54 protein-coding genes and 1 tRNA gene (2 of these 55 only partly in view) are annotated in these 57,316 nt (G+C 48.8%); 20 read left to right on the plus strand and 35 right to left on the minus strand.

Annotated elements, in window-relative coordinates; translation table 11 throughout:
* Window positions 1–608, plus strand: partial view of a glucose-6-phosphate dehydrogenase assembly protein OpcA gene (gene opcA, locus PN498_RS24175; RefSeq protein ID WP_272066079.1) — the 3' portion only. 724 nt of this gene lie to the left of the window's left edge; the window shows 608 of its 1,332 coding nt (coding positions 725–1,332); its start codon lies off the left edge, out of view; the stop codon is at window positions 606–608.
* A 308-nt stretch (window positions 609–916) separates the two neighbouring features.
* Here opcA and PN498_RS24180 read toward each other — a convergent pair whose 3' ends face one another.
* The 8 genes from PN498_RS24180 to PN498_RS24215 all read right to left on the minus strand — a co-directional run bounded on the left by PN498_RS24180 (window position 917) and on the right by PN498_RS24215 (window position 12,074).
* Window positions 917–2,911 carry a hybrid sensor histidine kinase/response regulator gene (locus PN498_RS24180; protein WP_272066001.1) on the minus strand — a complete coding sequence of 665 codons (1,995 nt, stop codon included), beginning with the start codon at window positions 2,909–2,911 and terminating at the stop codon, window positions 917–919.
* Between the two features lie 365 nt (window positions 2,912–3,276).
* Complete coding sequence (locus tag PN498_RS24185; protein WP_272066002.1) at window positions 3,277–4,785, minus strand: sensor histidine kinase; 1,509 nt, start codon at window positions 4,783–4,785, stop codon at window positions 3,277–3,279.
* A 119-nt stretch (window positions 4,786–4,904) separates the two neighbouring features.
* Entirely contained in the window at window positions 4,905–5,363 is a 459-nt protein-coding gene (locus PN498_RS24190; RefSeq protein ID WP_272066003.1) for a response regulator, read from the minus strand.
* Window positions 5,364–5,846: 483 nt separating this feature from the next.
* Window positions 5,847–6,590, minus strand: a complete 744-nt coding sequence (locus tag PN498_RS24195; protein ID WP_272066004.1) for a Crp/Fnr family transcriptional regulator — start codon at window positions 6,588–6,590, stop codon at window positions 5,847–5,849.
* Between the two features lie 438 nt (window positions 6,591–7,028).
* Entirely contained in the window at window positions 7,029–7,763 is a 735-nt protein-coding gene (locus PN498_RS24200) for a Crp/Fnr family transcriptional regulator (RefSeq protein WP_272066006.1), read from the minus strand.
* A gap of 812 nt (window positions 7,764–8,575) precedes the next feature.
* Window positions 8,576–11,173, minus strand: coding sequence for a PAS domain S-box protein (locus tag PN498_RS24205; protein WP_272066007.1), 2,598 nt, complete (start codon window positions 11,171–11,173; stop codon window positions 8,576–8,578).
* A 296-nt stretch (window positions 11,174–11,469) separates the two neighbouring features.
* Window positions 11,470–11,832 (minus strand): DUF1818 family protein, encoded by a 363-nt coding sequence (locus PN498_RS24210; protein WP_272066008.1) that lies wholly within the window; start codon window positions 11,830–11,832, stop codon window positions 11,470–11,472.
* 11 nt (window positions 11,833–11,843) lie between these two features.
* Window positions 11,844–12,074: a DNA-directed RNA polymerase subunit omega gene (locus PN498_RS24215; RefSeq protein ID WP_272066080.1), complete on the minus strand. Its 231-nt coding sequence runs from the start codon at window positions 12,072–12,074 to the stop codon at window positions 11,844–11,846.
* 182 nt (window positions 12,075–12,256) lie between these two features.
* Here PN498_RS24215 and pyrC point away from each other — a divergent pair, with 182 nt between their 5' ends.
* On the plus strand, window positions 12,257–13,285 hold the full coding sequence (pyrC, locus tag PN498_RS24220) for a dihydroorotase (RefSeq protein ID WP_272066009.1): 1,029 nt from the start codon (window positions 12,257–12,259) through the stop codon (window positions 13,283–13,285).
* A gap of 36 nt (window positions 13,286–13,321) precedes the next feature.
* Complete coding sequence (locus PN498_RS24225; RefSeq protein WP_272066010.1) at window positions 13,322–14,821, plus strand: hydroxysqualene dehydroxylase; 1,500 nt, start codon at window positions 13,322–13,324, stop codon at window positions 14,819–14,821.
* 250 nt (window positions 14,822–15,071) lie between these two features.
* Here the strand turns inward: PN498_RS24225 and PN498_RS24230 are convergent, their stop codons facing one another.
* The 6 genes from PN498_RS24230 to rplS form a co-directional block, all read right to left on the minus strand.
* Window positions 15,072–15,605: a glycosyltransferase gene (locus PN498_RS24230; protein WP_272066011.1), complete on the minus strand. Its 534-nt coding sequence runs from the start codon at window positions 15,603–15,605 to the stop codon at window positions 15,072–15,074.
* Window positions 15,606–15,664: 59 nt separating this feature from the next.
* Window positions 15,665–16,690: an alpha/beta fold hydrolase gene (locus PN498_RS24235; protein WP_272066012.1), complete on the minus strand. Its 1,026-nt coding sequence runs from the start codon at window positions 16,688–16,690 to the stop codon at window positions 15,665–15,667.
* A 303-nt stretch (window positions 16,691–16,993) separates the two neighbouring features.
* Window positions 16,994–17,224 carry a hypothetical protein gene (locus tag PN498_RS24240; protein ID WP_272066013.1) on the minus strand — a complete coding sequence of 77 codons (231 nt, stop codon included), beginning with the start codon at window positions 17,222–17,224 and terminating at the stop codon, window positions 16,994–16,996.
* 264 nt (window positions 17,225–17,488) lie between these two features.
* Window positions 17,489–17,704 carry a hypothetical protein gene (locus PN498_RS24245; protein ID WP_272066014.1) on the minus strand — a complete coding sequence of 72 codons (216 nt, stop codon included), beginning with the start codon at window positions 17,702–17,704 and terminating at the stop codon, window positions 17,489–17,491.
* A gap of 411 nt (window positions 17,705–18,115) precedes the next feature.
* A tRNA-Trp gene (locus PN498_RS24250) sits at window positions 18,116–18,188 on the minus strand.
* Between the two features lie 55 nt (window positions 18,189–18,243).
* Complete coding sequence (gene rplS / locus PN498_RS24255) at window positions 18,244–18,606, minus strand: 50S ribosomal protein L19 (RefSeq protein WP_272066015.1); 363 nt, start codon at window positions 18,604–18,606, stop codon at window positions 18,244–18,246.
* Between the two features lie 187 nt (window positions 18,607–18,793).
* On the opposite strand from rplS, the gene PN498_RS24260 reads away from it, so the two are divergent.
* Entirely contained in the window at window positions 18,794–19,087 is a 294-nt protein-coding gene (locus PN498_RS24260; RefSeq protein ID WP_272066016.1) for a small RNA NsiR4-regulated ssr1528 family protein, read from the plus strand.
* A gap of 8 nt (window positions 19,088–19,095) precedes the next feature.
* Here the strand turns inward: PN498_RS24260 and PN498_RS24265 are convergent, their stop codons facing one another.
* From PN498_RS24265 to PN498_RS24280, 4 genes are all read right to left on the minus strand, one after another.
* A complete protein-coding gene (locus tag PN498_RS24265) occupies window positions 19,096–20,169 on the minus strand; it encodes a S41 family peptidase (RefSeq protein ID WP_272066017.1) in 1,074 nt (357 codons plus the stop codon).
* Between the two features lie 111 nt (window positions 20,170–20,280).
* Window positions 20,281–20,892: a DUF3318 domain-containing protein gene (locus tag PN498_RS24270; RefSeq protein WP_272066018.1), complete on the minus strand. Its 612-nt coding sequence runs from the start codon at window positions 20,890–20,892 to the stop codon at window positions 20,281–20,283.
* A 67-nt stretch (window positions 20,893–20,959) separates the two neighbouring features.
* Window positions 20,960–21,562 (minus strand): hypothetical protein, encoded by a 603-nt coding sequence (locus PN498_RS24275; RefSeq protein WP_272066019.1) that lies wholly within the window; start codon window positions 21,560–21,562, stop codon window positions 20,960–20,962.
* Between the two features lie 79 nt (window positions 21,563–21,641).
* The gene (locus tag PN498_RS24280) at window positions 21,642–22,856 is read right to left on the minus strand and encodes a M20 family metallopeptidase (RefSeq protein WP_272066020.1); all 1,215 of its coding nucleotides are present in this window, start codon (window positions 22,854–22,856) and stop codon (window positions 21,642–21,644) included.
* 1,247 nt (window positions 22,857–24,103) lie between these two features.
* Between PN498_RS24280 and hemL the strand changes: the two genes are divergently transcribed.
* Complete coding sequence (gene hemL, locus PN498_RS24285) at window positions 24,104–25,405, plus strand: glutamate-1-semialdehyde 2,1-aminomutase (RefSeq protein WP_272066021.1); 1,302 nt, start codon at window positions 24,104–24,106, stop codon at window positions 25,403–25,405.
* Between the two features lie 444 nt (window positions 25,406–25,849).
* Here the strand turns inward: hemL and PN498_RS24290 are convergent, their stop codons facing one another.
* Both PN498_RS24290 and PN498_RS24295 read right to left on the minus strand, forming a co-directional pair.
* Entirely contained in the window at window positions 25,850–26,749 is a 900-nt protein-coding gene (locus tag PN498_RS24290; RefSeq protein ID WP_272066022.1) for a LysR family transcriptional regulator, read from the minus strand.
* A 17-nt stretch (window positions 26,750–26,766) separates the two neighbouring features.
* Window positions 26,767–27,594 (minus strand): GNAT family N-acetyltransferase, encoded by an 828-nt coding sequence (locus tag PN498_RS24295; protein ID WP_272066023.1) that lies wholly within the window; start codon window positions 27,592–27,594, stop codon window positions 26,767–26,769.
* 1,281 nt (window positions 27,595–28,875) lie between these two features.
* Between PN498_RS24295 and PN498_RS24300 the strand changes: the two genes are divergently transcribed.
* Together PN498_RS24300 and PN498_RS24305 are read left to right on the plus strand one after the other, a co-directional pair.
* Window positions 28,876–29,259, plus strand: a complete 384-nt coding sequence (locus PN498_RS24300) for an AbrB family transcriptional regulator (RefSeq protein ID WP_272066024.1) — start codon at window positions 28,876–28,878, stop codon at window positions 29,257–29,259.
* A 401-nt stretch (window positions 29,260–29,660) separates the two neighbouring features.
* The gene (locus tag PN498_RS24305) at window positions 29,661–30,497 is read left to right on the plus strand and encodes a type II CAAX endopeptidase family protein (protein ID WP_272066025.1); all 837 of its coding nucleotides are present in this window, start codon (window positions 29,661–29,663) and stop codon (window positions 30,495–30,497) included.
* Here the strand turns inward: PN498_RS24305 and cbiE are convergent.
* Window positions 30,494–31,732 (minus strand): precorrin-6y C5,15-methyltransferase (decarboxylating) subunit CbiE, encoded by a 1,239-nt coding sequence (gene cbiE / locus PN498_RS24310; RefSeq protein WP_272066026.1) that lies wholly within the window; start codon window positions 31,730–31,732, stop codon window positions 30,494–30,496. The two genes, PN498_RS24305 and cbiE, sit on opposite strands and share 4 nt — an antisense overlap.
* The gene (locus PN498_RS24315) at window positions 31,729–32,346 is read right to left on the minus strand and encodes a precorrin-8X methylmutase (protein ID WP_272066027.1); all 618 of its coding nucleotides are present in this window, start codon (window positions 32,344–32,346) and stop codon (window positions 31,729–31,731) included. The genes cbiE and PN498_RS24315 overlap by 4 nt, the downstream gene beginning before the upstream one ends.
* A gap of 68 nt (window positions 32,347–32,414) precedes the next feature.
* Here PN498_RS24315 and holA point away from each other — a divergent pair, with 68 nt between their 5' ends.
* A complete protein-coding gene (holA, locus tag PN498_RS24320; protein WP_272066028.1) occupies window positions 32,415–33,407 on the plus strand; it encodes a DNA polymerase III subunit delta in 993 nt (330 codons plus the stop codon).
* A 220-nt stretch (window positions 33,408–33,627) separates the two neighbouring features.
* Complete coding sequence (locus PN498_RS24325; protein ID WP_272066029.1) at window positions 33,628–34,116, plus strand: DUF4168 domain-containing protein; 489 nt, start codon at window positions 33,628–33,630, stop codon at window positions 34,114–34,116.
* A gap of 64 nt (window positions 34,117–34,180) precedes the next feature.
* On the opposite strand, the gene PN498_RS24330 is transcribed toward PN498_RS24325, so the two are convergent.
* Window positions 34,181–34,711, minus strand: coding sequence for a gamma-glutamylcyclotransferase (locus PN498_RS24330; RefSeq protein ID WP_272066030.1), 531 nt, complete (start codon window positions 34,709–34,711; stop codon window positions 34,181–34,183).
* 464 nt (window positions 34,712–35,175) lie between these two features.
* A complete protein-coding gene (gene cobM, locus PN498_RS24335) occupies window positions 35,176–35,991 on the minus strand; it encodes a precorrin-4 C(11)-methyltransferase (RefSeq protein ID WP_272066031.1) in 816 nt (271 codons plus the stop codon).
* Between the two features lie 305 nt (window positions 35,992–36,296).
* On the opposite strand from cobM, the gene PN498_RS24340 reads away from it, so the two are divergent.
* The gene (locus tag PN498_RS24340) at window positions 36,297–37,313 is read left to right on the plus strand and encodes a sugar transferase (protein ID WP_442951445.1); all 1,017 of its coding nucleotides are present in this window, start codon (window positions 36,297–36,299) and stop codon (window positions 37,311–37,313) included.
* Window positions 37,314–37,519: 206 nt separating this feature from the next.
* On the opposite strand, the gene PN498_RS24345 is transcribed toward PN498_RS24340, so the two are convergent.
* Complete coding sequence (locus PN498_RS24345; RefSeq protein WP_272066032.1) at window positions 37,520–37,726, minus strand: hypothetical protein; 207 nt, start codon at window positions 37,724–37,726, stop codon at window positions 37,520–37,522.
* 200 nt (window positions 37,727–37,926) lie between these two features.
* Here PN498_RS24345 and PN498_RS24350 point away from each other — a divergent pair, with 200 nt between their 5' ends.
* Entirely contained in the window at window positions 37,927–38,586 is a 660-nt protein-coding gene (locus tag PN498_RS24350; protein ID WP_272066033.1) for a TIGR04282 family arsenosugar biosynthesis glycosyltransferase, read from the plus strand.
* Here PN498_RS24350 and PN498_RS24355 read toward each other — a convergent pair.
* Complete coding sequence (locus PN498_RS24355; protein WP_272066034.1) at window positions 38,544–39,002, minus strand: rhodanese-like domain-containing protein; 459 nt, start codon at window positions 39,000–39,002, stop codon at window positions 38,544–38,546. The two genes, PN498_RS24350 and PN498_RS24355, sit on opposite strands and share 43 nt — an antisense overlap.
* A gap of 58 nt (window positions 39,003–39,060) precedes the next feature.
* On the opposite strand from PN498_RS24355, the gene PN498_RS24360 reads away from it, so the two are divergent.
* A complete protein-coding gene (locus PN498_RS24360) occupies window positions 39,061–39,759 on the plus strand; it encodes a DUF547 domain-containing protein (protein ID WP_272066035.1) in 699 nt (232 codons plus the stop codon).
* Here the strand turns inward: PN498_RS24360 and PN498_RS24365 are convergent.
* Window positions 39,741–40,475 carry a TIGR04283 family arsenosugar biosynthesis glycosyltransferase gene (locus PN498_RS24365; protein WP_272066036.1) on the minus strand — a complete coding sequence of 245 codons (735 nt, stop codon included), beginning with the start codon at window positions 40,473–40,475 and terminating at the stop codon, window positions 39,741–39,743. The two genes, PN498_RS24360 and PN498_RS24365, sit on opposite strands and share 19 nt — an antisense overlap.
* Window positions 40,476–40,481: 6 nt before the next feature.
* Between PN498_RS24365 and ubiG the strand changes: the two genes are divergently transcribed.
* Together ubiG and PN498_RS24375 are read left to right on the plus strand one after the other, a co-directional pair.
* On the plus strand, window positions 40,482–41,225 hold the full coding sequence (gene ubiG / locus PN498_RS24370) for a bifunctional 2-polyprenyl-6-hydroxyphenol methylase/3-demethylubiquinol 3-O-methyltransferase UbiG (RefSeq protein ID WP_272066037.1): 744 nt from the start codon (window positions 40,482–40,484) through the stop codon (window positions 41,223–41,225).
* A 190-nt stretch (window positions 41,226–41,415) separates the two neighbouring features.
* A complete protein-coding gene (locus PN498_RS24375) occupies window positions 41,416–44,385 on the plus strand; it encodes a S8 family serine peptidase (RefSeq protein WP_272066038.1) in 2,970 nt (989 codons plus the stop codon).
* 280 nt (window positions 44,386–44,665) lie between these two features.
* On the opposite strand, the gene psaI is transcribed toward PN498_RS24375, so the two are convergent.
* The 5 genes from psaI to PN498_RS24400 form a co-directional block, all read right to left on the minus strand.
* Window positions 44,666–44,779 carry a photosystem I reaction center subunit VIII gene (gene psaI, locus PN498_RS24380; RefSeq protein WP_272066039.1) on the minus strand — a complete coding sequence of 38 codons (114 nt, stop codon included), beginning with the start codon at window positions 44,777–44,779 and terminating at the stop codon, window positions 44,666–44,668.
* 204 nt (window positions 44,780–44,983) lie between these two features.
* The gene (locus tag PN498_RS24385; RefSeq protein WP_272066040.1) at window positions 44,984–47,119 is read right to left on the minus strand and encodes a hypothetical protein; all 2,136 of its coding nucleotides are present in this window, start codon (window positions 47,117–47,119) and stop codon (window positions 44,984–44,986) included.
* A gap of 155 nt (window positions 47,120–47,274) precedes the next feature.
* Window positions 47,275–48,552, minus strand: a complete 1,278-nt coding sequence (hisS, locus tag PN498_RS24390; protein WP_272066041.1) for a histidine--tRNA ligase — start codon at window positions 48,550–48,552, stop codon at window positions 47,275–47,277.
* Window positions 48,553–48,778: 226 nt separating this feature from the next.
* On the minus strand, window positions 48,779–49,162 hold the full coding sequence (locus tag PN498_RS24395) for a hypothetical protein (RefSeq protein ID WP_334312285.1): 384 nt from the start codon (window positions 49,160–49,162) through the stop codon (window positions 48,779–48,781).
* Window positions 49,140–49,424, minus strand: coding sequence for a helix-turn-helix domain-containing protein (locus tag PN498_RS24400; protein WP_272066043.1), 285 nt, complete (start codon window positions 49,422–49,424; stop codon window positions 49,140–49,142). The genes PN498_RS24395 and PN498_RS24400 overlap by 23 nt, the downstream gene beginning before the upstream one ends.
* Before the next feature lie 225 nt (window positions 49,425–49,649).
* Here PN498_RS24400 and PN498_RS24405 point away from each other — a divergent pair, with 225 nt between their 5' ends.
* Window positions 49,650–49,937 carry a Calvin cycle protein CP12 gene (locus tag PN498_RS24405; protein WP_272066044.1) on the plus strand — a complete coding sequence of 96 codons (288 nt, stop codon included), beginning with the start codon at window positions 49,650–49,652 and terminating at the stop codon, window positions 49,935–49,937.
* Between the two features lie 303 nt (window positions 49,938–50,240).
* Here the strand turns inward: PN498_RS24405 and PN498_RS24410 are convergent, their stop codons facing one another.
* Window positions 50,241–50,651 carry a thiol-disulfide oxidoreductase DCC family protein gene (locus PN498_RS24410; protein WP_272066046.1) on the minus strand — a complete coding sequence of 137 codons (411 nt, stop codon included), beginning with the start codon at window positions 50,649–50,651 and terminating at the stop codon, window positions 50,241–50,243.
* Window positions 50,652–50,959: 308 nt separating this feature from the next.
* Between PN498_RS24410 and pstC the strand changes: the two genes are divergently transcribed.
* The 3 genes from pstC to pstB all read left to right on the plus strand — a co-directional run bounded on the left by pstC (window position 50,960) and on the right by pstB (window position 53,806).
* Window positions 50,960–51,991 (plus strand): phosphate ABC transporter permease subunit PstC, encoded by a 1,032-nt coding sequence (gene pstC / locus PN498_RS24415; protein ID WP_272066048.1) that lies wholly within the window; start codon window positions 50,960–50,962, stop codon window positions 51,989–51,991.
* The gene (gene pstA / locus PN498_RS24420; RefSeq protein ID WP_272066050.1) at window positions 51,991–52,917 is read left to right on the plus strand and encodes a phosphate ABC transporter permease PstA; all 927 of its coding nucleotides are present in this window, start codon (window positions 51,991–51,993) and stop codon (window positions 52,915–52,917) included. Before pstC ends, pstA begins: the two co-directional genes overlap by 1 nt.
* 64 nt (window positions 52,918–52,981) lie before the next feature.
* Window positions 52,982–53,806 (plus strand): phosphate ABC transporter ATP-binding protein PstB, encoded by an 825-nt coding sequence (gene pstB, locus PN498_RS24425; RefSeq protein ID WP_272066052.1) that lies wholly within the window; start codon window positions 52,982–52,984, stop codon window positions 53,804–53,806.
* A 106-nt stretch (window positions 53,807–53,912) separates the two neighbouring features.
* On the opposite strand, the gene PN498_RS24430 is transcribed toward pstB, so the two are convergent.
* Window positions 53,913–54,152, minus strand: coding sequence for a NifU family protein (locus PN498_RS24430; RefSeq protein ID WP_272066083.1), 240 nt, complete (start codon window positions 54,150–54,152; stop codon window positions 53,913–53,915).
* Window positions 54,153–54,285: 133 nt separating this feature from the next.
* Window positions 54,286–54,849, minus strand: a complete 564-nt coding sequence (locus tag PN498_RS24435; RefSeq protein WP_272066053.1) for a peroxiredoxin — start codon at window positions 54,847–54,849, stop codon at window positions 54,286–54,288.
* Between the two features lie 390 nt (window positions 54,850–55,239).
* On the opposite strand from PN498_RS24435, the gene PN498_RS24440 reads away from it, so the two are divergent.
* On the plus strand, window positions 55,240–56,799 hold the full coding sequence (locus PN498_RS24440; RefSeq protein WP_272066054.1) for an NAD(P)/FAD-dependent oxidoreductase: 1,560 nt from the start codon (window positions 55,240–55,242) through the stop codon (window positions 56,797–56,799).
* A protein-coding gene (locus PN498_RS24445) for a SirB1 family protein (protein ID WP_272066055.1) crosses the window boundary here: on the plus strand, window positions 56,796–57,316 show its 5' portion. The gene runs 307 nt beyond the window's last position; only the first 521 of its 828 coding nucleotides appear in the window; it begins with the start codon at window positions 56,796–56,798; its stop codon lies off the right edge, out of view. The genes PN498_RS24440 and PN498_RS24445 overlap by 4 nt, the downstream gene beginning before the upstream one ends.

The raw sequence follows: 57,316 nt of genomic DNA on the forward strand, positions 1-57,316 counted from the left end.
TGAACAAGATTCAGGAGATCACTGAAACCGGCAAATATATTGCTGACCTCAACTGGCACCGTGTCTTTCCTTGGCAAGAACTGACAGCAGAAGCGTTTGATCCCCCTGAGCGGCGCGAGTCTCTAGCTGAGATCGACCAAGTTAGTATTGACCACGAGCCTGGCAATGCGGCTCAAGCGCTGATGTTCTTGGGCTGGTTAGCCAGCCGCCTAGACTGGACGCCCATGCGCTATGTCGACGAGGGCGGAGACTACGGCATTCGTAAGGTGTATTTCGAAAGCAACTTTGGCAACCGCGAGATTGAAGCGGAACTTGCAGCCATTCCAGTTGCCGATGTGGGTGAGGTGATTGGTGACTTAGTCGGCATTCGTCTGAATTCTAGTAACCAGGAAGCAGACTGCTGCACGATCCTCTGTTCTGAGACCACAGGCTGTATGCGGATGGAGGCTGGCGGTGGTGCTCAGTCTTGTCGCGTAGAGGAAGTTAGCGCGATCTCTGACCAACGGGCGGATCTGATTTTGGGTCAGCAATTGCAGCGCTGGGGCGAAGACATTTTGTATCAGGAAAGTCTTTCGATGGCTGACCAGATTCTGCGTTTGTGCCAGTAGTCAAAGGCAGAAGGCAGAAGGCAGAAGGCAGAAGTATGTCTCAAAAAACCGATGGAGTGTGTTACTCGTCCGCTTAAATCAGACGATGAACCATTTCTCTGGGAGATGCTGTACCAAGCTCTTTACATCCCCGAGGGACAGGCTCCAAGCCAATAATCCAGCAGTGCGACTTTACCAGCGTTTTGGGTTTGAAGTGGTCAGCAGTTGTGAAGAATCACTCACCATGAAGCGAAATCATAGCCGTTGCTAGTTCCGTGAGGACAGGACGGTGAACCTTTTGGCTCTGCCAATTAGTGGGTGCGATGGGGCTACGACGTTTTGTAAAGCAACCGATTGATCGTATTAACCACATCTAGAGAGTCATAGGGCTTAGAGAGATGAGCTGAGTAGCCTACCGCGAGAGCGTGCTGCCGATCTTCCTCTCTGGCATAGGCGGTTAATGCGATCGCAGGAATTGTGCTGAGGGTCTTATTTGGGAGCGATCGAATTCTCTCGATAAAGCAGTAGCCATCTTCATCGGGCATAGCAATATCGCTGACAACAATGTCAGGTTGAGCCCGCTCTAGCTGTTGACAAGCCGCTGCAACGCTACTGAAACTCTCAACATCAGCTCCCCACTGATCCAAAATAATCGTTAGCAACTCTCGGGCATCTGCTTCATCGTCTACCACCATTACCTTGACACCCGCCAAGCTGACCTCACCCTCAGAGGTGGACTGAGACGCTTCGGTGTCTTGCTCTTCAAAACGCATTGGCAATTGCACCATGAAAGTTGCACCCTGGCCTAGGCCCGGACTACTGGCATGGATGGTGCCGCCGTGCAGCTCGACCAAGCGGCGACTGATAGCGAGACCCAAGCCCAAGCCCCCTTGCGATCGCTTTGAAGAGCCATCAGCCTGACGAAAATGTTCAAACACATAGGGCAAAAAGTCCGCACTGATTCCAATACCCGAATCAATCACCTGAACCTGTAGTTGAGTTTCAACAACCGACATGTGCACCGTAATCTGTTTTGAAACCGGGGTGAACTTAATGGCGTTAGAGAGCAAATTCCAGAAAACCTGCTGAAGCCGATTAGGATCCGCTAGAATTTCTCCGACATTGGGAGCGAGGTCAAGATCGATTTGAATAGACTTTGCTGAAGTGGCTGGGCGCAGTGACTCAACGGTCGATTGAATCAGCTCAGCGACATTGACGGGTTGAATGTTCAGACTAACTTGGCCACGAACAATACGAGACAAATCGAGTAAATCTTCAATCAGTTGAGTCTGAGCCGTCGCGTTGCGCTCAATCGTGTCCAATGCCCGTTGAAACGTCTCGGGCTTGAGGTCACCGCGCTGGATAAGTTGTATCCATCCAACAATAGCGTTGAGCGGTGTACGTAATTCATGGGAAAGAACCGCTAAAAACTCATCCTTGATACGATTCGCGGATTCGGCAGCTTCTCGGGCTGAACTTTCTTGCTGAAGCAACGCTAATCGCTGAGCTTCAATTTGTTTCCGCACGGTGATGTCAGTTGCCGTCATCACAACGCTGTAAACATAGCCATTGTCGTCCTGCAGTGGCGCCAGGGACACGCTAACGTCAACTTGCTCACCATCATCCTTGATATGCTGAAACTCGCGATTTGAAACGGTTTGATTGGCCAAAACTTGGTCAAAGCAGCGATCAAACTCAGCGCGTTCGCTATCTGAGATGACGGGCAGTAAATGATCAACAAGAGTCTCAGCAGAGTGACCATACAGCAATTCAGCGGCAGTATTCCACGTCATCACCCGTTGTTGGCGAGTTAGCGTAAGGATCCCAATCGGAGAGGCATCGACGATTGCTCGTAACAGGTCATCCGTCTCCCGCAGTGCTTGCGCCACCTTTCCTCGCTCATACCGCTCCTCGCGCTCTCTTAAAGCTCGCTTCACAGAGGGAACTAACCGACCTATGCGTTGCTTGAGAACATAATCGGTAGCCCCCAACTTAAGCGACTCAATGGCCTGCTCTTCACCCATAACGCCAGAAACAATAATGAATGGCACCTCTGGACAGACTTCCTTTGCTAGCTCTAAAGCCAGATTGCCGGTAAATTCAGGAACAATATAATCCGCCAGAATCAGGTCAAATGATTCAGAGTTAAGCTGCTCTAGAAAAGTTTTTCGGTTGCGAACTCCAACTGTATCGCTTTGAACATTACCACTCCTAAGCGTAGCCTCAATCAACTCAAGGTCAATGGGATCATCTTCCAAAATCAAAATTCTTGGAGTACGCACGGGCTGCTGGGTCTGCGACTGAGCAATTGCGGATAAAAACATTGAAAGCTGGCCTTGTGTTACCTGCTGCGTCTAGAGACGTCCAAATGCTAAGACATCAAAACGATATTTCCAAGAGAAGCATTTTGCCACTCTCTTAAGAAATAAAAGATATAACGTAGTATCAATATGTCTTGAGACATAGATCTTGTGCTGTAGAAGAAGACTAATATTTTAAGATCAAAATGAATGCTTACGCTCAATGTTTCATTATTCTTACAGAAAGGAATAGTACGCTATGTCTAAACACAGATTTATTTTAGAAACTAGACTTTTACTTGAACCCAATATCTAAAAAAGATTGCTTGATACGCAAAAGTAAAACTTCAGACAACTCAGTACAAAAACATTGCAATTAAATTGCAATATTAATGATTTTCGACAACAGGAATTGAAAAGTAGAATGTTGCACCTTGGTCAATTTGACCCTCAGCCCAAAGACGCCCACCATGCCGATGAATGACCCTCTGGACATTGGCCAAGCCAACTCCAGTGCCCTCGAATTTTTCAGCATTAGACAACCGCTGAAATACCCCAAACAAATGTTCGATTTCGCTCATACTAAAGCCAATACCGTTGTCACAAATGAAAAAAATCGCTTCATCCTGACGCAATTCACTGCCAATCGAGATGTCAGCTTCTGCCCGAACACACGTATATTTAACTGCGTTCTCAATTAGGTTTTGCCAGACTTTGTGCAGTAGATTGCGATCGCCCCACACAGCCGGTAATGGATCAATCTGCCAATGAATCTTTCGGTTACTTGATGATTGCTGTACTTGTCGAATAACTTCCTGTACTAAGCGATTCATGCTGACCTGGGTATAGTGCATCTCAGCACGACCCGTTCGTGAGAACTGCAACAGATCATCAATCATTTGCCCGGATCGCTGCGTCAACATCTGGATTCTTTCCAGGTAATGCACTGCGGATTCGTCCAAAGGATCTAATTGAGTCAATTGTTGCTGAAGTTGCTCTATCAGCAACGTTACAAACCCTTCAATCTGGCGAATCGGAGATCGCAGGTCATGAGAGACTGAAAAGGCAAATGTTTCCAACTCTTTATTGAGCGTCTCCAAACGAGAAGTCCTTTGAGTCACCTGCTGTTCTAACGTGGCATTGAGCGATCGCAGTTCTTTGTCTTTTTCTTTCCGGTCTGTGATATCACTCACCAATCCATCAATAAAAGTCCGTCCGTAGGATTCAACAATTGCTTCACTGACCTGTAGCCATCGAGAACGACCGTTGATATCGATGATCTGAACCTCTTGGCGATACTTTTGAACATCAGACTGATCTTCAGTATCTACAATAATGTGATTTCGAAAAAAGGCTTCGACGTCAGATAGCGTTTCTACGCCTATTAGCTTTTGTAATCCCTCACTCGCTTCTAATAACTGCCCGTCCAGCGTAGCCCGGAAGACACCAATTTCAAGCTCATCCAGCAAAAAACCAAGACGAAACTCAAGCTCAGCAGTCCTGCGACGAATTTGAGTATTTTCCCAAACAGAGCGTACCGCTTGGCTGAGCCGCACCATGTGTTTAGGCGATTTAAGGACATAGTCATTGAGTCCTGCCTTCATCGCTTCGACAGCAATCTCCTGACTGCCAGAGTCCGTAAACATGATGACAGGCTTATCAGGATACTGCTGTCTAACTGCTGTCAGGATTTCCATTCCTGTGGACCAGCGCAGATCATAGTCTGTAATCACGACATCGAAATCGTCATCTAGCGTTGACTTAAACTCGTCCCAGCTAACAGCTTCCTGAATAAACACATCAGGAAACTCCCGTCTCAGTTCATGAATCGCTAGCAAACGGTCGTTGAGATCATCGTCTACTATCAAAACCCGTTCCAGTTGCCTAACTGAAGACATAGAACCAAATGCTATAAAACGATTACGAACAAACCGATTACGAACAAACGCCAAAGGTTAAGGTTGAAATTCAGCCCCATGCTTCACAGGAACCAGCGTTCTGTTAATCCTAAAATATATTAGGTTGCTAATACAACGGATGGATACTGGTTTAGCCGTATCCAATAAGCATCTAAAATCCCAACCATCCTAGAAAGAGCATCAAAACTCACAGGCTTCACCAGATAGGAATTTACGCCGAGATCGTAGGACAAATCAACGTCAGGACGCTCACTAGAAGAGGTTAGAATGACAACCGGCATCCGCTTCATGTCGCTTTTCTTCCTAATCCATTCCAAGACCTCTGTTCCTGAACGACGCGGCAATTTTAAGTCTAATAACACTAACGCTGGGATGGGGTAGCGATCTCGATCGCTGTATTCTCCGACGCCTGTTAGATAGTCAACTGCAGCATCGCCGTCTTTGACCGAATAAAGCGTAATGATTGCATTTGTCTGACGGAACGCCCGTTGAATAAACAAAATATCGTTCGGGTCGTCCTCAACTAGCAGGATATTGTAGGTATTAGTATTCATCATGCCGTTGGATTCCTTGGCCTAAAATCCAAAATTGTCGAAAAGAGTTGTAATCAGGTCAATTACGAAGGATTCAACGATTGGCAGTGATAGAAAGTGATATGTCTATTGAGCACCACCTTTTACATCTGAAATCAGAGTAACTGGACTTAAAAAGCTCTGATGTACTCTCTCATAAACTCTAAGCCAGCTTGGTACGGTACCGTACGCAGATAGGTAATGTTAACACTTTTTTACTTTACCTAACCATCGTTAATGTATTGAAACCAAGCATCATGATGATATTAAGCTGACTACACAAAAAACTGGTTGCCTGAAAGAATCTTTTAATAAGTACTCGTGATTTGTTGATCAATGGATGTCTTTTTATTAAAGTCTTGGAAAATTCTCAAGAAAGTTGTTTTTAACCAGACCGTTATTAGAGCAAACACATGTTTGCCTATCTTTGTTTCAGACGATTAATAACTTTGACTCATAGCTTCATAATCACTTTTGTATATCTAAGAGCCGGGTCGATTCAGCTCGAACAACGTTATAACATTCACACGCAGCTGATTCCAGAGCTTCGCGATTCAGGATGTGAATGTAGCCTCTGTTGTAGTGAATCAAACCGCCCTGTTGGAGCTTTCCAGCAGCCAAAGTGACGCTGGCCCTCCGAGTGCCTAACATGCTCGCCAAAAAGTCTTGAGTTAGCTCTAAGTGTGAAGCTTGTAAGGCATCTTGAGATTGTAAAAGCCAGCGAGCCAGTCGTTCTTCAACCGGATGGAATCGGTTGCAAGCAGCATTTTGACTAATTTGAGCAATGAGCGCCTGAGTGTAGCGCAGCAAAACGGACTGCAAAGCTTCGCTGCGATTGAATTCTGCCTTGAGTACGGAAGCACTGAGTGCGATCGCCCAACCGGAAATCTGAACGACTGCCCGACTGGCACTATAGTTTCCCCCTAAATAAACCGGATATCCAACCATGCCATCACTACCAACAACCGCCGCTTCGATCGTGGCTCCATTCTCCATTACCTGAACCAGAGAGACCATCGAGCGACTGGGAAAATAGACTTTGTCCATGGGTTCGGTCGGCTCATACAAAACTTGGCCTAGCTCTAGCTGCACTTTGGTGAAGTTAGGCGCTAGCCGGTGATAAATCTCGTCTGGCAGTAAGGCGAGCAAACGATTGCCCTGTGCCATCTGGTTAATATCTTTTTGCTCGAACTCTTCGGGAGAATAGGGCATAGCTCTCAGTACTTGATCGAATCAGGTAGACAAACTCGTGGCCATGTTGTTCAGGCAACACAACACTAATCCCGGCTCGATAAAGCCGTGATTACAGGGGAGAAGACTAGAATTCAGCAATTTCCGTCTACCGCAATGAGTTATAAACTCATCAACATTGCGGCAGGTGTGTTAAGGCTCGTTTGCGGGTGATGTGAAATACGGTCAGATTCACTATCTGAGCGTTCGACGGTCTGATAAATGACTGATAAACCGTTACGGTGACCCTACTAAGAATTCTAAAACGCAAAGAAATAACCTGCTTAAGCAAGGTCAATCAGGAGCCATAAATCAGCGACAGCCTTTACGACACAACTGCCTGTACTTTGTCACAAACCCTGTACGCTTTCAGTACGCCACCGTACACAAGCAAAATTTGTGCGAGCGCTAGGTGCAGGTTCAGTGGATTGATCGACTAATTGCCTGTAATCGTTCGCTCTCATCCCGCAGGAGAACATAGCAATTACAGGCAGCCTTTTCGAGGGCAGCGCGATCGCAAATAGTAATCTTGCCACGCTGGTACTGAATCATGCCGGCCCGCTGCAAATGCCCAGCAGCCTCTGTGATCGTTGCCCGTCGCGTACCGAGCAGCATAGCGGCGTATTTTTGGGTGAGGGGTAGCTCATCTGTTTGCAGCCGGTCTTGAATAGATAAGAGCCATCGAGCGAAGCGTGGCTCAACTTGGTGATAAACCTGACAGCTTACGTTTTGCGCCGTTTCCGCTAAGGCTAATTGGAGATACAGCAAAACCTGTTTTTGAAACGCTTCGCCTCGGGTAAATTCTTGCTTCAGCGCCTGAGCGTTAACTTTGACTGCCTTACCTGCTACCTGCACGATCGATTTACTCAACGCCTGCTCTCCTCCCAACAAGGCCGCGAGGCCCACTAGTCCCTCATTGCCCACTAGTCTAAATTCAACCTGAGTATTGGGGCCGATAACGCTAATTAGAGAAACAAGCGATTGAACCGGAAAATAAATATCCGAAACGGGTTCTCCAACATCATGCAGCACCGATCCCAAAGACAAATCGACCCAACTTAGATGAGGCTGAAGACGCTTGTAGCCTTCCTGAGGGAGCGACGCCAGAAGATGATTGCAAAGAGTCACATTGGAATTAAACGGCTGAGAAGGCATGAGGTCAATTAAACAATAGTTATGACATAGGTTTTAGATTCAAGGTTGTATTAATAGGAGGATGATGTGGGGAGAATACATGGAGATGTGCTTAGCTCAAGATTCGAAACAGAAGGTGGACGCCAACAACGTATTAAGTCCTATTGTTGCCTTCGTTTGGTTAATCATGAAATTTTAGTGTCTGCTTGACCTATGACTACATGTCAAAACCTTACTATCGGCTTCTAATATTTGAGTTCAAAAGAGTCAGACATCAGTTTTCTAGATCAGCGGATAAAAACGAACGTTAAGTACGTAAGACGCCTTTAGAATAAAGAATTTCTCTTAACAGGAGATCAATACAAAGTCAGATATATGGCCTACTTTGATCAAATATCATGTCTTATCAAAGCTTCTGACGAGCTATCTCTATCTGTAGCCAGTTGCCTAGAGTTCATTCCAGCTTTGCAAATTGGCCCTCGTTCCCTACCTACTTCTCGTACTTAGATCTTGCAGTTGAGTTTACGCTAACTGTTTTGGCTCCCCTGCTTTCCAATTTAGTGAGTTCTGAGGTCAAGTCCCCCAAACTTGGAGGATTTAGGGGGCGAATGCAGGAAAATATGCTTTAGTGCAAGATCTGAGTCGTACCAATTTTAGAAGAAGGAAAATGGATTTCTAGCCTCTCTTCCTTTCTTAAATGCCTCCAAGGCCATAGCTTAGGGGAAGGATTTAGGGTGAGGGCGATAAAATTGGACTGAACTCATTGCCTACAGCGAGACACCATATGCGAATAGAACGACGGCAATGACGACAGCCCTATTTCCCGAATCGCGTTACTTAGAACTTCTGTGGGGTCGGCCTTTGAGTTCAAACCAAAAGCGACTGCCTTGGCCCTCTGCCGATTCGAGACCAACCTGTCCCCCCATCCGCTGAACACCTCGCTGCACGATCGAAAGGCCAATGCCAGTTCCCGAATAAGTTTCCGCTCCGTGCAATCGCTCAAAGGGATTGAAAATGCGCTGCTGGTGCCTGGGAGCAATCCCGATGCCATTGTCCTCAATCCAAATTCTCACCCAATGGGACTCAGAACCAACCTTTTGAGAAGCAGCCTGTCTGGCTTCAGCCCTAATGTGGACTTGCGGTTGAGTGTCAGGGGGCATGAACTTTAGAGCATTATTAATCAGGTTGCTCAAAACCTGCCGCAACACACTCCGCTGGGCGTACACGTTAGGCAAATTAGGCTCTACAAAAACGCTGGCCTGTTGCAGCTGTAGCGAATGCTGCAAGTCATCCAAAATGCTTTTAATGACAGCGTTGATATCGACCCAGTTTAGATTAATAGCAGTTCGACCAAGCTGACTGTAAGTCAATAAGTCCTGAATTAGAAAGTCTAGATGCTCCGCAGAAGCAGACATCCGGTGAATATATTCTTTGCCGAGGTCATCGATCTCAGTCGTGTAGTCTTCATCTAAGACTTGGGCAAATCCCTGAATGGCTCTCAGGGGAGCCCGTAAGTCATGGGCTACGGAGTAAGAAAAAGCGGCCAATTCTTGGTTGGCTGACTCAAGCGCTTGAGTGCGATCGCGCACTCGGTTTTCCAACGTAAGATTAAGCTGTTGCAGCTCTTGCTCAGCTCCTTTGCGAACAACTGCCGCAGACAGTAAGTTGGCTGCGGCTTGCAGAAAGTTGATGTCGTCTTGGGTAAAGGTCCGTTGGCACGTGGAATAGACCCCCAAGACACCGAACTTTTCGTTTCCCTTGCCTGGAATATGAGTAGTCATGCCGCTGACTACCGCATAATCCGCCAATAGCGATATTTCAGGAAATCTAGTGTCGGTCACTAAATCGTCAATGACAACAGGCTCTCCAGTTCGCGATGCAAGTCCTGGAGGGGACTCTTCACTCGTGACAACTGTCGCCTGCTGAACCAACTCGGCAGGCCATCCTACAGCCGATCGCAATAGGAAGAACCGCCCATTAGGCTGTATCTCTAGAATTCGGCAGTATTCAACCTCTAAACTCTCTGCAATTAACCGAACAGCATGATCAAAAAGAGATTGCAGATCCAAACCCGACAGTGCGGTTTGACTGAGCTGCGCAACCACAGCCTGCTGTCGCAGTCGATCCGCTAAGGCTGCCTCTGTCTTTTTTTGTTGTGTGACATCAGCTGCCATCGAAATTACCGATCTTGTTCCATCACTAAGTCGTCCTAGAGGTGCAGAACTGAACAACCAGTTTCGCATTTCACCTGCTTTGGTTCGAATTTCAAATTCGCCTTCATCGACCCGACGATTGAGGTCATATAGGCGATTGATATTCTCTAAAACCAAATGCTGGCGATCGCCATAGACTCTTTGAGTCCAGTCCTCCAGCGTCTCTAGTTCATCTGCAACGTAACCTGTAATTTCAGAGACTGCGTGGCTAATTTGAAGGATTTCGCCACCTTCAGCATGGATAAAAATAGGAAACGGAGCATTCACCACGGCCTTGCGGAAACGTTCTTCACTCTCCTGAAACTGCGCTTTTGCCGTCTCATAGCGCTTCATCTCTTCCTCTAGTGCCTGGTTAGTGGCTCTCAGCTCAGCGGTTCGCTCGGCTACTCGAAGTTCCAAGGTTTCATTGAGTTGCTGTAGCGCTTGCTCTGCTTCAATGCGCTCTACTTCAATGCGCTTGAGATCGCTAATATCAGTAGACGTGCCGTACCAGCAGACAATGTCTCCATGTTGATTATGAGAAGGCTCAGCTTTGGCTAAATGCCAAACAAACTGTCCATCCACTCGCCGTAATCGATATTCAGCCTCGTAGTTGCTTCCGTCGGCAGTGGCTGCCTCCCAATTAGCAACAACCGTTTCAACATCATCAGGATGAATGGCTGCTAGCCAACCCCTTCCTTTTGCCGTTTCAGGAGTTTGTCCAGTGTACTCAAACCAGCGCTGATTGAAGTCAATACTAGAGACACCACTAGCCTCAGCAACCCAGACTAACTGAGGAATGGTTTCAATCAAACTGCGATATCGCTTTTCGCTTTCCCGCAGTTCGTATTCAACCGTTTTGAGCTGACTAATATCGCGTCCCACGGCTTGGTAAGCGATGATGTGTCCCTGCTCATCACAGAAGCAGCGATTGTTCCACTGAGTCCATCGCACTTCTCCCTGAACGACGACCCGATTCTCAATAGTCACCTGAGGGTTGGCAGCGCTCATAGATTTGACTAAGCGCTCAACACGGTCGCGATCGCCTTCATAGACAACAGGCTGATAGCTTTTATGAACCCAATCCGCTGGTGATATTCCAAAATATCTACAAAAAGCAGGGTTCATGTAGATAATGGTCGTATCAGGTTTGTAGAGACAAATCAGCTCTTTTTGCGTCTCAAAAATTCTTTGATAGGGCCCTTTCGACTGCATGAACTGTCGCTGCCAATTCGTCAAAGCAGTGTCCTGTGCATCAACATTTTGTTCTCTTGAAACGAATGTTGATTGGCAAAAACGAATGAGCTTAGCCCAGAAACGAGTTTTGATCTTCATGCCACTGCTGTCTGAACACAGGGAAGCTTAACATCGTACTTTGACAACCCTTTAATCAGACCTGCTTATACCCTAGCGGAATTGTATCGTTAGTGCCCCTCCGAGTTTGAGCGCCGTAGCAGAAATTATTCCAAAAGAGAGAGATGGAGAATAGAGAAATGACTGGTGTCAGCTGACGGCAGTCTGAGGCGCACTTAACCTTAAAGAACACCGACGGAGGCAACGGCTTGCATGAGTTCGGGAATGACGCAATTAGGCCAAGCCCCTTCAACGTTACGTCCCTGCAACAGAATAAATCTCAAACTATAGTCTGCGGGCAATCCCTCAACTTCGACCCAGATATGATCGGTTTCCTGCTCACAGGTGATGCGTTCTTCGTCCATGAGTTCCGCAGCGATCGCCTGGACAGTTTTAGCAAGCTGTTGAGTGAGGCGGCAGAAGTCCTGAAATTCTGGTTGGGTCATCTCTACCGCCCAGCGATCGCCTCCCACCAGCCCTTTAAAGACAGTGGCGTCTGGGTCGTATCCCAAACGCCATCCATCGCCTTCTTTAACGTGACGCACAGCCGACCCGACTATTCACCAATGATTTCCGGTTGGGTCAGCTCATCGGACATTTCGATAATAGCCCTCAAGACAGGCTTCATGCGGGGGTCATCGTAAGCCTCAAACTCTTCGAAGCGACGGCGTTGAGCCCGGTTGGCCACTTGCACGGTGATGCGGTAGCGATTGGACGCAGCGTTAATCAAATCTTCCTGCCGACGCATAATCTGCTGGCTATCAAAAGGAGAAGTATTTTTGAGCATGGAGTCCGTCTTGAACGTCTGAACCACAAGTATAACAAAACGCCCCAATCCTCCTCGCAAGAATAAGATAGTAGTGATGCCAGGACGCTCTTTTTCGCGCCAGCATAGTGTCTAGGTTTGTAAGCTCTCTGATTTAGGCGTGGATAGACGATACTAAAATCACGCTATTTTATGATTTCACGATGCAGAAGCTGACCATAACTCAACCCGACGACTGGCATCTGCATGTGCGAGATGGTGCCGTGCTAAAAGCCGTTTTGCCTCATACGGTGCGTCAGTTTGCCCGCGCCATCATCATGCCGAATCTGAAGCCTCCCGTGCGCTCGGTGGCGGAGGCGGCTGCCTATCGAGATCGCATCATGGCAGCCATTCCAGCGGGCAAACGGTTTGAGCCATTGATGACCCTCTACCTCACTGACAACACTGACCCTAAAGAGATTATCGCGGCTAAAGCCTCTGGGTTTGTCAAAGCGGTGAAGTACTATCCGGCAGGTGCCACCACGAACTCAGACTCTGGGGTAACGGATATTCGCAAGTGCGATCGCGTCTTTGAAGCCATGCAGCAAGTAGACCTGCCGCTATTGCTGCACGGGGAAGTGACTGACGCATGGGTGGACGTGTTTGATCGCGAGAAAATCTTCATCGAGAACAAGTTGATCCCTCTCAAGCAGCGGTTTCCTAACCTGCGGACGGTGTTTGAACACATTACAACCTCAGACGCAGTGAAGTTTGTTTTATCGGCTCACAACACTGCGGCAACCATTACCCCACAACATCTATTGTTTAACCGCAACATCCTCTTCAAAGGCGGGATTCGACCCCATTACTATTGCCTGCCAATTTTGAAACATGAGGAGCATCGCCAAGCTATTTTGCAAGCAGCTACCTCTGGCAATCCCAAATTTTTTCTAGGGACCGATAGCGCTCCCCATCCCCGAGGCAGCAAAGAAAGTTCCTGTGGCTGTGCAGGGTGCTATTCGGCTTTACACGCTCTGGAATTGTATGCAGAAGCTTTTGAGAGCGTTGACGCCTTGGACAAACTTGAAGCTTTTGCCAGCTTTCACGGACCCGACTTTTATCAATTGCCCCGCAACACTGAGCAAATCACCTTGACCAAAACAACCTGGCGCATTCCTGACGAAATGCCCTGGATGGAATCTGGCGTCGTCCCTTTGCGCGCCGGGGAAGAGATGACCTGGCAAATGGCATGATGCTAGAGCGTCGTAGTTTCTCACGTAAGGTAGGTCATGTCTGAGCCTAAAAAGATAGTCGTTATCGGTGCAGGTTGGGCAGGTTTAGCCGCCACCTCTCATTTGGTAAACCAGGGCTACGATGTCACCCTGTTAGAGGCGGCGGCTCATCCTGGAGGGTTGGTAGCCGGATGGCAAACCCCTGGAGGGCGATCAGTTGAGGGGGGAATACATGGCTTTTGGTATCCCTATCGCAATATCTTCAATCAGGTTAAGGCATTGGGGCTAAACCCCTTCACTCGGTTCACTCGATCTTCTCAATATTCGCCTGCTGGACTAGAAGTCGAATCGCCCCTCTTTCAAAATGAACCCCGCTTGCCTGCTCCCTTAGGGACGTTTATCTACACTCAATTCAAACGGTTACCCCTGAGCGATCGCCTATCAGCTCTGCCCTTACTGTATGCGGTGATCGATTTTGATAACTCCGATCAGGCTTGGCAAAACTACGACAAAATGACCGCCCGAGAGCTGTTCAAACAGTACGGCGTCACGGACAGACTCTATCGAGACTCGTTTGAACCCATGCTGCTGGTGGGCTTGTTTGCTCCCGGTGAACAGTGTTCTGCCGCTGCTGCCTTGGGAATGCTCTACTACTTCATCCTGGCCCATCAGTCCGATTTTGATGTGGTGTGGTGTCGGGGCACCGTCGGAGCTAGAATCTTTCAGCCTTGGATTGCTCAGATTGAAGCGGCAGGGGGCAAGGTCCTGACCAACCAGAGGGTCACTGACATCGTTGTGGACCAATCGGGAATCGCCACAGGGGTTCAATGTGGCCCTGAGTTCTTTAGCGCTGATGCCGTGATTTCAGGTGTCAGCATCACGGGGATGAAAAAAATTGTTGCCAACAGTCAAACCCTGAATAATTATCCTCAATTTCGCAATCTGTCTAATCTCAAGGGCATTGATGTCTTAGCCACCCGCCTCTGGTTTGATCGCAAGATCGACATTCCGCTGCCGTCTAATGCCTGCTTTGGCTTTGATGCCACCACGGGCTGGACATTCTTCGATTTGAATGATTTACACGATGAGTATCACGATGAAGCGCACTCTGTCGTCGAAGCCGATTTCTATCATGCTAATCAGCTCTTACCCATGAGCGATGAGCAAATCGTGGATAAAGTGCACCGCGATCTGACCACCTGCATTCCTGCCTTTGGTAGCGCCACGGTAATCGACAGCAGCGTTATCCGCGTGAAAGAGGGCGTTACTCACTTTTTTCCGGGGAGTTACCAATATCTTTTGTCAGCGACTACGGATATTCCTAATTTATATATGAGCGGCGATTGGATTGTGACTCGCCACGGTTCTTGGTCACAAGAGAAAGCCTATGTCACAGGCTTGGAAGCCGCTAACCGAGTTGTCGAACAGTTCGGAATCGGCAGCCAGGCCAACATTATTCCCATCGAAGCCGACGAACCCCATATTCAGCTCGCCAGAACGCTTAATCAAACCCTCAAAGAGTGGACGCAGTTTATTCCCAATCCTTGGCTAGTCTAGAAAATACGAGTTCCAGTGAAGACGCCCACCAGAAATTGAACACGAGAAAGCCTGCCAGGGCTAGAGTATGGCTTTAGCCCTCTAGGCTGGTGCACCCAGTAGCCTCCGAGGGCCTAGCAGATAGCCCAATGGCTTACCGTCTTGTCTTAACGGAACGAGCGACGGGTCCCTAGCTGATAAATTAATAACGGGCGCATCAATGCTTGTGCCACAAGGCTTCTAAGATTAATTGATGACGCGCTCTAGGTGATTATGCACAATCTGAACAGCCTTTTGGACGCCATTTTCGGACAATGAATTGGTATGTGAACCAGTTAAAGGCTCCGCCCAGATTAACTGCTGGAGCCAGAAAGTGGGGAAACTCAGTGGTCACAGAAATGGGTTGCAAAAGTCCAAAAAAGGACGGCAATTCTAGGCGCTGGGCAATGTCGTCTCCCCAAAATGCAGCCCCTGTGCTGATAATAGCGTCCGCATCTTGACAAGACTGCCAGGACTGCTCCAAACACTCTGCCATGATAGGTTCCAGCGCTTGGGTTAGGCCCTGAAGCACCTTGATGGGGTTACGCCCAGACTCAATCATGGCTTGTCCAGCTTCGCCCTGGGTAAGGGCCTGGGGATTGCCGCCAATCGGAAAGAAATCGAGACCATAGCGAGTAATCAGCTCCCTAAAGATTTCATGGGTGGTCAGTTGCACCCAATGACCTGCCCGCTGTAGCCCGACCCCTAAGGCCAGGTAAGGTTGCACGTCGCCCCGTGAGCCAATGGTGAGAATGTTGATTTTCATCGTGGTGACCTATCCTGATTGTCGGGTCTGTTCTTGTGCTGTCTGCAAGCCTCAACCTCTCATCGCTCAGCATACCGAACAGGAGTGTCTTCACGCTGAGCGACAATAACATCTCTCACCGCTGCTGTGATGGCTTCTGGAGCATCTAGGGGAATATTGTGCGATGCTTTTTCGATAACGCGCCAGTCTGTATTCGTCGATAACGCTGTGAGTTCGGCTTGTAATCTAGGCCAGGTATCTGACCACACGTCTTGTAACCTAGCTGTTTGTGCCGCATCCATCTGATAAGGCAGCTGTTCTGGAAAGTGACCAGCCGTGAGAACGACTATGGGCAGATCGCCAAACGGCCCGGTGTATTGTGCCTGAGTAAAAATGTTGTCTATTGTTTCGATGACGTCAGCTATGCCGGTCATGCTCTGCGGTAAGTGGCTGCGAATGGCCTTACCAACCTCTTGGGGAAGAACACTCGGGGATGCCGAAGACTCAAGGCGCAGGACACCAAAGGCAGAGATAGCCCTAAGCAGCAGTGGCGAAGGAAATGCCATGACATCCAGTACGTCTGCAGGAAAGCGTTTATTCTGCTCTGGGTGGGATGAATCGACGAAAACAAACCCAACGACTTCGTCACTGAAATGATCGGCAAAGACCCGAATTAGCAGCCCACCCAGTGAGTGACCCACCATGACGTAGGGGGGAGACTCACCCGCAGCAGCCAATAGAGCGTGCAGGTCTTCTGCAATGTGATCGGCGTCTCTGGGGCGATCGCGATGTTCGCTCCACATGATGCCAGCCTGATCATATGCGCACACACGGCTCAATGGAGCAATAGCTGGGCGCGCCATTTCCCAAACCTGCGATCCTCCTTCGTTAATGCCTGCCTCTAAAACTACCGTTGGACTTCCTTCCCCACTGCAATGGAGGTGAGACAGCTTGCCGTCAACCTCGACAAGTTCGCCAGGGGGCGGAAATGTTTGAGCGACGTTTTGGCGAGACCACTGCTCGTAAACGAAGCCTGTTAGCAGCGCTAAAAAGAGTATCGTAGCGGCAACAAGCGCAAGACGCTTCATCCATTTGAGCACAAGCATTTGAGCACAAGAACCTCCAGTTCGGAGTCGTCTACCTCAATTTATCGGTTTGTCAGAGGAGTCAAATCCTGCTGTTGGGGTTACCCAACTGGGTGAGAGCTTTCGCCTCAACAGATGCTGTGCTGTGGGTAGAGTAGAACGGTTGCTCCGGCCTAACTTAACCTCAGTCCAAGATGAGGAACTCTTACGATTCAAGGTTTTCAAAAGCATAGGCTATCAGTCAGCTTTTGAATGGTCGTGAGAAGCTAACGGTGCGACCATTTGGCGGGGAGGTCATCACGGGGTGAAGATTTCTACGACTTTTTAGTCAGAAAGGCTAACTCGCTGTGGTTGCTCAACGCTCTTGGTTTGGGGTATTCTCACTGACGCGGAAGCAGGTACTGACAGTTCTTCTGATGATGCGGTGAGAGTATTAACCGAGGCTGTGTATTCCGCAGGAGCCTCTTCGCAAATGGCTTTGGCCAATACTAAGGCAATGTAAGTGCCTCCGAGGTAGAGCGCGATATCAAAGGCTCCGAAATAAAGATGGAACATTACCGGATTCCTCCACTGGCATTACCCTCATCATAACCAGGTGATTCTATACTCCAGTTGGATTAAATAAACCTCGCTTTCACATAATTTTCCTGGCCTGTAGTATTGCCGTTTTTCCTGGAATCAATCGGTGCGTTTCATCCACAATCACGCAGTCAAAATGCCGATGCCCAAGCCGCACCTCATCGTCCTTGAGATTAGTTTTCTCAATGAAAAAGCATAATTCGCTTCAGTGCTGAGTTACCCGTCCTTGTCCGTCAGGCTTCAAGAAACTACGGGCGTTAGATGATAAACGCGAGCAGTTTTGGTTGCTGTTGCGAGATCTTCTTGTTGTAGAGCACGACGTAGTTGGTCGAGCTTTTCAGCTTCCTGTAAGGACAGGTAAGGGGCCCAGTCATGAACGGTATACGTCAGGGTGACTTCAACTTCTGCCACGTAGTTACCCTGACGTATAAGTTTGTGTTGTGTTTTTGTATTCATGGTTTCCGGGTCTTATAGTGGGTTGTCAGCGGTTGACACGTTATTCGCCAGGGTTTCTAAAATATTGCTCATCCGAATCCGCACTCCTCAAATACAGGGACGTCCACCACACTTTCCGGCATTTGAATGATTCGCTCCAGTAAATAAAGCTGATGAACATGATTCTATTGAAAGTGACATAGCGTTCCCACAAGACATCAAGGGCAGTTTCGTCTTGACTCATCGGAGTCAATTCTGGGGTAACGCTACTTAGGACACTGCTATCGGATGCCTGTATCTGAGCGTCGTATCAAAATGTTCGTAGAGAATATCCTTAGGGGTACGCCTGATCGTCAAAATGACGCATTAAGACAAAGCCCAGAGCGTGACAAAACCCTTGAAACGATTGCGTTTCAAGGGTTTTGTTCCAAGCGCGCCCTCGAGGACTCGAACCCCGGACATCAGGTTTTGGAGACCTGCGTTCTACCAACTGAACTAAGGACGCATGAAGGAACCCAAAGAGGGTCCTTTATGCTACCACGAATGACTCTGGTATGGCCTCAGACAGGGCGATCAAAGCGCTGCTTCAAGCGAGTTGCCTTACCGACGCGATCGCGCAAGTAATAGAGCTTGGCTCGACGAGCCTTACCGCGACGTAGAACCTTGATGTTGGCTACGCGAGGCGCATGCAACAGAAAAACTCGTTCTACACCAATCCCTTGAAAAATCCGTCGGACTGTAATCGATTCATTAATGCCGCCGTTTCGCATAGCGATGACGGTGCCCTCGTAGGGCTGAATCCGTTCCTTACCACCTTCCTTAATACGGACACCTACCCGAACGGTGTCGCCCACATAGATATCGGGCAGGTCATTTTTGATATAGTCCGCCTCAAGCGAACGAATTGCTTGTTCCGCGTTCATGATTTTTGAAAAAGCGCACAGTCTTCAATACTAGAATAGCCGAGCTTGTTTTGTCTATAGGTTTTGAATCGTTGTTGGCAATAGAAGCAAGGTACTGCATTTCAACCCAGCGATCGCCCGTAGACTGCTGAATTCAACTCAGCATCTCCTGATACGATACCCATAAATTCTTTAATTTCTGAACATTATGTCTGACTTGACTCAATCGACTACTGGGGCTGACGCTGTTGATGTTGCGATCGCAAAAGGGCTTGACCTTGATGGCAGCCCCATTCCTGCCAATAAGCTTGAACTGTATAAGCAAGTTATGGCTAAAGAGGAAGGTCGCCAACGGAGCGGCGTGCAGAACACAATGCGATCGCGCATTGTCCGAATTGGAGCCAAGCATTTTAGCCAAGATGACCTCAACCAAATGCTGCTAGACGCAGAGTTTACCCCCCTCAAGGACAAAGAAGTTGCCTTCTATTACGGCAGCAAATGACACCGCCTCTACATCGCCCCCTGGCTGTTAGGTTGCTTGAGTTGACTGATTAAATCGGCTCTCTTTGAATTCAGCTCCCGCTCAACCATCAACATTGAGCGCTGTAATTCTCGAAATTGTGGACTGCTCGCCTCAGTCTCAAGCAGTTTATTCAGTGCCATTAAATGAGCCGTTAGCAGGGTCAGCTCCGAAGGGACCTTGACATCAGGAACAACGCCCGTCTCTCCCCAATTGGTTCCGGTTAACGGGTTAGTAGAGTATCCAGTCGGGACAAACATCCAAAAGTGATTGTGCAGCCGATATCCCCGTCCGGGATTAGCGCCTCCTGCCGTATGCTCTCCCACAACAACGACGCGCTTGAGAGCTTGCAAGTTATAGACAAACTCTTCTGCTGCGGAAAACGTTTCTTGGCTAGTCAACACGTAAACGGGCTTTTCTACATAGCGCGGCGCGGGCACATGAGAGACCGTCCACCATTGACGAGTGGTGTCGTCCGGTCGCCAATACAAGTCATTCAAATGAACAGCAGGGTAAGCGGGAAGCAAATAGCTACACAATAGGGCAACCATCGCTGGAGAGCCGCCCCGATTGTGGCGCAGATCAATGATGAGCGCTTGAGTCTGGGCCACGAAAGTCATTGCCGCAGCGATTGTGTTCCCTGCAAATTCCGGGGGTTCGAAACCATATAGCTCCAGATACCCCACGTTGCCACGCAACCGCTCAACCCGATTAATGTCAAAGTTACGGTGACGGCTTTGCTGCTCCTCCGCTGCCAGTGCTTCTGGGCTAGGTGTTTTGTTCGGATTCAGATCGGGTAACGGTTGAGCACTAAAATGAAGGCGTAGCTGGCGATCGCCCGACTGTTCCTGGAGCTGCATCGTCAGCAGTTGAGCTAGGTGTTCCCCATCGATGACGTCATCATAGGCCCGGTTTTGCTGCCGTTCTTGAATGTCTGCTTTGAGCTGTTCTGCCACATCAGGGAATACGTATTGGTCTAAGGTTTTGACAACGGTATCCAGTAGTGAAGCGCGTTGAGCCTCGTCCAGTACAAAAGTTGCTGCGTCTGAATAGTCTGAATTCATTAATCAAAGAGAGCCTACTAAAGCATTGAGGAACTGTTCAACAAGATGGGGGCAGCAAAGCAGACTACAAAGGTTTCCCATCACCCGAGTTCGTTATTTTTCATCAGACGTCTATTGGGTCCGAATGCGGGCTGCGGGAGGGGTGTTTGCTGTTCCCAAGCGAGATTTCAGCTTTTGCGATCGCAGCAATTCCGTATAGTTCATACCACCGCGCCCTTCAATCCGAGGAACAGTCTCAATGGCCTCCAGTAAGTGACGAACTGCGTCTCGCTCAGAATAGCCGCGCCGTTGAGCAACTCGCACAGCAACGTCATCAGCATCCAACTTGGCCTGATTACCTGTATTCGTGCGCCAGACCTGACTTGCCGCGATCGCCGTCAGTCCACCAGCCGCCAAGATACCCACCGCATCGGCTTGAAAAAGCTCAAATACAGTCCCTAGCACACCCACTGCTGCGATGCCTTGATACAGTTCAGGCTTCAACAACCGTACGGAAATCAGCCAGCAAACATTGTGAAGGAAGAGTAAATCTCGCTGTGAGACTGAGAGTTCCTGCCATAGTTGCCAGTTGATACTGATAGGGTGGCTCCGTTGCCAAGGACGCGGAAAGGGTGTCTCAATCACCGTTGACTGGCGATCGTCAATCATAATCCGAATCTTCATGCGCCCAGAGGCTGGCATGAGATCTTTTAGACGGGTAATTTCGGCGTTGGTATTAACCACAGGTGATACCTCAGATCCCTCCATACAGGTTATCGGATGGAGGCGACAAAGAAGAGACGTTTGCAGGCTAAAGGAGTGTAAGGGTACTGGCTAATGTGGAAACCACTTGCGCAACTTGGAGGTCAGCTTCTTCTAAAGCGGCAACCACCAACAAGTAGGCCTCTCCCCCCTGCTGTTTTGCTAAAACGACTCCTGAAATGGGTTGAGACGGTGACGTTCCCTGACTAAACCTGCCAGACCAGCTAATTTGCAATCCCCCTCCCGAAACGGGAGTAAAGGTCTGGGTTTGAAATCCTTCACCGTTGCTCAAAGCTGTTTGTGCCAGATCCACCAGCCCAATATCTGAGAGGGGAGCATCAGTCTCTAGAGGAACTGTCACCACGCTGTAGGCTAAACCACCGTCCAAGGATTGAAACAAGGGTGAACCCGCCATGGAACTCACCCCATATCCATCTAAAATACCAATCTGAAAGTTGCCTTGTGGATCTTCATAAGTGCCGCTGATTGCTGGTTCAGCAGCCGTTAGCTCAGGAATATCAGTCGGGGCCTCCTGAGCGATTTGAAACGATGAACGGGTCAATCCAGAATTGTTCCAGTCGTACCCCAGCAACAGGGCTACGGTGAGTGCGATCGCGGCAACTCCCATCCATCCAACTGACCGTCGACTCATTGATTCCACCTCCTCTGAGCAGCAAGGTTACGAATAGCTTACCGAGCATTCCAGTAGGTGGATGTATTTTTGCCAGAAATTAATTTCGACAGAATGACTCTACACAGCGAACAAACATTTCAACCCCGGTTGACAGAGCAGCCTCATCGAAGTCGAAGCGCGGATGGTGATGTGGATAGGCCAAACTCTTAGCCTGATTGGCTGAGCCCAACAAGAAGTAGCAGCCGGGAACCGCTCTAAGGAAAAAGGACATATCTTCTCCGCCCATGGTTTGGCAATCGGGGATAACCTCAGCAGGCGTTTCTGCTACTGATAGTGCGACTGACCGAACGAGATCGGTTACATCTGGATGATTGACAACGGGTGGATAAAGCGGATTGTAATCTAACTGGTAGCTCGCACCATGAGATTGGCAAATCCCACCAATAATCTGATCGAGCCGTTGCTCAAAATACCCTTCGTAAGATTCGTCGAAGTATCGCACAGTGCCACTGAGGCGAGCCTGATCGGCAATCACATTAACTGCTGAACCTGCGTGTAGTTCGCCTAAGGTAACCACTGCGGATTTCAGCGGATCAATGTTGCGGGCCACAATAGTCTGAATGGCATTGACGACCTGAGCTGCAACCACGATGGAGTCAACGGTTTGGTGAGGAATTGCCCCGTGTCCACCCCGTCCCTTAATCGTGCAGTGAAAAAATTCAGTTGCAGCCATTAGTGGACCCGTCCGCACACCAACGGTCCCCAAAGGCAAATTATTCCAAAGATGTAGACCAATGATCGCATCGACATCAGGGTTCTCTAAAACCCCCGACTCAATCATGGGTTTGGCTCCTCCGGGTCCCTCTTCTGCGGGTTGAAAAATCAGTTTGACGGTACCGCAAAAGCTGTGACGGTTCTGAGAAAGATAGTAGGCCGTTCCCAGTGCGATCGCGACATGACCATCATGACCACACGCATGCATCACGCCTTCGTGCTGTGAGCGATACTCGACATCATTAAGCTCTTGGATGGGCAAAGCATCCATGTCGGCTCGAATTGCTAGTACAGGACCGGGACGATGCCCCTTGATTACTGCAACGATCCCTGTTTTTGCAATTCCTGATTGATGCTCAATTCCCCACTCAGTTAACTTTTGACTAATAAAAGTGGCCGTCTGCAACTCGTTAAAAGCTAACTCAGGTCGCTGATGAATAAGCCGTCGCCAGAGCGTAATCTGCGGCTGTAGTTTCCGGACTTGGAGCCGTACTCCAGTAAGGATAGGAGTGGAGGTTGGAAAAACCGTTGAAATCATTGCTTGGTAAATTGCCTGTGTAATAGGAAAGTAAATCCAGAGTTATATAAATTGCGTGTCTCAAACTCCGTATCCGCAGTCCTCTGACTCACGATGGTAGTACTGCGTAGAAAAAGCCACCTTTTTCTCTTACTAACTATTCGTCATTTTCCTTCAGAGAACTTCGCAAACGATTACAGCAACTGCGCTCTCGTGCAGAGACGTTTGTCGAAGAGACAAGACCTTGCTTTTCACATTCTTCATTCGTAGATAAGGAGAGCGATTCGCCATTTCCAGAGCCAGAAATAGCACTCGAACTCTATCAAAAACTCATGCCAAAATGGATCTAAAGCTTAGCCAAGTAGGCATGACTAAAAGCCTGCCGTATAAATTCAGCAAGTGCCTTGATCATTCATTATTAAAGACATTTGGTGTCATCGGTGTGATCTCAATCTCTTCTGCTAATGAAGTTTTGGAAAAGTAAGCTCAGACTTCCTGATGGCTGACGAATATTTGACACGCCATTGTAAAGTACTCATGAAGTTTGAGTAAAATCCGGACAATTTTCCTGAAACTTATTGGCAAGCAGATCAATTTTGAACACACTCGTGTTTACGCAGTTCTATTCGTTCGATAAGAGCCGCTCTTCTTCCTGGATAAGATTCTTGATTCTTTTGATTTCATTCATTAACGCTATTTATCTCTTCTCGCTAAATACTGGTCCGGCAGTCGCAGATATCAAACAAACAGGCTGCCCTCAAACGAGTCTCTAGAGATATTTCGGAGTATCTGCTTCTCTAACCAAAAATCGCGATTTGAAGCAGCTTTCTTCTGTCGTAGCTGCTGTTAGATAGAATTTGATGTGGCGGCTTAAACCACTGCTGATATAGCCATGATCAGTTCCGTCAGGACAGGACGGCGAGCCATCGGGCGAGGCCTTCAGCGCCCGATGCTATTGGGGATACAAGCCTAGACGATGAGAGCCATACCTTGAAGATATCCACCCCACGCTTGAAAAGACGTTTCTATCTTGCGGCAGTGGTGCTAGAGCGAATTTGAGGCCCGTTCTCCAAGTCCATCAGCCAGTCTGAGTCAAAGTCTTAGTCATAGTTCTTAACATGGCTGAAGTTACGGCGAGGCGATCGATAGGATAATAGACAGTCCTTCTGCCGGTGGATGTGTGCGCTAAGTCGCCTGTGCCCGAGTTGGTTAGGTCAGCGATCGCTCACCACACCGTATTTAAGACCACTATTTAAGAGGAAAAAGCTTTGGTTAGCACTGCCCCATTAAGAACGACTCGATCAGAAGAAATCTTCTCCGCTGCTCAACATCTAATGCCGGGTGGAGTTAGCTCTCCCGTTCGTGCCTTTAAATCCGTTGGCGGGCAACCCATCGTATTTGATCGGGTTAAGGGCGCTTACATTTGGGACGTAGATAACAATCAATACATCGACTATGTGGGCACTTGGGGACCTGCTATTTGCGGTCATGCCCATCCTGAAGTCCTACAAGCACTATCTTCGGCACTTGAAAAGGGCACCAGTTTTGGGGCACCTTGTTATCTCGAAAATGTTTTGGCCGAAATGGTCATCAATGCCGTTCCCAGCATTGAAATGGTCCGATTTGTGAATTCGGGAACTGAAGCCTGTATGGCTGTTCTGCGCCTGATGCGAGCATTTACAGGTCGTGACAAGATTATCAAGTTTGAAGGCAACTACCACGGCCACGCCGATATGTTTTTGGTGAAAGCTGGATCAGGGGTTGCCACCCTGGGTTTACCAGATTCTCCTGGTGTACCCAAGTCAGCGACGCAAAGCACTTTGACAGCTCCCTACAATGATCCAGAAGCCGTTAAGAAGCTACTTGAGGACAATCCAGGAGAAATTGCTGGCGTTATTCTAGAGCCTATCGTCGGCAACTCTGGTTTTGTTCCCCCTGAGCCTGGATTTCTAGAGGGCTTGCGAGAATTGACTCGCGAGCACGATACACTTCTGGTTTTCGATGAAGTGATGACGGGTTTTCGGATTGCATACGGTGGCGTACAGGACAAATTTGGAGTCACGCCCGATCTGACTACGCTAGGCAAAATTATTGGGGGTGGGCTTCCGGTTGGTGCTTACGGTGGGCGTCGAGACATTATGGAGATGATTGCTCCAGCAGGCCCTGTTTATCAGGCAGGTACGCTATCGGGAAATCCTCTTGCGATGACCGCTGGCATCAAAACGCTGGAAATTCTTCAGCGTCCTGGCACCTATGAGCAACTAGAGGCGAGCACTAAAAAGCTGATTGACGGTTTGCTGTCAGCTGCTCGTGATACAGGACATACCGTTTGTGGTGGCAACATCAGCGGTATGTTTGGCCTGTTTTTCACAGAAGGTCCTGTCCGCAACTATGAGGATGCTAAGCAAGCGGACACGACTAAGTTCAGCCGTTTTCATCGCGGTATGTTGGAAGAGGGTGTCTATCTAGCCCCCTCTCAATACGAGGCTGGATTTACTTCTCTAGCTCACACTGACGAAGACATTGAGAAGACGATCGCTGCTGCCCGTAAGGTCCTCGCTGATCTGTAATCGCGATCACTTTTCACCGTTTAATAGCGTTAATGATGTCATCGCCTCGGCAACCCTTCCGGGGCGATGACGTTTTATAGATTCAGTCCTCTAGTGGTCTGCCGATTCTGAAATTATGAGTGATTATCTCCGCAAGTGCTGAGACAGACCATACGTTGCTCTAGCAAATCGCGTGCATTCGCCCTTTAAATCCCCGATTCTAGGGGACTTCCGGAGATTTGGCTCCCATAGAATGGGGGCTGAAGGGCCCAAAGCAGTCAGCCTCAACTAAACTGCAAGATTTGGATTGACTCACAATTTTGAGCTTGACGCTGCACTAGGCGTCTACATCGAGTAGCCTCCGGACCCTCAGCTTAGTGCCCAGATGACTTGCCGCCTTGTCCTATCAAAACGGGCGACGGCGATATTGTCGATGGCCTTATGCTCCTGCCTCTTGCAAGAGCATCAATCCTCTAGGTATTGCTGCAAGGTTTGGAGAAAAGCGAATACGCTGGGTGGATGCAGCGCTGCTGCTAGCAAGATGGCAGCGATCGTTCGCTCTAAAGGAGAGGGAAGCTGGACGACTCCCACACCCGGAGGAACAGGGTGGGCAGAGAGAGACGGGATAATCGCGGCTCCCAAACCCTGCGCGACCATGCTGAGAATGGTACTAGTTTCTCGGAACTGATACTGCGGCTTGAAATCAAACCCCGCTTCACGAAAGTAGGTGTGCACGTTGACAAAGCAGCTATTGTCTTCAGGGTATGTCATTAGTGGCAAGGTAGTCACCTGCTCCCAAGTCAACGTTGACCCAGACGTTTGAACATCAGGAGGAAGCAACACCCAGAAAGGATCGCGCATCAATTCGTAGGTCTCAAAATCAGGTCCTGTTGGTAAAAAAGTAATGCCAATGTCCGCTTTACCATCTCGAATTTGCTGCTCGACCTGATCAAAGTCGTAGTGTTCAAGCATCGTCACTGCGATCGCAGGATGTCGCTCTCGAAACTGGGCGACAATCGGAGGGAGCAAATTAGCCGCAGCTCCCCTAAAAGTCGAAATTCGCACTTCTCCACCATGCAATCCTTTGTGCAAATTAGCGGTCTGCTGCATTTGCGTCAGGAGATGCAGCACTTCCTCAGCTTGTTGAGCAACGGCTTTGCCTGCTGGCGTCAGCTGCGCACCATGGCGACCTCTGACCAGGAGAATAATCCCCAATTCGTCCTCCAGTGTAGAGATAGCGTGACTGACGGTTGGCTGAGTGAGTCCTAATTGCAGAGCTGCTTCGCCAAAGCTACCAAACCTGGCTACGGCAACTAATGCTCGGATTTGAGAAAGCCTAGGACCCGATTGCTGCCCTTTACTCATCTCCTCACGCCTATCTATTACCCCAATTCAAAAGTCGTAACCCCAAAAATACGCTCTGTAGGTAGCTCTGGTATCTGCGGCATATACATTCTAGCGGTCTCAAACATGCTTTTGAGGTGATGTCTGCGAGCCAGCATGACAGCGGCAGTATTCACTTCGGGAACATCAAGATAGAAAGAATCGCCAGTGGGAATTTGAGCTTTGAGCGTCTGAAAAATGTCTTCTGCAAAATCAGGCGTATCAGCAAACAAAGGACCAATCTTATAGCCCTGACGACAAGGTCGCAGAACGCCATATCCGGCTAGCTTATCTTGATGCAACAAACCAATAGCGTAATGCTCAGGTTGCGCCAGCCAATCGTGAATGAACTGAGCCCGATCGCCGATAAAAAAGGCGCGATCATAGGCAATAACCGCCTCGACTGGATAAGAGGCTAGTGGTATCACACGAGAGGACACGTTGGCAGTAGAGTTCTGTCCACGAGTGCCCACATATCGAATATTGCGGTAGGCCAGCTTAAAACCCGATTTAAGGTAGTTACTTTGCTGAGCAACAACACCATCTAAACCGATGATTCGGCCTTTGAGAGACTGCAATGCGGCCTGCCAGATTTGCCACCCATATCCCTGTCCTCGGAATTCAGGTTTGACGATGTAGAAGCCAATGAAGCCAAACTCAGCCCCATACTTAACGGCTGAAATAGATGCGATTGGTTCCCCATCTAGAAATCCCATCAAAAAGCCATCAGGGTCTGCGACATAAAAGCAATGAGCATCCCGCAAACCAGGGTTCCAGCCTTCATCAGCGGCCCATGCGATCGCCTTTTCAAGATCACCGGAAGACATCTTTTTGATCACGTAATCTGACATGAGGTTATTGATCAGTAAAAGGAGGAAAGCAAACGTTAGTTTATGACAGAAATCTCACAGACCTTCAAAATCAGAAAGAAAAAGTTCACATGTAATGATGAACAAGGTCTAAAGAAGTTTACCAAAGCTTACTGATGTCCCTTTTCAACAATTAGAGAGTTGCCTTAAAAGCATATCAATGTTACGGTGTCGTATTTTGTTTGGGAATTTAGGCAGATTTTTTGCTGAAAATAGTGAGCGATCGAACTCAATGGAATAGAAAAAGCTGATTCGATACTATCCGCTCTAGCAGAAAACATCCCATGCTTGTATTCTTCTTGAATTGATAGAGAAGCTTGTGGTAAATAGGCACCAACCACACCCATGGAAAAATCATTTTCTCGGGCCATGCCAACTTGAGAGGCTTTTCAGAATACAAAATTTCAAGAATCCAAAGCAGCGTTCACGGCACGGACAAGTCTGTTGACTAAAAGTTTGACTCATGTCCACAAACGGTCTTGCTTATATATATTGGCAACTCAACCAAGTGCTATGGCTAATGGATGCCCTATACTATTTGGCTGGCAAAGGCTGCTAGCCTTTCAAACGAATCCAAACAGGAAAAAAACTTGAGATATTTACCAAATCTTGACGAAAGAAACACAAGCATTGAGATGTCACAAGTGTACGGGCTTATCACAGCCGACTGATAACTGAGAGGATATTTTTCCAGCAGGATTCCAGAGCGTTTCTGAATCACCCTCAACAGTGGACTTATGCAATCTGACTGACAGATATTAAGGTCGATAGCACATCCGCTATACGTATACTCTCTTACATAATATATTGACTAGCCAGCGAGATAAATTGGGTCTCCTGCGATTATGTAAAGAAGTTTCCCATCAACCCTATTGCCTCAAAGCTGACCATGGGAATACTCTTTCCGCAATCTCATGAAATAGTTTTAGTAAGGTCATCTACAATGCAGAGCTACCGTTTGCGAATCCAACTACCATTTTATGCAAGTTTGTCTTTCTCTGATGTTTATAGTTCTCACTTAGACGTATAATTTCTAATACAATTTGAGTGCTCAGTTTTGAAATGAATGAATATAATACGGTTGGTTCGCCCATGAATATATCACCGTATTCTTGGCTAGACATCTAAAAGTGTCTTTCTATGATCTGCTAGAGATTTCATGCATTCAATAGCTGACAAGCAACCGCAACATACTTCTATTTCTTTGATGACAGCTGTGACGGAGAGGTTTCCTAACCGATGACAAGTACGAAAACAGATGCGCTAACGGGTAAGGCGTTACTACAGAGAGTGAAAGATCTGTCTCACCTGACTAAGCGTGAAAAAGCTAGAGAGTGCGGCTACTACACTACAACCAAAGACGGCCAAATCCGAGTCGATGTGACAGGTTTCTATGATGCTTTGTTAGAAGCCAGGGGTATTCAACTCGATCCTGAGAAGGGGAAAGATGGTCGTGGGCGCGAACCAACCTATCGAGTTAGCGTTCATAAAAACGGCCAAATTGTTATTGGCTCCACTTACACTGATGAAATGGGATTAAAACCAGGAGACGAGTTTGAAATCAAGCTCGGTTATAAACATATCCACTTGATTCAGCTGGATGATGATGTTGAGCCTGAATAAGTAATCATTTTCCACAGCTGTTGAGATTCTTACCACAGTTGTTGGTCGGTTAGGGCTTCGCTTGCTCATGAAGCACGGTAGTCTATTCCTAGAGTTTTGACAAAAAGAGCCAGATGGTTTCTGAGTATTTCTCTACTGTGGAAATCTAGCCCTGTTGAAGGCGATAATTACCTGACTTCCCCATATGTTCTTCAGTTTCGGAGGTCAGGTTTGTCGTCTATAAAATTCTTCGCGAACGTAAACCGTCATTTATATTGGCCTTGGTAAGGATATACTACTTGGGTGTTCCCTCGGTGTCGAAGAGACACAATTTTCAATCGTGGGTCAGCATTTTTATCGCAGCAGAGATTGATGACGGGTCGATGGCATTTTGCTGAGTGATCTAAAAGGAAATAGATTTGATGGCTCATCAAGCGGAGACTTTGCTAATCATACTGACCTTTTTTCTAGTATGGGTTGGTATTTGGGGAGCGATCGCTTTTCCTCTCTTCAAAAAGTTCGAATGGCGTCCATTCCAAAAAACGTCTCCAGACCAGAAAATATTTCTACTGCTTCCTCTTTATGGATTAGCTCCTTGTGTTATTTGGGGTGCCAATCGCCTGCTTGCTCAGTCGTGGCGGGACATTGGCATACAGTTCGATTTAGCTAGTTTGCGATCGCTGTTCCTGGGTCTAGGTGTTGCGATCGCAGGCTTATTTCTCATGCTGTGGTTCAAGAGACTGATTCGTCTGATTTCTTTTAATCAAGGGGGTAGCAGCAGTACTTCAGCCCAGATAACGCCACGAACTGTCTTAGTCGCAACGGGTCTTTTGCTACTAAGCCTTTGGATCGGTGGAGTCGAAGAACTGGTTTTTAGAGGGTGGATGCAGACTCAACTGGAAACCGCATTTGCCCCTTGGATAGCGGCTACCTTAGGAAGTTTTGTATTTGCTGCTGCTCATTTGGTTTGGGATGATCGCCTCGGGTTGTGGCAACAGCCCGGTCTCTTTTTGTTAGGTTGGGTGCTCGTTGTTGCCCGTTGGGCCAACGATGGCAATTTAGCCTTAGCCTGGGGCCTTCATGCAGGATGGGTTTGGAGTCTTGCTGTGATCAGTGAGTACCTGCACCCTCAGCCAGTGGATCAAAAACCCATATGGCTGACCGGGCGGGCAGAACAGCCCCTAACTGACGTCTGGGATTTACTGCTGCTAGGTGGAACTGCTGGCCTAGTTTGGCAACTTTCCAGATCACTGGCTTAGAGGCCTTTATGGGATAGACAGACCAAGATAACTGGGTTGAGAGGCGTCCAGCGTGTCAATGCTCCAACGGCTACAGACCGGGAAAGCGCAACTTGCAGATAGTTGCCCTGCCACTCGTTCTGAAGCTGCAACCAGCGGGTCATCTCTGACATATTTTCCAAGGTTGCTAGGGCCACAACAATGTGGCCTTTCGATCTCAATCGTTGAGCGCAATAGTCAAGAATTGCGGTAAGGTGCTGGCCACTTCCCCCCACAAAAACTCGATGGGGATCGGGAAGTTCTCCCAGGCACTCAGGAGCTTGACCCCGGACAATCCTAATGTTCTCGATGTCGAAGCGCTGAGCGTTTTGGCAAATCAGCTCGCATCCCATAGCCGTTTTTTCGATCGCCCAAACATTCCCTTGGGGAACCAAACGAGCCGTTTCAATGCTCACGCTGCCTGTGCCCGCTCCAATATCCCAAACAGTGTGATTGGGATGTAAACCGAGTGCTGCTAGAACTTGAACTCGGACTTCTCGCTTTGTCATGAGTCCTGGACGGTCTTGAAAACTGAGAAACGCTGAATCAGGAATACCGAAAACAGGGAGATCAGCAGGTAGTGATTGTGGCTCGACTCGCTGGAGGATCACCACATTGAGCGGTCGTACGGTCATCTGCTGAGCCACTTCAAGGGATAGGACTTGAACGCGCTCATCCATCCCGCCTAAATTCTCACATATCCAAATGCGATAGGGGGTTGGCAAGGCTAAGGAGCGGACAAGGCGAGCGATCGCACTTGGGGTATTCACACCATCTGTCAACACGCCAATCAGAGCAGATCCCCGCTTGAGTGCCTGTTCCAAACGATCAAGAGATCGACCATGGGCGCTCACTAAACAAGCATTTTGCCAAGGTAATTTGACCCGGTTGAACGCTAGCTGCAGAGAACTCACATGGGGATGAAACGTTATGGCATCGGCAGGCAAAGCCTGTAATAGCTGCCGACCTAAGCCAAAAAATAGAGGATCGCCGGAGGTTAAAACAGCAATGATGCCTCCTTGATCCTGCTGCAAATAATCCTGTAGCCGAGTTTCTAAATCAGCAATCGGCCAACGTTGAGCGGAGTGATGGGGAAAATAGCTGAGGTGGCGATCGCTACCGGCTAAAACGACTGCTTGTTCAATAATGTCAAGCACTTCAGCCGGTAGACCACAAGCCCCCTCTAGGCCGATCCCAATAACCTGAATAGGCGTCACGATTGTGCTTCCCAAGCTAGAACCAGCAGCGCATTCAAAATTGCTGCTGCGACAGAAGATCCCCCCTTGCGCCCCGCAGTACGAATTTGCGGCACGGCTAGAGTGGCTAACTGCTGCTTTGCTTCCAGAACGCCAACGAACCCAACAGGAACACCGATAATCAACGCTGGCTTCGCGTTGGAGACTGCCACGCGATCGCACAGTGCCTTTAACGCTGTGGGTGCATTGCCAATGACATAGAGGGCATCTGGAAACTGCTCATACGCCTGCAAGAGGCCAGTTTCTGTTCGAGTCCTACCAGGTTCGGCTTTTTCAGCCATCTCAACTGCGGTCACAAGCCTATTTTTGGAGGTTCGCTGTACCATACCTTGGCACCCCTGCCGGACCATGCCAACATCAACGACAATGGGACACCCAGCCAGCAAAGCCCTTTTTCCGCAATGAACAGCATTGGGCGAAATAGAGAGAAGACGAACAAATTCAAAATCTGCGGTGCTGTGAATGACCCGTCTCAAAATGGCGTACTCTTCCTGGGAAAAGCCATGCTGCCCGATCTCTTGATCAATAATGGTGAAACTCTGTCGCAGGATGGGATGTTCGAGTACAAGAGGCATCACAATATGCAATCGTCAGTTTTAAGATCTTAAAGGTTCGAATCCCTTTAAGTGACGCTTCAGCAGGTATGGCTATCTATTTCTTTTGGGGCGAAGACGATTTCGAAATGAATCGTACGATCGCACAACTCCGAGATCGGTCAATTGATGCAGCTTGGAGCAGCTTCAATTATGACAAACTCTCTAGCGACGACACCGAAGGTCCCATTACGGCTCTTAATCAAGCAATGACACCGCCCTTTGGCACAGGTAAACGCTTTGTCTGGCTGGCAGAGACGACATTAGGACAGCGATGCAGTGAGGTTGTCTTGAAAGAATTCGAGCGCACGCTACCTAAGTTGCCAGACTCTAGTATTTTTCTGATGAGCAGTCGTCAAAAACCAGACGGTCGCTCAAAATTCACAAAACTCTTGCAGAAGTACGGTGAGGTTCGCGAATTCAGTACAATTCCACCCTGGAAAACAGACCAGATTGCCAAACGAGTTGAAAAAGCAGCCCAAGATAAAGGACTCACGTTGACCCCAGAGGCAACCCATTTGCTAGTCGAAGCCGTGGGTAATCAAACTCGTCAATTAATGTTGGAGTTAGAAAAGTTGTCGGTTTACTGGGGCGATCGCGCCGAAGCCATTGATGCTGACACGGTGACTTCGCTAGTCACCATCAGCACCCAAAATAGCTTGAAATTGGCCGCTGCCCTGCGAGAGGGGAAAACCGACCAGGCACTCGGTCTGTTGTCTGATTTGCTAAATCGGAACGAACCTGCCCTTCGCATCGTCTCAACTCTTGTTGGTCAATTTCGCACTTGGCTATGGGTCAAAGCGATGGTAGAAGCGGGCAACAGAGACCCACAAACCATTGCTAAAGCAGCCGAGATTAGCAATCCCAAACGGATTTATTTCCTACAAAAGGAAGTCGCTCCTCTGCGACTTGCAAGTCTACGGAAAACGCTAGTGCATCTATTAGAGTTGGAAGCAGGTCTCAAGATTGGGCAAGATGAAGTGGCTCTTTTACAAACAAAATTGATTGAGATTGCCCAAACCATCAAAAATCCCTATGGCTAGCATTCGCTCTATCTCCATGCTTGACTAGAATAAGGGGTAATTTATGAACGGTACGGAAACTAACGGCAGTCGGTTTCCTGAGATGCATTGCCTTGACTGACGTTAAAGCTTCTTAAGCTCTCGTTATAAATTCGCCTTAAGAAGTTAGACGAGTTATTGTTGTCCACTACTGATCTTTTTTTGAGTCTTCAGGTTTATGACCAGTCATTTAGCAAAACAAATGTCTTTTCGACCACGGAAAACTTCGAAATTGCTGGCGATAGGGCTGATATCAAGTTGGTTAGGAATTGTAGGACTGCCGATCGCGTCAGTAACAGAACTGCCTTTGACAACGCAGGCCGCGATCGCTCAGTCGAGCATCACGAACGAAGAAATCAACCAATATGCCCGAGCAGTGCTTTTGATTGATCAGTATCGAAACGCTGCCTACACGCAGATCAAAGACATCTTGCTGACAGTCAATATGGACATCAGCGAGATCAATATTAGTTGTTCAGATCCCGACAATATTTCAGACGTACCTCGTTCCGTCCGCCGAGATGTGCGCTCCATCTTGACTCAATACTGTAACCAATCTCAAGATGCCGTTGAAGCAGCAGGTCTATCTCCCCGCCGTTTCAATGAGATCACACAGGCTCATGCAGAAGACTCGACCATATTCGAGCGAATTCAGCAAGAGTTGATTCGCTTACAGCAACAAAGCGAGTAGAGCAATCACAGCCCCGTTATAGGATCCTTGAACGGTGAAGGAACACGATCTATCGTGTTCCTTCTTAAGCCATCTTCCACAATGGTTGAAGCGTTTGCCTACGTTGCAAATGGTGCATGTGATCAAACAGCTTCCAATAATAGGTCTCAGGAAGACCACAGGTATGAGCGCCACGAAGAACCACGCTGAAATACCAGTCATTGGGAGCAATTTCTTGAGACAACTTCTCCTGTACTGTGTAGGTTCGAACGTTTCGATACATTCGATGCGAATGCTGCACTGAAACTAATTCGTGACTGTATCCTACTTCTCGCTCATCCAAGAGACTGCTCAGACGTTCAGGCAAACGATACAGCACACCCTCAACAGAATGATGAGTATCCCTAACAACATCTAATACACCGCAGTTACGACGTTCTGATTTTCTGAAAAAGCCAAGGCGGTAACCAGGCAAGGTTGCAGGGCCAATGACGTAGTGATGAGTGTTCTCGCCAAGCGATCGCTTCAAATCAACAGGACACATGCAAGAACCATAAGCAAAATAGTAAAAGCTAGATTCTTCCAAATTTGCTAAAGAAAGAGTCCGAACCGTCATAACCAACTTCCGTGTTGTTTATCTAGGGATTCTATCAGAATTCATGTCGAGGATCCTGATTAAACTACTATATCCCGATTGACTTACCGTAGATTACTAGTGCAGGGAAAGTTAACGGATTTAAACCAGTGATATAGCTTTAGAGATCGACGCTAGCGCCTTGTCGGTATTCAAAATAGGGGGATTTGTAGGTAAGCGTAGAAGACAGTGTAGGCGTTGTCTTCTCGCAGAGCACACCAGCATTAACTAAGAAATAGGTTGTGTTGCCGTCTGTCTTGACGAAACTCGTACCGCTACGCGGAATTCAGAATACTCTGCGAGAAGAGCAAAGCTCTACAAAACTAAGGTAGATAAGCTTTCCGAGTGTTTTACAAGGTGAACCTATTTCTGCCGTAGTGTACTAGCGACGGCTGTAGAACTAGACTGCGCTTGAATTTCAAAGCTTACTTCTCAACTCATTTTTATCAACCTTTAACCCGTTCGCGAGATCGAAAAAGATGACTATGCTCAGGGTTATACAGTCGGGAACGCGCCTTGGCTGCAGCTAAAGCAGGACTAATAAGATAAAGCGTCGTGCGGACAAGGTTTTCTCGCTGAGTGACCTCAACCATTTCCGCTAGGGGCACCAGCCAAATTCTTTCATCAGGCCACCCAATCCGAAAGCAAACCGCAACTGGAGTGTCGGGAGGATAGTGCTGTAGGAGCTGAGTTTGGGACGCAACAACATGACGAGCACTGAGATAAAGACACAGGCTGGCTCGATGAGCCGCTAAAGATGCCAATTCCTCAGTCTTAGGAACGTCTGTGCGGCCACTGATGCGCGTCAGAATTATGGACTGGACTAAATTGGGAATGGTCAATTCTGCGTTGAGTTGGGCTGCGGCTGCCTGAAAAGCACTAATACCAGGAACAACTTCGAATGAAATCTGGGCTTCAGCCAATGCCTGTATCTGCTCGTGGATCGCACTATAAAGGCTGGGATCTCCCGAATGGAGCCGCACAACTGACTTTCCTGCTCTAACTCGGTCAATCATTACGGGCAGAATCGTCTCCAATGTCATGCTGGCGGTGCCGATCTTTTCAGCATCGTCACGGGTCCATTCCAATATCTGCGGCGGCACAAGGGAATTGGCATAAACGACAACATCAGCCTGCTGCAATAGTCTTTGTCCCCTGACAGTCATGAGGTCAGGAGCACCAGGACCGGCTCCCAGAATATAGACCTTGGGACAAAGGGCGAACGACCCTGAAGCAGGCGTTTCTGAAGTGGAAAGTGTCATAGAAGCAGCAATGTCGTTTCTGTTTGTTACAACCAACTCATAAATCGCCCAGCACAGCGATAAGGCTGAGAGTCAAAGGGTGCCTTTAACGGTTATTTTGGGCATTCTAAACGAGAAAGTCCTGAAGCGTATTCTTCAGCCTGTACCAATAGAGAAAACAGGAGAGATCAACAAATACAGTTAGACAATCCTCTATCAGTCAAGATTTCTCCATAAAGTTCAAAACGAGTCTGTTCACAAGGCTCAGTATTTTTCAATTTAATTGCTTGATCTATTGATATAGACCTCTTCATTGGTAACTTTGCATGGAAATGACGACTAACATGCTTCCAAATCCGACCCCCCCCTCTATAACAACGAGCTTTACCGATGGAACCTGCACTGTTCATATTCCAGAATCGTTAACAGTCACCGAGGCGGTTAGTTTCCAACAAATTTGTCAGGCTATCTTTCGTGACCATACTGATTTAAAGAAACTGACGCTGGATTTCAGTGCGACCACATTCATGGATAGCAGTGGGCTAGGTTCACTCGTTATCTGTCGCCGGTTGTGTGAAAAAAATCATGCCGCGCTCGATCTTGAGGAAGTTGGACCTCAAGTCATGATGGTGCTCAGCATGACGGACCTGGATAAAGTTTTTACCATTTCTCAGCAAACACCTGATGAGGAGAAGTCGTCTACCCGGTTATCGGAGCTGCGAACAATTTCGACTCATCCGTCCGTCAATTCTAAGGCCAAGAGAGCCATTGATATCGTTGGCGGACTCATTGGCTTGATTATCACGTCTTTGCTATACATCCCGATCGCGATCGCGATTTATATTGACGATCCCGGTCCTATTCTCTTCAGCCAAATCCGCTGTTCTTGGATGGGGCGCCGCTTTCAGATTTGGAAGTTCCGCTCTATGGTTGTCGATGCCGAGTCGCTAAAAGAGACTGTTAAAAATGAGGTTGAGGGACCGCTCTTTAAGAATGAAAACGATCCGCGCGTGACGAAAGTAGGACGGTTTCTGCGGAAAAGCAGCTTGGATGAGTTCCCTCAATTCTGGAATGTATTGAAGGGCGACATGAGCCTGGTAGGCACTCGACCGCCAACGCCTGCTGAAATTGAAGATTACGAAGTACCGGCCTGGCAAAGACTGAATGTCAAGCCGGGTCTAACCGGAGAGTGGCAGGTCAGTGGACGGTCTACAATCAAAAAGTTTGAAGATGTCATTCGCTTAGATATGCGGTATCAGGAGAATTGGAGTCTGATGTATGACATCAAGCTCATTGTTAAAACCGTCCTCGTCTTGTTCACGAAGGAATCTGGTGCTGCGTAAGGCTTCACTGGCTCAATGACAGAAATAGGCTCACTATTCAAAACATTGGGAAAGCTGATCCACCTTAGTTTTGAATTTTGAATCCATGGAGCTTTGCTCTTCTTGTTCGCCTTTGGCGTTCTCGAAGAGTAGAGTATTTTGAATTCTGAATTTTGCATAGTGGTGTTAGTGGGCCATTTGCCGGCATATCAGCATTACTCAATTGCTTAGTTCAAAGTGCTTAGTTCAGAGTGATCTAAGCAAGCAGCCGCTTTGAAAATGGCAACGTTCATGCCAAATGACCACCAGACTGACCTAGCTTTATAGCCCTGACTCCAATGACGCAAGCTCAGAATTGCGAATGGTAGGTGCGATCGCTCCACTAGGTTGAGTTTCTTAAACGCACCAATGGGACTGACGTTACGAGATCCCATAAACCTTTTGTTACTGCTGATTAATTCTTCCAGCAGACCGCTTACGCTTTATTCAGTCAGCCACTATTTCAGCTGGGTCGGACCATTGCCAGTGAATAATCAAGCACTTAGTCAACCGTTAGTTAGATTTTTTACTGAGACACATGGCAAAAAGATTCAAATAACTTTACATTGAAGAGAGAATTTTGGTTTGAGGATCCATGGGAAGGGCAACCATCGTTGAGACTGGATTGTTTATGATGACTCGTTTCCCTCAGCCGGGCTATACGAAAACTCGTATGATTCCGGCACTGGGTCCAGAAGGAGCGGCGTGGCTACAGCAACGGATGACCGAGCATTTGCTGCAACGATTTGTAGGCCTTCACCATCATCGGGAATTATCTTTTGAAGTCCACTTTACTGGCGCGACCTCAACGCAGATGCTGGACTGGTTGGGTCATCAAGTTGTTCTCAAAGCTCAGTGTGAAGGGAATTTGGGACAGCGGTTGAGCTACGCATTTGAGCAGGGGTTTGCTGACGGTCTAAGTCGCATTTTGGTTATGGGGAGCGATTGTCCTAGCCTTGGAGAAGCGCACATTTTTCAAGCGCTGAAATTGCTAAATACTCGTGATGTCGTGCTAGGTCCTGCTGAAGATGGAGGCTATTACTTAATAGGATTAAAAGCTCCGCAGCCAGAACTATTTGAAGGAATAACTTGGGGACAAAGTTGTGTATTAGAGCAGACGCTCGCGATCGCAAACCGTTACTGTCTCTCGACCTCGTTACTTAAATCGCTTCCTGATATTGATCGACCTGAAGATTTACCCCTGTGGATACGCTACCTAGAGGAATCTAGCAGCAGGCCCCAAGTGCGATCATAAGGATGTACGTTTTGAACAGTCCCTTGGTCGGTCACAAGAGGACGCCCTTGGTTGTGCCACTCAAAAATAGATCCTTCTAAATTCACCACGTGGTTATAGCCTGCTGCTTGCAGACGTTCGGCAAGTCGAGCTGAACGATAGCCCACTGAACAGTAGAGAACTAGAGGCATCTCTGGTGAAATATGGCTGCGCTGAACAGCTTCAACAGTTGTCAACCGACGAGCACCCGGCAAGTGACTGACTGCGTACTCTTCTTCATGGCGCACATCAAGCAACACAGGAGATGGCGAATCCTGACTCAGCCAGGCTGCTAAATCTTCAGTCGAGATGCTGGGTACCTGAGGGAACTGACGGCGCACCCATCGCTTGACCCAGATCCAGGCCAAATTTCGCAGGGATTTTAGGATGAACGGCATCGGTAATGTGGAATGAGGTGACGTGTGATGGTTTCAGGGTGCTTGCAGGAGACACGACATGATTGACTTTACAGCATGGGATCATCTGTTGCAGGCGTACGTCAATGATCAAGGGCAAGTGGACTATGCTCGTTGGCAGCAGGAATCCGTTCAGGAGCTTGAGCAATGGTTGCAGGCTGTCCGCCAGACTGATTTGACAACGTTGGAGCAAAATAGCGCGATCGCCTTTCTCATCAATCTCTATAACGCTTTGACTATTCGCCAGGTCTTGGCCAAATATCCGATTGACTCAATTCGCCCTGACTTTCTGGGGATTCCTAACTGGTTAGCCTTTTTGAGATTTTTCACTCGAAAGATCTACGCTCTTAGCGATCGCACTCTCAGCCTTAATAACATCGAACATGACATTTTACGTCAGCGGTTTCAAGAACCTCGTATCCACTTTGCTCTAGTTTGTGCTTCCACCGGCTGTCCCCTATTGCGGTCAGAGGCTTACTGTCCAGATAGGCTAGCGGCACAGCTAGACGACGATGCTCATCGCTTTATCAACAATCCTCAAAAGGTTCGCTATGAAGCAGACAGTCACACTCTGTGGTGCAGCAAGATCTTTAAATGGTACAAAACCGACTTTCTAGCCCACGCCAAGTCAATTCCCAGCTACATCAACGGCTACTACGACGGCACTGACCTCCCTAACGATGTTGCGATCGCTTACTTGCCTTATAGCTGGAGCCTGAATCAACGAATGTCATCATAGAGTTGCTTCAGTCGAGTTGCCGGAACCCCCATGGCCCAGCCATAACCTATCAGCAAATAGATCAAATTGGCTTTGAACGCACCCAGTTGAGCCACGCGCCGATCAGAACATTGCACTGTCCGGTTGACTTGGTAAATCCGCCCCAGTTGCCCCAAACGTTCACACAAATCGGCATCCTCCATGATGGGTAAAGACGCATCAAATCCACCACAGGCCCAAAAGTCTGAGCGACGGCAAAACATCGCCTGATCTCCAAACAGGATTCGTAGCCCCTTGAGGAAATAGAGATGAGGGCGAAACAGCAGCGGTGCATAGTGAGTTTTGATGCTGTTGTGTAACGTGATCCCCCAGCGTGTTGTCTGTAACCCAGCCATGACTGAGATAAACCCACCGCAGGCGATATCAGGATTTTGCAAAGTTTTGGTAATGATATCGATCAGATCATCGGGAACGACGGTGTCCCCATGGAGAAAACAGAGACTATCTCCCCTGGATAGCTCAGCGCCCCGATTCATTTGCACGGCTCGTCCCTGCTGATCCGTCGTAACAACTTGAACACTGCTGCGGGTCGCGATCGCCACCGTCTCATCGGTGCTGCCGCCATCGACAACGATGATTTCGTGTGGAGATGGATCGAGAATCTCCAGGCAGCGCAGAGTCCGCTTCAGGCAGCGAGCCTCATTCAGGACTGGGATAATGATTGAGACTTGAGCCATAAATTCATGCAGCGCAATAATCTTGCATTTTACGACCAGCAGGCAGCGGACTGGTGGAATGAGAACGCCACTATCTTTCCGTTGAGCAAGCTCAACCCGCTACGATTTCAATACTTTGATCGTCATATCTCCAGCTGGAGCGGTCTCAAGGTGCTCGATGTGGGCTGTGGCGGCGGCTACACCTGTGAGTTTTTGGCACGACAAGGAGCCATTGTGACGGGGATTGATCAATCGGCAGCCTGCATTGAAGCTGCGAAAATTCATGCCCAGGTAATGGGTTTTGAGATCGCCTACTATGCTGGGATGGCTGAGGAGATGCCCTTTGCAGCTAATCAGTTTGACGTAGTAATTTGTGTCGATGTGCTGGAGCATGTCCAAAATCCCGCCGCGACCATTGCTGAAATTGGACGAGTTCTCAAACCCGGTGGACTGTTCTGTTTTGACACCATCAACCGCACCTGGCAGTCACGATGGCTGATGATTTGGCTGCTGGAGGATCTATTACGAAAGATTCCTCGTGGTCTCCATGACTGGCACAAATTTCTACCGCCTGAAGAACTGAAAGGGCTGCTAGAGAAAAATGATTTTTTAGATGTGAAAATTCATGGATTTGACTTGCTGGGTCGCCATGCGATCGCCCAACTCACAACATTGCTCCACTATTGGCAAACAGGCGACTTTCGAGTGCGCTTTGATGAAGATACGACGGTGATTTACATCGGCACGGCTCAAAAAGACCAAAAGCCATGACAATAAAGTTCGTGAATCTCAGCACGATTTCACTGGAGGGTTAGATAGACATCGCCCACAGATATTTCCAGCAAACAATCTCAATTTGGCAGTGCTGAAGGAACAAAAAATGCTCTGTGGGTTAGACCAGAAGCATGAGATCTACAGGTGTGGTTGAGCCGTACGACACAGCAGGATTAGAGGACGACATATGGCAGATCTGCCCACCGATCCATTCTTCAACAGCCAATGGCATCTTCAGAATGCACACACTTCCTTGCTAGATCTCAACGTTACGGAGGTTTGGCAGGACTACACCGGAGCAGGAGTTACCGTTGCGGTAGTCGATGATGCTATTGAATGGACTCACCCAGACCTTATCACTAATTATTCATCTGCCAAGGACTGGGATTTTCAGAGTAGTGATCCCGATCCGATTGGTTTTACTAGCGAGGTGCACGGGACTTCAGTTGCAGGCATCGTTAGCGCCGGTGCCAACAGCATTGGTGGTGTGGGAGTGGCCTACGGCTCAACACTCATCGGATTCAGAATCAGCTACTCGGGATCTCAGTTTCATCAGAATGTCACTAGCGCGATCGCCAATGCAGCGGGATTGCAACAGGCCGACGGACTCAACCGCGAAGCCGACGTTGTCAATATGAGCATCTACAGCATTGATCGCTTTTACGGAGCCAACAATTCAGTTATCACTGGATTGAATGAAACGATTAATGCTGCTGCCTCATCGGGAAGAAACGGACTTGGCACGATTTTGGTAAAGTCCGCAGGAAACCAGCGCTCCGATAACCGCGACGTCAATGACTCCTCTTGGAATGCCAATAAGCACACGATCGTAGTCGCCGCTGTTGACCAAGACGGATTCGTTTCGTCCTATAGCAATCCAGGGGCAGCGATCTTGGTAGCGGCTTTTGGTTCCCCGACCTGGGGTGAAGTGGTTACAACAGATCGAACTGGACTCTATGGGTACAACACCTCAAGCGACTATACCTTCAACTTCTATGGAACATCGGCAGCTGCCCCTATGGTGACAGGCGTTGCTGCACTGATGCTGGAAGTGAATCCCAATCTGGGTTGGCGGGACGTCTATGACATCTTGGCTTATTCTGCTCGCCATGTCGGCACTGAAGTCGGTAATGGTATCCGCTACGCCGAAGACTATCCGTGGATCTTCAACGGTGCGACGAACTGGAATGGGGGTGGGCTGCATTTCTCAAACGATTATGGTTTCGGTCTAGTAGATGCCAAAACCGCCGTCCGATTGGCTGAAACGTGGAAGACCGCTCCTAAAACGAGTGCTAATGAGATCGCAGTCTCAGAAGATTGGCTCGATGCTGTCACAGATATTTCTCTGGGTGATGAGGGGTCGGGCGGGACTTCATTTTCCCGGTTCGTTGACCACGACCTGAACGTTGAGCATGTCGAGGTCGATATCAGCTTTGACCAATGGGACGACTTTAAGGATCTTGAAATTCAACTGGTTTCACCAGCAGGGACATCAAGTCTTTTGATCGACAACCATGGAAATGATTTAGAAGAATATGCCCTTGATGGGTTTGGCGCCAATCGCTGGAAGTTCTTTTCCAATGCTTTCCGGGGAGAAGATGTCAGTGGTACTTGGCAGCTTCGACTCTCAGACAAAGACGACGTTATCACCTCATCCATCGTTGTTGATGACATCAAGATTACGTTCTACGGAGGACCAGCATCCTCTGACCAAACCTTCATTTTTACAGAGGAATACTCTGACTATGCTGGGCAGTTTGGACATTTGCCAATCATCACTGGGACTGCGGGCCTAGACACTCTGAATGCAGCGGCTATGGATTCGGATACGCTCATCAATCTGTTAGCTGGTACTGGAAGGATTGATGGCGTGGAGACGACGCTTTCTGGCGTTGAAAAAGTTGTTACGGGGGACGGCAACGATTATCTGGTGGGAGACAGCTCAGACAATGACCTTGCAGGCATGCGTGGAGACGACGATCTGGAAGGGAATGGTGGCAACGATGTGCTTAGCGGTGGAGAAGGCCGCGATCGCCTAGACGGCGGTAGCGGTAGCGATGAATTGTGGGGAGGAGAAGGAGACGACATCCTCATTGGAGTAGAGGCACGTCCAATGGGTAGTAATTTGCCCGAATACACGGTCCTCATTGGTGGTAAAGGGGCCGATACCTTTGTCCTAGGAGATATCTTCGAAGCCTACTCTACTGACGATGGCTATACGCTGATCACCGACTTTTCCCTCAGCGAAGGCGACTCCCTAGAGTTCTCTCAAGAGATCACCGGATACGTCTTGGCGGCTGAAGATTGGTTAGGTGACGCTGCACCAGATACTTTAGTTTATTACCGGGGCGATCTTCTTGGAATTGTTCAAGACACTACCAATTTGGGGTTGCCTTGGATCGTAGGTGCCTCTAAAGCAGAGGGATTCTTCAACTTCGCTCAGCTATCGCGATTCAATGGATTGAAAACGGGTGAGGTTTTGTCGTCGCCTCAAGCGCAGGGTGACGGCATTGCCATCTCTCTAATCTTCGATGAATCGTTTTACCTGGCGGATAATCCCGATGTGGTCGAAGCACTGGAGACCGCTACGTTTAGTTCAGGCTTCGATCATTTTGTCCAATTCGGTTTGTCTGAGGGTCGCAATCCCAGTGTTCTATACGATAACGATGTTTATTTATCTGAGAATCCTGATGTTGCTCAAGCATTATCCGATGGCCTCCTAAGCAGCGGCCTAGAGCATTTTCTCTCCTTTGGCCATCGAGAAGATCGCAACCCCAGTAGTCTCTTTAGACAGGCAGATTACCTACTCGACAACCCTGATGTCGTAGAGGCCCTTGAGAACAATAGTGTCGAAAGCGCTTTTGCCCATTACATCCGCTTTGGCATGCACGAGAATCGTTTGCCCATGCTATCTCTGTACAACGAGGCTTTTTATCTACAGGACAATCCTGATGTGGCAACGGCGATCGCCAATGGAACATTCACAGACGGTTTTGAACACTATGTGCGCTTTGGTCAGCAGGAAGGCCGTGATCCTAGTCTTCTGTTCAACGAAAGCATTTATTTACAGAGCAGTCCCGCTGCCATGACGGCGATCGCAAACGAGACAGTAAACAGTGGCTTTGAGCACTTCATCAAATTTGGGAGAATGGCATGAGGAGAAAAGCTGAAGGATTGAGCCTGCTGCTCCTGGCTCCCCCTTCAATTGCTGATTAGAATCCTCATCAGTTGGACTGAATATGTGCTTATAGCGGCATGCATTTGAATCAAGCACACCTCATTCCCTGTTCCTCATTCCCTACTCTCTTAAGCCCCTGAGATGGACTTAACCGAACTGCACAGGGCTATAAGCACCAAAAAACCTTCTCTAATTAAACAATCAGAGAAGGCATTGCCTAGTGAATTAAAGGCGAGATTGATAAACCGTAATGACCTGCTTAGGTAGGAATCTCGTCACGCTCAATGTAAAGGAACAGGAATGCCATTGCAGCGGCAGGAAAAACAATACCGACTAAAGGCACCAAGATTGAAGGAAGAAAAGAAGCTGCCATATTAATGTCCTATCTCTCAAAACATTGCGAAAAGCCGACCAGTACTCAATTCGGCACTGACAAACTTTATCGTCCAGCCTACTGCGAAATGGTGAGAAATGCTGCGTTTCTTAGCGATCATGACTGCATTTCTTAACGTTTCTGCAAGTAGCCTTAGCGAGTAGCTGACGTTATCCCCAGCGGAGACTAGTGTCTCACCTGCCTTCAAAGGATATCCTCAGGGCTGGTGTCCGGTAGGTTGGCCGGCAGAATAGAGCGTGTAATGGTGGTTTTGTAGCTCTCGCGCTGCGTTGCCAAGTCAATCGAGATTGCCTCAAACTGAGCTTCCATACTGCCCAGCGGGACCTGTAGCTGCAAGAAAGCCGTCTGTTCTCCGCTGTTGGTGGGAGTCCAGTTCATTAGCCAGCGGGGACGATCCGCCAGCGTCCGACTTTGAATATCCGTAACCCAGACTTTGACCGCCAACCGCCGTGGATAGGTCGGTAGCTTAATCGTAATTGGCAAGGAATCGCCTGCAATTAGCTCACCTTTAGGCAGCAAGAGTTCCGGCACAGGAACTGGAATCTCTTCATCAATATCATGTTCTGTCGGTGGCAGAACTTCAACCGAGGCTGTTTCTGGGGGTTTTTCAGCTGCATCAAGGCTTACTTGGGCTGCATCGGTCTCGTAAATCACGACCTCATAATTGCGATCGCCCCCATCCTCTTGAAGATCCGTTGTTGGACGTTCAAGAGATGGAACTGTTGCTGCTTCCAGATCATCGACAACACCCGCTGATTCAAGCTGAGTTTTACGCTCTGCGGCTGCCTTCTGAGCCTCTTCCGCTAGTGCGCTCAAGCGATGCCAAAAGCGTCCCTGAAAATCAGGCTGAAAGACGGGAGTTGCCTCGTTGGCTGCTGGAGAAGAATCAACCGTCGTAGAGGAGACCGATTCAGAAGCAGCCTGAGATTGGGGCGATGGCTCAAGGCTAGGCAATTCTAAGTCGGGAGTGGGTGGGGCTGATGGCTCAACGTCCTCGACTAAACTAGGCGGTTCGAGTGATCGACCAATGGGCGGCAAAGATAGCGGTTTTAGGGGAGACGCAGGCGATGGCTCTTGAGGGTTTGGGCGCTCACGAGTCGGTTGGTTAGCCAATGGTGGCAAACTGGGTGCTCCGATTGCCCTCTTGTCTAGCGGTCGATAGATAACAGGAGGAAGCGTTAAACCAGTGGATGGCAAATAAATTTGCCGAAACGGAATCTGACGAGGGGACAGCGAGGACAAGACTTGAGGGTTACTATCCTCAGTCACGTTTTCGTCGCCCTGAACGGTGTCGTCTGAGTCGGTAGGTGCTGATGGGGAACTGTCAACAGCTAGGTCTTCAAAAGTTGCGGTAGACAATCGCTCAGCCTGGTTGGCGACCGCTTCCAGCAGCGCATCCAAATTCAAGGTAATCGTAAATCCTTGAATAGCCAACAGTTGAGGCGGTTCGGTCGCTGTCCATAAGCCCAACTCACCTACCAGCAGACGAGTTGCGATCGCCTGCGGCAAGGTGATGGATACTTCAAACCGACAAGGTAGGGCAGCAATTGAAACAGCACTCGCTTTTTCGCGGATCAGCGTGCCGTTCTCAGGATTACGCAGCTGTACCCACAGCGTCCCCTCATGAGACAACCCCTCCACTTGGGAAAAGCTTGTAACTTGGCCTTGCAGGATGATGGGCGTTTGAGACTGAGCCACCAAAGCCTGATGCTTCAGCTGCAAGCGTAGGGGTAGGTCCTCAATATCAAACTGCTCAACAAAGGCAACTTCAGGCGCAACTTCAGGTGAAGACTGTCTCGAAAACGCCGCTTCTGAAGACGCAATCCGGTCTTGAGTAAATCGAGAAACATCGGTTGACGGGTCGTCAGGAGCAAGGACCTCCGCAGTTGCCACATTTACAGAAAACTGTTCAGCGATCGCAGCCTCGTCCGATTCCGTATCCCAATACTCAACACCCGACTCTATCGCCAGCACCTGAAGCTGCACACCATATTCCCAGGTCTCCTGATTAGCCACATTGGCATCGGCAACTAGGGCTGAACGGCAAGTAACGGTCCAGCTTCCAGGTGTCAAATGAGTAAAAGGAATGACCACCATCAAACCATTGGAGTTGGTTTGTCCGGTGCGCCGCAGGGTTTTTCGCTTCGGCGGAATTTGGTCAGCCAGGAGCCGACTCAGACGAATATTCACCGGAATCTCGCAATAGCTGGTGTGGGCGATGATGCGATATCGTCCTTCTGATATTTCAACGTGGGCGGTTTCCAGCGGCAGCCAGTCATGATCGCCCTCTTTTTGTAACAAAAACTCCCAGTACGCCATTGCGATCGCGACCCCAGTCAGTCCAAGGTTCCAGCAGTATAGCGGTCATCCTAGCGAGTTACCTCAGTTCCCGCAAATGTTTCCTTTTTTGATGTCCGTTTTGTCCATCATCAACGACAAGGACGACCTCTTCAACCCTTTCAGCATCCTCATCTCTACCTTGCGGCCTGAATGTTCTGCCGTAACTCATCGATGCTGTCAAGCAAAGCATCCTGTCCTAGCTCTGTCTGTTCTCCCGTATTCAACCACTTGAGTTGAACCGTTTTCTGTGCTGCCTCGGAATCGCCCAAAATCAGGCATAGTGCAGCACCGCTGCGATCAGCCCGCTTAAACTGTTTGCCAAAGGCTGAGCCGCTAAGGTCCATTTCGACAGCCAATCCTGCTTTTCTAAGCGCTTGGGCCATCTTTAGGGCATCACCCTCAGCCGCCTCACCTCGCGACACGACATAGACATCCATTGGTGTAGTGGGATTAGTCGCTAGCTGTTTCAGCAGCAAGGTCAACCGCTCCAGTCCAATAGCCCAGCCGATCGCAGGCGTCTCAGGTCCACCCAATTGGGCAATCAGCCCGTCGTACCGACCACCGCCACAGACGGTTGCTTGTGCACCCAAATCAGCCGATTGAATTTCAAAAGCAGTGTGGGTGTAGTAATCTAGGCCTCTGACTAAACGGGGGTTGACCTGATAGCCAATGCCCAAGTCAGTGAGATACTGCTGCACCTTGTCAAAGTGACGCTGAGAGTCATCGCTCAGATAATCCAACAGGCTTGGAGCCTCCTTCGCGATCGCCTGAGTTTTCTCGTCCTTACTGTCTAAAATCCGCAGTGGATTTTTGTCCAGGCGAGTTTGGGAATCGGCATCCAAATCAGCCTTGTGAGGTGTGAAGAAAGCCACTAAGGCGTCTCGATAGCGTTGGCGATCTTTGCCATTCCCCACAGAGTTCAAATCCATGGTGAGAGAAGTTAGCCCCAGCGTTTGCAGCAGATTGGTGGCGATCGCGATTACTTCAGCGTCTGCCCTGGGGTCATTACTGCCCAGCAGTTCCACATCAAGCTGGTGAAACTGACGCTGTCGTCCCGCCTGCGGACGCTCATAACGAAACGCTGGACCCACATGCCACAGCCGCAAAACACTGCCCTGAGCAGTCAGCTTGTTTTCATTGACAGCCCGAACTAGTCCAGCCGTGATTTCAGGACGCAGCGTGACAGAGCGGCCACCCCGGTCCTCAAAGGTATACATTTCCTTTCCCACCACGTCTGTCGCCTCTCCGATTCCCCGTTCAAAGAGACTGGTTTGTTCAAATAGAGGCGGGCGGATTTCGCGATAGGCAGCTCGAAATAAGAGGTTACGTGCTGTTGATTCAACCCACTGCCAAAGCGGCGTCTCATCGGGCAAAATGTCGCGCGTTCCCCGGAGTGCCTGGATCATCGTCATGCTGTCTTTATTCCTCATCAAGCGACAAAAGCATAAATCCTCTCACGAGAAGGCGAGTTACACCAAACTGTACAAATTCCTTCCCTCAAGCATTTTTCCTAAACGCTTGCTTTCTACTGTCTCTTCACCTTCAAATCTGATACAAACAGGCTATTCAACGGTTAGAGCCAGTGCGAGATGAGCGCTGCTCACCCTAATGGCGCTAGCCTGCGTAAGCCCCAGCTTTTTATCGACTCAGCGTTTCCCACTGACCGTAGCGATCGCCATAATAAGTCAATATCGCTTCAATTTGAGGTTGACAGATATCAGCAGCAGCAGCACTGTAGCGAATCCATACCCCCCCTACCTGACTTTGGAGATAATCAAATTCCTTAGATGTTTGTGGCAGAAGACCTGTATTCACTCCGTTGATCTGGCGGAGATGGGCTGCTACCTCCTGATAAACCGCTAGCGGTAATTGAGGACTATGAAAGCGATACTCCACCTGCTGAGCTTGGGACAATTGTTCAGCCTTATTTTGCAAATCATCAGCAGGAACTTGAGACGAGCCAGCTTTACGGGTTGAGTCTTGGGAATCGGCCATAATTTCAGGATGCAATGCCGTTTTCATCAGTCGTCGGCAAGGGGCAGCAATTAACGTCATTAATACAGACTTTGCCCCATTTCAGCGCCCACCTCACCAGCGCAACGCGATTTCCCGTCGCAGTTTTAGTCAGAATATTGCTGATGTGATTATCAACAGTTCGCTTACTAATCTCTAATTCATTAGAAATTTCCTGATTGGTCAAGCCAGCAGCAACTAGCTCAATAATTTGCAGTTCCCGCTCTGACAAGGTGCCGTGAAGCTGGGTATTAGAAGACTCGCTGCCCATGATGGCTATAAAGAAAAAGTTTTGTGTATATATGCCTATCAGTGTACTGCTTAATTCCTGCTTGTTTAAGCGAAAGTGAATTTACTTCGAAGAGAGAGTGCACCAAAGGGTTAAGTAAACCTCATTAGTGATAGAAAAATCTTATATCAAGCAAGCCTTGCTATTCAGTTCTGTTATGAATAGACTGTAATCAGTTGAGAACGAAAGCACCTAGAGACAAAGTCAATGATTCACACAACTGTTGCTACTAATCCTGCCACTTGTCAAATGACTGCCCCTGTAAAAACTTCGACAAAATCTCCACTGGAAAATCAGTTGCAGGCTGCCCTTGAGCATGCACGTCGCTTGACCATCATGAATGGAACTAATAACGTTCAAGTTGCGATCGCTTGGGAAACTGTTGATGAACTGAGATCAGCTCAAAGCCGTCAGCGGGCAGCCGTTCGATCAGCCTTTACTCGTTACTGCATGGAAAATCCAGAAGCTCCAGAGTGCCGCATCTACGAAGACTAATCACTATCCTTCAATAATCTTTGTTCCGAACAAAGCATGGTTAACCCACATAGGACAGCACAGCGCATAAGCGGGAAGCACGATTCCCGCTTTTTTGTGTCAACGGGTCCATCGATCAGAGGTCATCCTTATTTAGCGATGAAAATTTAGCGATCAAAAATTAGAACAGGCTTTAGTCCCTGGCTGATAATTGAGGACAGGCACAGCAATGCTTGTACCACTAGGCTTCTGGTCCTAACAGACAATGCATCCTAGCTCAAGCATTCAGGTAAAGACGGAAGGATGAATTCATTCCTCCTCTATCTATATTTTTGCGCAGCGATCGCTCTCACAAACCGGATACTCAGGCTCATACAAACTGTCACGGCCACCGAAGATTTTGTAGCGATTATCGCGAATGAAGGCATAAAAGCCATCCCCAGTTGATTTTGCGCCGGGAAGCGATCGATAGGCTTGCACAAAAAGATTACCCATAGGTAAAATCCGGCCAATCTCCTCAGCAGCATCACTCCCCTGCCAGCGCCGTTGCGGATTAGCTTGTTCGATCAGGATCATACCCTGTTCACAATCTTCAGGCGTAATTTGCCACCGTTGTAGAGTATCTTCATCCTGCATCGGAACGTACTGAAAGGTCTTGCCTTGGTCCAATTGCTCTAGAAAGCGAACGAGCGTAACACATAAGTTGCAGGTGCCATCGTAAATAACGGTATACATGGGATGTAAGAGGAGATAGAGACGATTACAACTCCTCCTAGCTTAAAAGATATCGCGGTTGCATGCCTTCATAGAAACCCGAAAAGAGTCAACTTCCATGCCGTCGCTACGCCTGAACGTTGTCTTGCATGGCTTTCGTAAAAAGTATCAATCCTCTCTTAACCAGACCTTTACGGCACATCTGTAGGATGCACCGAGGTAGCTTCTTTTTTTGGAAACACAGAGCAGGGTTGAGAGGTGTCTCAATCTTCCCAAAGATCTGAAGACCACCTCTAACATCCTCTATATCCTTCTAAGACAGTCTGCTAATGTCTGCCGACATGCCCTCAAGCCGTAGCCCCAGCCTTTGGCAAGCTAACTATCAACAATCGAAAACCCTGGAGAAGATTATTCGGGGAATTTGTGGACTATTTGCCGTTATTTCGATTGCAACCACCGCTGGAATCATCGGCACGCTCATTTTTGAAACCTTTGAATTTTTTCAGGAAGTCCCATTGTGGAACTTTCTGACCGACACTCGATGGACGCCCTTGTTTGCGAGCAAACAATTTGGGATTTTCGTGCTGATGAGTGCAACGCTGCTAACGTCAACGATCGCCATCACAGTTGCAGTACCCTTGGGTCTTCTGTCAGCCATCTTCCTGAGCGAATATGCCTCTTCCACGGTCCGCAATGTCTTGAAACCTCTGTTGGAGATTCTGGCGGGGATTCCGTCGGTCGTCTTTGGCTACTTTGCGCTGTTGACAGTCACCCCCTTTCTACAGAAGGTTTTTGATTTTATTAGAACGCCTGTCGAAATTCCCGCCTGGCTCAACTTTCTACCCTTCACTAACTACTACGAACCAGACTATTTTCTGGAGATACCGTTTCCCTACTTAGAAGGATTCAACGCTTTAAGTGCGGGACTTGTTTTGGGCATCAGCATCACGCCACTCGTAGCTTCCCTAAGTGAAGATGCCATCTACTCTGTTCCTCAAGGATTACGAGACGGAGCTTATGCGATGGGCGCAACTAAACGCGAGACCATCACTGCGGTAGTCATTCCAGCGGCGCTGTCGGGCATTGTTGCTTCCATCATTTTGGCGATTTCTAGGGCAGTTGGCGAAACCATGATTGTGACCTTGGCAGCCGGACAGAATCCAAATTTAGGTTTCAATCCTTTCGTCCCGGTGATGACTATGACGGCCTATATTGTGCAGGTCAGCTTGGGCGACACAGCAGTGGGCACACTTCCCTACAAGACTATCTTTGCAGTTGGTATGACGCTGTTTCTGCTGACGTTGACGTTAAATATCTTTAGCTTCTGGTTTGTTCGTCGGTTCCGCGAGAGGTATGAGTGATGACATCTGAAGGGATCACGGAAGCTAAGGTAGTCGATAAAAAGCCTGCGACCCCCAACTCGTTTCAACCCAATTTGAAAAGGCGCTATCGTCTTGATAACTATTTCAAAGCTGCCACCATCACTGCCACAGGGATTGCGATCGCGGTCCTTGCCTGGCTAATTCTAGACATCATCATTAGCGGGTTAGGCAGCTTGGACTGGCAATTTTTAACCAGCTTTGCCTCTCGGAAACCTGAGGAAGCGGGCATTTTAGCGGCGATCGCCGGGACAGGCTGGGTAATGTTTCTGGTCGCGCTCTTTTCCTTTCCAATTGGAGTAGGGTCAGGTCTTTATCTAGAAGAGTTTTCAGACGATACCTGGTTTGCCCGGTTCATCGAGATTAACATCAGCAATCTAGCGGGCGTTCCCTCTATCATTTATGGCCTGCTTGGCTTGACGGCGTTTGTGCTGGTTTTAGGCGACTGGACTGGAGGACGCAGTATTTTGACGGGGGCGTTAACCCTGACGCTGCTGATTCTGCCTATCATCATTGTGGCTACGCGAGAAGCATTGCGGGCAGTGCCTGACAGCATCCGTCACGCAGGCTATGCTTTGGGAGGTAATCGCTGGCAGGTGATCTGGAGTCACACCTTGCCGACAGCGTTTCCGGGTGTTTTGACGGGTGTGATTCTGGCGCTGTCACGAGCCATTGGCGAAACAGCTCCATTGATTACCATCGGTGCTCTAACCTTCATTCCTTTTTTACCAGAAGGCCCATTAGATGCCTTCACCGTTCTACCCATTCAGGTTTACAACTGGATCAGCCGCCCCCAGAGAGAATTTCACGATATTGCGGCCTCTGGCATCATTGTGCTGCTAGTAGTTCTGCTGCTGATGAACTCTATTGCAGTTCTCCTGCGAAATCGGTTTCAGAAGCTTCGCTAATGTCCCTCTTAACCTTTTCATTACAAAGGTATTGTAATCTCGTGCTGTTGTTTGCGCTCTAACCATGTTGCAAGACACTTCTCCCGCTTCTGCTGTTACCAATGCTGCAATCTCAGTCGAGAAGCTCAATGTTTACTACGGGTCTAATCTGGCTGTTCGCGATGTCTACTTAGACATTCCCAGAAACGAGATTGCAGCTTTCATTGGTCCCTCTGGCTGCGGCAAAAGTACTGTTTTACGCTGCTTCAACCGGATGAATGACCTGATTGCTAGTGCTCGGGTTGAAGGCAGAATCCTATTCGAGGGAATGGATATTTATCCTCAGGGAGAAGCCGCCAAAAAGTTCGATCCGGTTGAGCTTCGCCGCCGCATCGGCATGGTGTTTCAGAAGCCCAACCCTTTTCCAAAATCGATCTACGAAAACATTGCCTGGGGCGCTCGCATCAACGGCTACAAGGGCGACATGGACGAATTGGTAGAGCGGTCTCTCCGGAGTGCTGCCATTTGGGACGAGGTCAAGGACAAGCTCAAGGAAAGTGGACTGGCGCTTTCGGGTGGTCAGCAGCAGCGTCTGTGTATTGCCCGAGCGATCGCGATTGAGCCAGAAGTGATTCTGATGGACGAGCCTTGTGCTGCTCTCGACCCCATCTCAACCCTCAAAATTGAGGAACTCATGGCGCAGCTCAAAGAGCGATTCACTATCATCATTGTGACCCACAACATGCAGCAGGCGTCCCGAGTCTCTGATCGCACTGCGTTCTATAACGCTGAAGCGACTGACGCTGGTGGCAAGGTAGGGTACCTAGTGGAGTACGACAACACCGAAGTTATCTTCAGCAATCCTCGCGAAGAGTACACCCGCGACTATGTCTCGGGTCGCTTCGGATAAGGCTACATGTAAAATTCAATTACCCATTCAAAAGAGGTCTGGTTCGACGAACCAGACCTCTTTTTTGATCCTGAATGATCAGCCTAAAAAATATAGGTTTGAAAGCCTAAGCGACCTGCTCAACCTCAGCAATCTCAGGAATAAACTCGCGTAGGCGTCGCTCGATCCCCATCCGCAATGTCATCGTCGAGCTGGGGCAAGAACCGCAGGCTCCCTGGAGGCGCAGACGAACTACAGGACCGTCAATTTCAACCAGTTCAACATTGCCACCGTCTGCCATGAGATAGGGTCGCAGTTCGTCTAAAACGGTTTCAACATTGTCTGAAGTGAGTGCCAGCGTTTGCATCTTGATATCCATCCTTAATTGTTGGCGTATACTCTCCATTCTACGAAGAGATGTGAAAGGGTGCGATCGCTGATCAGGCCTAAAAATTCAAAGTAAATGCTGCAAAACCAATGCTTCCTATAGCTTCAAACCGCTATGTTGAAGCGGGCATTAAAAACGATTCCAGCGACTCCAATACCTCTCGACTATGGATAGCGGGACGTACCCCCAAAAATCGCTCCTGCAGAACACCATTGGGATCAATCAAATAGGTATGCCGCAACGAATAGCCTGACAGCCACGAACCATAGGCCTTGCTGACACTACCATCAGTGTCTGACAATAAAGGAAATTCAATGCCTTCTGCTGCACAAAAGCTTTCGTGAGAATCAACATCGTCCACACTGACCCCAAGAATCACGGCATTGAGCTTTTGATACTCGGGCAGGCTTTCCTGAAACCGACGTGCCTCAATGGTGCAGCCAGAGGTGCCATCCTTGGGATAGAAGTACAAAACAACCCAACGGCCCCGATAGTCCTCTAATGAAATATCTCCATCACCAGAGTTTGTCGGTAGGGTAAAGGTGGGAGCGGCCTCACCAATCGGCGGTTGGGGACCACCCAACGCAGCCGCCTCTGGAGCCACAAAGCCCCAAGACAAAAGGATTAACGCCCAGGCGCACAGTCGAACTAGCCAGCTACGGCGAAACAGTTTCATGCTTGCAAAGATCCATAAACACGTAACAAAAGTTTAGGATCTTTCTTAGGTCTTTGCAGGTTAGGAAGCTGACATTGGCGGTGAATCAGAGTCACGCCGTTTGGAGAAAGGGGATTTTCTAACTTTTGGCGCAAATGCTTGACCGGGTACTTGCTGCCATTGAGCCGAGGTCATAACGGTGATCCAACGGCCTGAATGAGGATCTCGATAACTCCAAAAAGGATTCGTTTGCAGGGAATTCCGACGAGGTGTCTCTGACATTGCTTTTACGTGAAGTAGACTCGCAACTGCGATGGCCCGAAGCGATATTCCTCCAAAATGTTCCTATTCGTAGAAACAGACCTCAGATAAACTGCTGAACTCATACGGACGTCTTTGCTTATGGTCTCGGTGGATTCTCGAAATACAGCCCATTGGCTCTCTCACTTGCCCCAAACACTCAAGGGATTGAGGGCCGTTGACGATCGCTGGAAGCAATACCGCATGGGCAATCTCACCGTGCCTCAGATTGTCACTACCCAGACATCTCAATTGGCAACTATCGATTGGGATGCGGTCGTTTGTGGTGGCACGCTTGGCATTATGATTGGGGCAACCCTGGCGCAACGAGGTTGGCGGGTTGTCGTTCTAGAAAGAGGTGTGCTGCGAGGTCGCGATCAGGAATGGAATATTTCCCGCCATGAACTGAATGAACTCGTGAAACTGGGGCTATTAACTGAAGCAGAGTTGAAGACGGCGATCGCTACTGAATACAATCCTGCCCGCATTCAGTTTGGAGACAGCGATCCGGTTTGGGTCCGCAATGTCCTCAATATCGGCGTCGATCCCGTTTATCTGCTGGAAACCCTGAAGCAGACATTCTTGGCAGCAGGCGGCACCTTGGCAGAGCAAACAGCCTTCAAAGGCGCAACGGTTCACACCGACGGCGTTGAAGTGCAGACTGATCAGGAAACCTTCAGGACTCGTTTGCTGATTGATGCGATGGGCCATTTTTCGCCCCTGGTACAGCAGGCGCGTCAGGGCAGCACGCCGGACGGCGTTTGCTTGGTCGTTGGCACCTGTGCTGAGGGTTATACCGCCAACGACACGGGCGATCTCATCCTGTCCTTCACCCCGGTGCAAAGGCAGTGTCAGTATTTTTGGGAAGCGTTTCCAGCCCGCGATGGACGCACAACCTATCTATTTACCTATCTCGATATTCACCCAGACCGAATTGGACTAGAAGACTTGTTTGATGACTACTGGACGTTATTGCCGGACTATCAGCAAGTTGATTTAGATCATTTGGATATCAAACGAGCGCTGTTTGGGTTTTTCCCCTGCTATCGCGAGAGTCCTTTGCAATATCCCTGGGGGAGAGTGCTGCCCGTTGGGGATAGCAGTGGCAGTCAGTCGCCTTTAAGCTTTGGCGGATTCGGGGCCATGATTCGCCATTTGGCACGACTAACCCAGGGCATTGATGAGGCACTGCGCCAGGACTGTCTGAACGCTCGGGATTTGAGCTTACTACAGCCCTATCAACCCAACCTATCGGTCACATGGCTCTTTCAAGAATCAATGCGTGTGGGTATGGATCAGACGCTCGCACCTGACCAGATCAACCGCATTCTGGGAACCATTTTTGGCGATATGGCGAGTTTGGGAGAGGCCACCTTAAAGCCATTCCTACAGGATGTGGTGCAGTTTCCGGCCCTGACTAAAACTTTGCTCAGTACATCAGTGAACCACCCCGCTTTAGTTGCCCAGATAGTGCCTCAGGTGGGAGTTGGTGCGATCGCCCGATGGCTGCCTCACTACAGCGCTTTAGCGGCCTATTCTGCACTGTATCCTCTGGCTCAATCGCTCCGTCCTTTAGCCAAGCAGCTTCCCGAAAAGCAGCAGTACCGATACTATCGATGGTTAGATGCCTTGCAATATGGCACGGGTAGCGACTATGAAGGAGCATCATGAGCCAACCCCTAGCCCGCGATCGCTTTATTGAAGCCGTCCAAAAACCAGACGAAGCCATCAATCTGGCTACCGCCGCCCTCTACATTGCTCAGGAAGAATACCCAGAGTTAGATTGCGGTGCTTATCTACATCGGTTAGATGACATGGCGACAGCTTTGCGAGAGCGCCTGCCGCAGGAGGCCTATCCCCTCAAAATTATTCGCGCCATTAACGAATACCTGTTCGAGTCGCAAGGTTTTGTCGGCAACAATCAGGCCTACTACGATCCCCGCAACAGCTTTCTGAATCAGGTCCTCGACCGCCGAACGGGAATTCCCATCACCCTATCCCTCGTCTATTTGGAATTAGCCCAGCGGATTGACTTCCCCATGGCCGGAGTGGGCATGCCAGGACATTTCCTAGTGCGACCAACTGTGGAAGAGATGGCCATTTTTGTAGACGCTTTCCACAAAGGCGAAATCCTATTTGAGGACGACTGTCGAAATCGCATTCGTCAGATGTACGGCAAGAGCGCACG

This window comes from Oscillatoria sp. CS-180 (assembly GCF_028330965.1).
Classification (GTDB): domain Bacteria; phylum Cyanobacteriota; class Cyanobacteriia; order Phormidesmidales; family Phormidesmidaceae; genus Halomicronema.

Excerpts from the sequence above, each read along its gene's own strand:
- PN498_RS24315 (WP_272066027.1), bottom strand. The coding sequence starts at position 32,346 with ATGCCTCTTGTACTCGAACATCCCATCCTGCGACAGAGTTTCACCATT.
- rplS (WP_272066015.1), bottom strand. The coding sequence starts at position 18,606 with ATGAACGCGGAACAAGCAATTCGTTCGCTTGAGGCGGACTATATCAAA.
- pstA (WP_272066050.1), top strand. The coding sequence starts at position 51,991 with ATGACATCTGAAGGGATCACGGAAGCTAAGGTAGTCGATAAAAAGCCT.
- PN498_RS24305 (WP_272066025.1), top strand. The coding sequence starts at position 29,661 with ATGGCTCATCAAGCGGAGACTTTGCTAATCATACTGACCTTTTTTCTA.
- PN498_RS24230 (WP_272066011.1), bottom strand. The coding sequence starts at position 15,605 with ATGAAAATCAACATTCTCACCATTGGCTCACGGGGCGACGTGCAACCT.
- PN498_RS24395 (WP_334312285.1), bottom strand. The coding sequence starts at position 49,162 with ATGAAAACGGCATTGCATCCTGAAATTATGGCCGATTCCCAAGACTCA.
- PN498_RS24385 (WP_272066040.1), bottom strand. The coding sequence starts at position 47,119 with ATGGCGTACTGGGAGTTTTTGTTACAAAAAGAGGGCGATCATGACTGG.
- PN498_RS24295 (WP_272066023.1), bottom strand. The coding sequence starts at position 27,594 with ATGTCTTCCGGTGATCTTGAAAAGGCGATCGCATGGGCCGCTGATGAA.
- PN498_RS24405 (WP_272066044.1), top strand. The coding sequence starts at position 49,650 with ATGATTCACACAACTGTTGCTACTAATCCTGCCACTTGTCAAATGACT.
- pstB (WP_272066052.1), top strand. The coding sequence starts at position 52,982 with ATGTTGCAAGACACTTCTCCCGCTTCTGCTGTTACCAATGCTGCAATC.
- PN498_RS24260 (WP_272066016.1), top strand. The coding sequence starts at position 18,794 with ATGTCTGACTTGACTCAATCGACTACTGGGGCTGACGCTGTTGATGTT.
- psaI (WP_272066039.1), bottom strand. The coding sequence starts at position 44,779 with ATGGCAGCTTCTTTTCTTCCTTCAATCTTGGTGCCTTTAGTCGGTATT.
- PN498_RS24345 (WP_272066032.1), bottom strand. The coding sequence starts at position 37,726 with ATGGGATCTCGTAACGTCAGTCCCATTGGTGCGTTTAAGAAACTCAAC.
- PN498_RS24430 (WP_272066083.1), bottom strand. The coding sequence starts at position 54,152 with ATGCAAACGCTGGCACTCACTTCAGACAATGTTGAAACCGTTTTAGAC.
- PN498_RS24365 (WP_272066036.1), bottom strand. The coding sequence starts at position 40,475 with ATGGCTCAAGTCTCAATCATTATCCCAGTCCTGAATGAGGCTCGCTGC.
- PN498_RS24360 (WP_272066035.1), top strand. The coding sequence starts at position 39,061 with ATGATTGACTTTACAGCATGGGATCATCTGTTGCAGGCGTACGTCAAT.
- ubiG (WP_272066037.1), top strand. The coding sequence starts at position 40,482 with ATGCAGCGCAATAATCTTGCATTTTACGACCAGCAGGCAGCGGACTGG.
- PN498_RS24375 (WP_272066038.1), top strand. The coding sequence starts at position 41,416 with ATGGCAGATCTGCCCACCGATCCATTCTTCAACAGCCAATGGCATCTT.
- PN498_RS24280 (WP_272066020.1), bottom strand. The coding sequence starts at position 22,856 with ATGATTTCAACGGTTTTTCCAACCTCCACTCCTATCCTTACTGGAGTA.
- PN498_RS24275 (WP_272066019.1), bottom strand. The coding sequence starts at position 21,562 with ATGAGTCGACGGTCAGTTGGATGGATGGGAGTTGCCGCGATCGCACTC.
- PN498_RS24180 (WP_272066001.1), bottom strand. The coding sequence starts at position 2,911 with ATGTTTTTATCCGCAATTGCTCAGTCGCAGACCCAGCAGCCCGTGCGT.
- PN498_RS24400 (WP_272066043.1), bottom strand. The coding sequence starts at position 49,424 with ATGGGCAGCGAGTCTTCTAATACCCAGCTTCACGGCACCTTGTCAGAG.
- PN498_RS24265 (WP_272066017.1), bottom strand. The coding sequence starts at position 20,169 with ATGAATTCAGACTATTCAGACGCAGCAACTTTTGTACTGGACGAGGCT.
- hisS (WP_272066041.1), bottom strand. The coding sequence starts at position 48,552 with ATGACGATGATCCAGGCACTCCGGGGAACGCGCGACATTTTGCCCGAT.
- PN498_RS24185 (WP_272066002.1), bottom strand. The coding sequence starts at position 4,785 with ATGTCTTCAGTTAGGCAACTGGAACGGGTTTTGATAGTAGACGATGAT.
- PN498_RS24195 (WP_272066004.1), bottom strand. The coding sequence starts at position 6,590 with ATGCCCTATTCTCCCGAAGAGTTCGAGCAAAAAGATATTAACCAGATG.
- PN498_RS24340 (WP_442951445.1), top strand. The coding sequence starts at position 36,297 with ATGGAAATGACGACTAACATGCTTCCAAATCCGACCCCCCCCTCTATA.
- PN498_RS24325 (WP_272066029.1), top strand. The coding sequence starts at position 33,628 with ATGTCTTTTCGACCACGGAAAACTTCGAAATTGCTGGCGATAGGGCTG.
- PN498_RS24240 (WP_272066013.1), bottom strand. The coding sequence starts at position 17,224 with ATGTTCCATCTTTATTTCGGAGCCTTTGATATCGCGCTCTACCTCGGA.
- PN498_RS24355 (WP_272066034.1), bottom strand. The coding sequence starts at position 39,002 with ATGCCGTTCATCCTAAAATCCCTGCGAAATTTGGCCTGGATCTGGGTC.
- PN498_RS24190 (WP_272066003.1), bottom strand. The coding sequence starts at position 5,363 with ATGATGAATACTAATACCTACAATATCCTGCTAGTTGAGGACGACCCG.
- PN498_RS24235 (WP_272066012.1), bottom strand. The coding sequence starts at position 16,690 with ATGCTTGTGCTCAAATGGATGAAGCGTCTTGCGCTTGTTGCCGCTACG.
- PN498_RS24245 (WP_272066014.1), bottom strand. The coding sequence starts at position 17,704 with ATGAATACAAAAACACAACACAAACTTATACGTCAGGGTAACTACGTG.
- PN498_RS24350 (WP_272066033.1), top strand. The coding sequence starts at position 37,927 with ATGGGAAGGGCAACCATCGTTGAGACTGGATTGTTTATGATGACTCGT.
- pstC (WP_272066048.1), top strand. The coding sequence starts at position 50,960 with ATGTCTGCCGACATGCCCTCAAGCCGTAGCCCCAGCCTTTGGCAAGCT.
- PN498_RS24215 (WP_272066080.1), bottom strand. The coding sequence starts at position 12,074 with ATGCTCAAAAATACTTCTCCTTTTGATAGCCAGCAGATTATGCGTCGG.
- PN498_RS24290 (WP_272066022.1), bottom strand. The coding sequence starts at position 26,749 with ATGAGTAAAGGGCAGCAATCGGGTCCTAGGCTTTCTCAAATCCGAGCA.
- PN498_RS24300 (WP_272066024.1), top strand. The coding sequence starts at position 28,876 with ATGACAAGTACGAAAACAGATGCGCTAACGGGTAAGGCGTTACTACAG.
- PN498_RS24200 (WP_272066006.1), bottom strand. The coding sequence starts at position 7,763 with ATGCCTTCTCAGCCGTTTAATTCCAATGTGACTCTTTGCAATCATCTT.
- pyrC (WP_272066009.1), top strand. The coding sequence starts at position 12,257 with ATGCAGAAGCTGACCATAACTCAACCCGACGACTGGCATCTGCATGTG.
- cobM (WP_272066031.1), bottom strand. The coding sequence starts at position 35,991 with ATGACACTTTCCACTTCAGAAACGCCTGCTTCAGGGTCGTTCGCCCTT.
- PN498_RS24435 (WP_272066053.1), bottom strand. The coding sequence starts at position 54,849 with ATGAAACTGTTTCGCCGTAGCTGGCTAGTTCGACTGTGCGCCTGGGCG.
- PN498_RS24410 (WP_272066046.1), bottom strand. The coding sequence starts at position 50,651 with ATGTATACCGTTATTTACGATGGCACCTGCAACTTATGTGTTACGCTC.
- holA (WP_272066028.1), top strand. The coding sequence starts at position 32,415 with ATGGCTATCTATTTCTTTTGGGGCGAAGACGATTTCGAAATGAATCGT.
- PN498_RS24225 (WP_272066010.1), top strand. The coding sequence starts at position 13,322 with ATGTCTGAGCCTAAAAAGATAGTCGTTATCGGTGCAGGTTGGGCAGGT.
- PN498_RS24330 (WP_272066030.1), bottom strand. The coding sequence starts at position 34,711 with ATGACGGTTCGGACTCTTTCTTTAGCAAATTTGGAAGAATCTAGCTTT.